Consider the following 55256-nt stretch of genomic DNA (forward strand, 5'->3'; position numbering starts at 1 on the left):
CCCTCGACGTCGGTCAGGACCATGAGCGTCTCGGCGCCAAGCGCCGCAGCCAGTGCCGCAGCCGCCGTATCAGCATTGACGTTGTAGACATGTCCATCGTCTTCGGAGCGGGCGATCGAGGAGACGACCGGGATGCGGCCGTCGGCGAGCAGCGCGTCGATGGCACCGGTGTCGATGCCGGAGATCTCGCCGACCCGGCCGATGTCGATGAGCTCGCCGTCTATCTCGGGGCGGTGCTGGGTCGCGGTGATGGTGTGGGCGTCCTCGCCCGTCATGCCGACGGCGAGCGGGCCGTGCTGGTTGAGCAGGCCGACCAGCTCGCGCTGGACCTGCCCCGACAGCACCATGCGGACGACGTCCATGGCCTCGGGCGTGGTGACCCTGAGGCCCGCCTTGAACTCGCTCACCAGGCCGTGCCGGTCCAGGGCCGCGTTGATCTGCGGTCCGCCGCCGTGCACCACGACGGGCTTGAGGCCCGCGTGGTGGAGGAAGACGACGTCCTGGGCGAAGGCCGCCTTGAGCTCCTCGTTGACCATGGCGTTGCCGCCGAACTTGATGACGACGCTCTTGCCGTGGTGGCGGGTGAGCCAGGGCAGCGCCTCGATGAGGGTCTGCGCCTTCGGCAGCGCGGTGTGCTTCCGCGTCGGGCTCATGAGCTGTACGCGCTGTTCTCGTGGACGTAGTCCGCGGTGAGGTCGTTGGCCCAGATGACGGCCGACGCGTCGCCCTCGGCGAGGTCGGCGGTGATCTTCACCTCGCGGTAGCGCATGTCGACCAGCTCGCGGTCCTCGCCGACCGAGCCGTTCTTGCAGACCCAGACGCCGTTGATGGCGACGTTGAGGCCGTCCGGGTCGAAGGCCGCCTTCGTGGTGCCGATGGCGGAGAGCACCCGGCCCCAGTTGGGGTCCTCGCCGTGGATGGCGCACTTGAGGAGGTTGTTGCGGGCGATGGAGCGGCCCACCTCGACGGCGTCGTCCTCGGTCGCGGCGTTGATCACCTCGATGCGGATGTCCTTGCTCGCGCCCTCGGCGTCGCCGATGAGCTGGCGGGCCAGGTCGTCGCAGACCGTCCGTACGGCCTCGTCGAACGCGTCCTGCTCCGGGGTGGTGCCGGAGGACCCGGAGGCCAGCAGCAGCACCGTGTCGTTGGTGGACATGCAGCCGTCGGAGTCGATCCGGTCGAAGGTGAGCCGGGTCGCCCCGCGCAGCGCGGCGTCGAGCGCGGCGCTGTCGAGGTCGGCGTCGGTGGTGAGGACGACGAGCATGGTGGCGAGGCCGGGGGCGAGCATGCCCGCGCCCTTGGCCATGCCGCCCACGGTCCAGCCGTCGGCGTGGGTGACGACGGCGGTCTTGTGGACCGTGTCGGTGGTCTTGATGGCGATGGCGGCCTTCTCGCCGCCGTGCTCGGACAGCTCGGCCGCGGCCTTCTCGACGCCGGGCAGCAGCTTGTCCATGGGGAGCAGCACGCCGATGAGCCCGGTGGAGGCGACGGCGACCTCGCCCGCCCCGACCGACAGGACCTCGGCGACCTTCTCGGCGGTGGCGTGGGTGTCCTGGAAGCCCCGCGGACCCGTACAGGCGTTGGCCCCGCCGGAGTTGAGGACGACCGCGGCGACCTCGCCCGCCTTGAGCACCTGCTCCGACCAGAGGACGGGCGCGGCCTTGACGCGGTTGGAGGTGAAGACGCCCGCGGCGGCGCGGCGCGGCCCGGTGTTGACCACGAGGGCCAGGTCCGGGTTGCCGTTCTCCTTGATCCCGGCGGCGATGCCCGCAGCCGTGAATCCCCTAGCTGCCGTCACGCTCACTGCATCTCCTCGTTCGCTTCTCCGCCCGCGCGGCGCAGCGGCGCGGGATTCGTGGTTGTCTGCGGCCCGGCGGCTGCGCGTGCGACGCTCACGGCGCAACTCCGATCGTGGAAAGTCCGGTGGTCTCGTCGAGACCGAGGGCGATGTTCATGGACTGCACCGCTCCGCCCGCGGTGCCCTTGGTGAGGTTGTCGATCGCGCTGACCGCGATGATGCGGCCGGCGTCCTCGTCGTACGCGACCTGGATCTGCACGGCGTTGGAGCCGTAGACGGACGCGGTGGCGGGCCACTGCCCCTCGGGCAGCAGGTGGACGAAGGGCTCGTCGGCGAACGCCTTCTCGTACGCGGCCCGTACGGCCTCGGCGCTCACGCCCTCCTTCGCCTTCGCACTGCTCGTGGCGAGGATGCCGCGGGGCATGGGGGCGAGCGTCGGGGTGAAGGAGACGGAGACCCGCTCCCCCGCGGCCGCGCTGAGGTTCTGGATCATCTCGGGGGTGTGCCGGTGGCCGCCGCCGACGCCGTACGGGGACATGGAGCCCATGACCTCGCTGCCCAGCAGGTGGGGCTTGGCGGCCTTGCCCGCGCCCGAGGTCCCGCTGGCCGCGACGATCACGGCCTCCGGCTCGGCGAGCTGGGCGGCGTACGCGGGGAAGAGGCCGAGCGAGACGGCGGTCGGGTAGCACCCGGGGACCGCGATGCGCTTGCTGCCGGTGAGCGCGGCGCGCGCGCCGGGCAGCTCGGGCAGGCCGTAGGGCCAGGTCCCGGCGTGCGCGGAGCCGTAGAACCGCTCCCAGTCGGCGGCGGAGGCGAGCCGGAAGTCGGCGCCCATGTCGACGACGAGCACATCGGGACCGAGCTGTTCGGCGACGGCGGCGGACTGGCCGTGCGGCAGCGCGAGGAACACGACGTCGTGCCCGGCGAGCACGCCGGGCACGGTCGGCTCCAGGACGCGGTCGGCGAGCGGCAGCAGGTGCGGCTGGAGCGCACCGAGCCGCTGGCCCGCGTTGGAATGGCCGGTCAGGACGCCGATCTCCACCTCGGGGTGGGCGATGAGCAGACGCAGGAGCTCGCCGCCCGCGTAACCGCTCGCCCCTGCCACTGCTGCGCGTACCGCCATCGAACATGCCTCCTCGTAGAGAGCATTACTATACGTAGCGCCGCAGTTTTATGCAATGCGATGTTCCGCAGGGCGAGACGCACGAGGTAAGGGTGCCCTCACCATTGTCGTCGATGCCTGTAAGAGGTACGTGAGCGCACCCGTACGCACCGCTGCCCCCGGAGGGAATCCCTCCGGGGGCAGCGCGTTCGGGCTCGGGAACGGCTCAGTCGCGGGCGTCCCGCTCCTTCTCCGCCTTCGCCGTGTTCTTCTCCTTGATGCGCACGGCCTCCTTGCGGACGTCGGCCTGCGTGGCGCGCTCCTTGCGCAGCCACTCCGGGTCCTCCGCCTTGATCGCGTCGATCTGCTCGGTGGTCAGCGCGTCGGTGACGCCGCCGCGCGCGAGGCCCGAGATGGAGACGCCGAGCTTCGACGCGACGACCGGGCGCGGGTGCGGTCCGGTGCGGCGCAGCTCGCGCAGCCACTCGGGCGGGTCGGACTGGAGGGCCGCCAGCTCGGCGCGCGAAACGACACCCTCCTGGAACTCGGCGGGGGTGGCTTCGAGGTACACACCCAGCTTCTTCGCCGCCGTGGCGGGCTTCATCGTCTGGGTGGTCTGGTGCGACTTCATGAGGTCAAGGGTATCGAGCGCGTGCGCGACCTCCGACCACGACCGGTAACCTGGCGCGGTGACAGGCTCGCAAGAAACCCCCTCGTTCCGGCTCGCGTACGTCCCAGGGGTGACGCCCGCCAAATGGGTGAAGATCTGGCGCGAGCGCCTGCCCGACGTCCCTCTGGAGCTGGTCCAGCTCGCCGCGGCCGAGGCGCCAGGCGTGCTGCGGGAGAGCGGCGCGGACGCGGGATTCGTCCGGCTGCCGATCGACCGCACGGACCTCAGCGCGATCCCGCTCTACACCGAGACGACCGTCGTGGTGGTCCCAAAGGACCACGCGGTGGCCGCGGCCGACGAGGTCGCGGCGGACGACCTGGCCGAGGAGATCGTGCTGCACCCGCTCGACGACGCGCTCGACTGGGAGCGGCCGCCCGGCCTCCCCGCGTTCGAGCGGCCCGCCACGACGGCGGACGCGATCGAGCTGGTGGCCGCCGGGATCGGGGTGCTCCTCGTGCCCCAGTCGCTGGCCAGGCTGCACCACCGCAAGGACCTCACCTACCGCCCGGTCACCGGCACCCCCGAGTCGCAGGTCGCGCTGTCCTGGCGGCAGGACGCCACCACCGACCTGGTGGAGGACTTCATCGGGATCGTGCGCGGACGCACGGTCAACAGCTCGCGCGGGCGCCGCCCCGAGCCGGAGAAGAAGCAGGACGGAAAGCCGGGCCAGGGCCAGAAGCAGGGCCAGAAGCAGGGGCAGGCGCGCAAGGGCGGCGCCCCGCAGAAGAAGGCCGCGCCCGCCAGGGGCGGAGCGAAGGGCGCGGGCCGGGGCACGGCGAAGGGCGCCCAGCGCTCGGGCAGGCCCCGCCGCCGCGGGTAGCGCGGGTCCGCCCTGGCAGGATGGGCGGCATGACCGAGATCCGCACCCCCCGCCTCCTCCTGCGCCGCTGGACCGACGACGACCTCGTCCCGATGGCCGAGATCAACGCCGATCCCGACGTGATGCGGTGGATCGGCGACGGCTCGGTGCGCGACCTGGAGCAGACCGCCGAGGGCATCGAGCGCATCGAGGAGGAGTGGGACGACGAGGGCTTCGGGCTCTTCGCCGTCGAGCTGCTGGCCTCCGGCGAGCTGGCGGGCTTCACCGGCCTCTCCGTGCCGGACGTCCTGCCCGAGCTGGCGTCCGACGTGGAGATCGGCTGGCGGCTCGGACGGCAGTTCTGGGGCCAGGGGTACGCCTCCGAGGCGGCCCACGCCTCGCTGGAGTTCGCGCTCCAGGAGCGCGGCCTCGACCGGGTCGTCAGCATCTGCCACGCCGGGAACACCGCGTCGGAGAACGTGATGCGCAAGCTCGGCATGGAGCTGGAGCGCGAGGCCGAGCACCCCGAGCTCGGCCACCCGCTGCGCGTCTACGCCATCGACCTCAGCCAGTACGAGGCGTGATCCCCCGGCCCCTCCCCCGATCCCGATCCCGATCCCGAAACCGGCCCCGATCCCGGTCCCGGCCCCCGCTCGGGCGCGTCAGCGCTTGACCGCGCGCAGCACCACGAACTTCGGGTCGCTCGCGACCAGTTCGCTGTTGCCGAAGATCCGGCGCAGCGTCACGTGGTAGCCCAGGTGCCGGTTGCCGACCACCCACAGCTCGCCGCCGGGGCGCAGGGCCGCGCGCGCTCCGGAGAACATCCGGCGGGCCGTGCGGTCGGTCGTCGCCTGGTGGGTGTGGAACGGCGGGTTGTTGAGGACCAGGTCCGCCGATTCGGCGGGCAGGTCGACGAGCCCGTCGCCGACGAGGAAGCGGGCTCCGGCGCCCGTACCGACGTTGGCCGCGTAGGTCTCCCTGGCCGACTCCACCGCCTGGAACGACTCGTCGGTGAAGACGACCTCCGCGTCCGGGTGGGCGAGCGCGGCGGCCGTGCCGACCACTCCGTTGCCGCAGCCGAGGTCGACGATGCGGCGCGGGCCGCGCTCGCCCGGCAGGTGCCGCAGGAAGAAGCGGGTGCCGATGTCCAGGCGGTCCGCGCAGAAGACGCCCGCGTGGTTGACGACCGTCCGCCCCGAGACCGCGCCGACGTCGTCGGGCAGGTCGTACCGCAGCGGCCAGGGGCTCGGGGTCCTGGCGAGCGCCGGGTCGGGCGTGCTGAAGATCAGCCGGGCCTTCTTGACCGCGAGCGAGGTCCTGGTGGGGCCGACGATCCGCTCGAAGAGCTTCAGCGTGGAGGTGTGGATCTCCTTGACCATGCCCGTGCCGACGACGACGCTCCCCGCGTGCAGCGCGGGCGCGACGCGGTGCAGCTGGTCCTCCAGGAGCGCGAGGCTCTTGGGGACCCGCACCAGCAGCACGTCGATGCGCTCGGGCGGCGCGTCCCTGGTGGTCAGCAGCCGCACGGCAGCCCCGTCGGCGCCGGACCGCGCGAGGTTGGCGCGGGTGGCGCGCTGGGTGAGGTACGAGTCGGTGAGCTGGGCGAGCCGCGCGGGGCGGTGCGCGGCGAGCACCGTGGTCAGCGCGCCCCACCGGTCCCCCAGGACGGCGACGCTCCCGGAGAGGTCGGTGCCGTCCTCGGCGAGCTGCCGCAGCAGGTACTCGTCGGATGCGTCCCAGGCGCGGAGCTGGTCGCGGGGGTCTTCGGGGAAGCGGGTGAGCGTGTGCTCCCCCGCTGACGTCGTCAAACGGTTCATTGTGCTCTCAGGCTAGCCGAGCGCGGCTCACGCCTCGCGGTCCCGCGTCACCCACAGCCCCGCGCCCGAGCCGATCAGCAGCGCGCCGCTGACGATGCTGACGGCGATCTGCGGCCCGCCGCTGTCGACGACCAGGTTGGCAACGAGGTTGGCGGCGACGCCGGCCGCGAAGAGCGTCCAGAGCAGCGACTTCATGGGGGGTACCTCCGGGGCGGGCACGGGTCGTGCGGTGGTTCTCCGTGCGGTTTCTCGATTACGGGTGCCACTCTCGCCGCCGGGGCCCGTGCGCCGCGAGGGAGCCCGCTGCCCCGTTCGTGGTGGAGCCTGCACCACCATGGGGAGCGACACGATCCGCGCGAGACGGTCCGGAGGAATCCATGGGCGAGAACAAGCGGCGCATGCTGGCCGGCGAGTGGTACGTACCCGACGACCCCGAGCTGCGCGACGACAGCGTGCGCCGGGCCAAGCTCTGCGACGCGTACAACGCGCCGGGCGTGCTCCGCGACGAGCGGCGCAGGATCCTCACCGAGCTGCTCGGCGAGGTCGGCGCGCACGTGAACATACGGCCGCCGTTCCACTGCGACTTCGGGTACCGCATCAGCGTCGGCCAGGGGACGTTCGTCAACTTCAACGCGGTGTTCCTGGACATCGCGCCGATCACGATCGGGGCCGACGTGCAGATCGGTCCGAACGTTCAACTCCTCACCGCCACGCACGAGTTGGACGCGGAGCGCAGGCGCGCCGGATGGGAGAAGGGGGTGCCCATCACCCTCGGGGACAACGTCTGGCTGGGCGGCGGGGTCATCGTCTGCCCCGGGGTGACGATCGGCGCGAACACGGTGGTGGGCGCGGGGTCCGTGGTGACCAGGGACCTGCCGGACGGCGTGCTGGCGGTCGGCAATCCGGCGCGGGTGGTGCGGAAGCTGGAGTAGCGGTGCGTACGGGGCGGGGCGCGCCGCCACCGTGCCGCGCGCCCCGCCCCCGTACGGCTCGGGCACGGGCCCTCAGGCGGTCCCGGCCAGTGCCAGCGCCATCCAGTTCTCCGGGGACTCCAGCGGCGCGAACCCGACCTTCGCGTACACCCCGTGCGCGTCGGCCGTCGCCAGCATCACGCGGCGCACGCCGAGCGGGGCCAGGTGGTCGCGGACCGCCTCGACCAGGGCGGTGCCGAGCCCCTTGCCGCGCGCCGCGCGGTCCACGTAGACGTCACAGAGCCAGCCGAACGTCGCCCGGTCGGTGACCACCCGCGCGTAGCCGACCAGCGCGCCCGAACCGGGCTCGTACGCACCGAAGTTGAGCGACCCGGCGATGGCCGCGTCCATCTGCTCGCGGCTGCGCCCGTGCGCCCAGTAGGTGTCGGTGGAGATCCAGCGGTGGACGAGGTCGGGGTCGATGCGGCCTTGGTCGGTGGATATCTCGTAGTCCATGGCCGGAGGCTATCGGCCGACGGCGGCGCGCAGGCGGCGCACCCCTTCCGCGACCTCGGCGGTCCCCGCCACGCCCGCGTGGCTCAACCTGACGTGCCCCGCGGGGGGTTCGGCGCAGAAGTAGGGGCGGCCCGGGGCGACGGCGGCCCCCGCCCGCAGCCCGGCGGCGACGAACGCGGCCTCGTCGGTCCCGTCGGGGAGCCGCACCCAGAGGTGGAAGCCGCCCGACGGGGTGTGCGGGACGGTCAGTTCGGGCAGCTCCCGGGCGACGGCGGCGGCCATCGCGGTGCGGCGCGCCGCCAACTCTCCCGCCAGGGACCTGAGGTGGCGACTCCAGGCGGGCGATCCGACGAGTTCGAGCGCCGCTTCCTGGAGCGGGCGCGGCACGAAGAACTGGTCGACGATCTGGATCGCGCGCAGCCGCTCCAGGACCGGGCCGCGCGCCGCGAGCGCGCCCACCCTGAGGCTGGGCGACGCGGCCTTGGTGAGCGAGCAGACGTGCACGACGACCCCGTCGGGGTCCTGGGCGGCGAGCGTGGGCGGCAGGGGCCCGGCGTCCTCGTGGACCAGGCGCCGGGCGAAGTCGTCCTCGACCACGAACGCGCCCGCCGCCCGCGCGATCCGCAGCACGTCGAGGCGCCGCCGCGGGGAGAGCACCGAACCCGTGGGGTTCTGGAAGAGCGGCTGGCAGACGAAGACCCGCGCCCCGCTGGCCCGCAGCGCCGCCTCCAAGAGGTCGGGGCGCACCCCTTCGGCGTCGGTCGGCACGGGCACGGGACGCATTCCGGCGGCGCGCGCCACGGCCAGCATGCCGGGGTAGGTCGGCGACTCGACGAGGACGGGGGCGCCGGGCGGGGCCAGCGCGTGCAGCGCGGTGGTGAGCGCGGACTGGCCGCCCGCCGTGACGAGGACGTCCGCGGGGCCGACGCTGCCGCCGATCTCCCGGGCGAACCACTCGCGCAGCTCGGGCAGGCCGTCCGTGGGCGGCCGCCCCCAGGCCCCGGGCCGCCGCCCGGCGCGGGCCAGGGCGGCGGCCAGCGCGCGCTCGGGCTGGAGCGAGGGGTGGAGGTAGCCGCCGTTGAACTCGACGACGCCGGTGGGCGGGGCGGCCAGGGTCACCAGCACGCCGGACGCGTCGACGGCGCGGGGCACGAGTCCGGCGGCGCCCGCGGCGCTGAGCGTGACCTCCTGCCAGGAGGTGTCACCGGCCTCGGGGGCGCCCGTGCGGGGTTCGGCGCGGAAGGCGCCCGCGCCGGGGCGGGTGACGACGAGCCCTTCCGCGGCGAGCTGGGCGATTGCCCTGGACACCGTCACCGGGCTCACCCTGAACCGTTCGACGAGGGCCCTGCTGGACGGGAGCTTTCCACCTGGTGAGTAGCGGTCGAGTTCCGCTTTAAGGGAGTTCGCCAGATCCACCACGCTGCTACGCTCTTGCATGACAGCACAGGATAGCGCTACTCGCACCACCTCGATAGCGGTGAGCAACGGCACCGTGCTCGCCGCCCTCGGGGTCACCGCCTTCTCGCTCACCTTCCCCGCCACCGCCTGGGGCCTGGAGGGCTTCGGCCCCTGGTCGCTGGTGGCCGTCCGCAGCGTGCTCGCCGCGCTGATCGCGGGCGGCGCGCTGCTCGCGCTGCGCGTACCGCTGCCGCCCCGCCGCCACTGGGGGCCGCTCGCGGTGGTCGGCGGCGGTGTGGTGATCGGCTTCCCGATGCTGACGACGCTCGCGCTCCGGACGTCCACCACCGCGCACGCCGCCGTCGTGGTGGGCCTGCTGCCGCTGACCACGGCGGTGTTCTCGGCGCTGCGCACCGGCGCGCGGCCCTCCCGCACGTTCTGGACCGCCGCGCTGGCCGGGGCCGCCGTGGTGATCGGCTTCACCGTGCAGCAGAGCGGCGGCGCGCTCACCACGGGCGACCTCTACCTCTTCGGCGCGCTGCTGGTGTGCGCCGCGGGCTACACCGAGGGCGGCAGGCTGGCGCGGGAGATGCCGGGCTGGCACGTGATCGGCTGGGCGCTGGTGCTGTGCCTGCCGCTGACGGTGCCCGCGATGGCCCTCGCCCTGTCGTACGAGCCGGTCGCGCTGACCGCGCACAGCGTGACCGGAGTGCTCTGGGTCGCGGCGGGCTCGCAGTTCCTGGGACTGGTCGTCTGGTACCGGGGCATGGCGGAGATCGGCATCGCCAGGGCCAGCCAGCTCCAGCTCGCGCAGCCGCTGCTGACCCTGGTCTGGTCGGTGGGCCTGCTCGGCGAGCGGCTCTCGCCGGCGGCGCCGCTGGCGGCCGTCGGGGTGCTGGTCTGCATCGCGGTCACCCAGCGGGCCAGGACCTGACGGCTTTCGGACGGGGCTCCCCGGGGCGCGGCACGACGGGGCCCAACCCGCGCGCCCGGCCGTACACTCCGGGTACGCGACGCCGTACCCGAGGAGGTCTCTTCCGATGCGAGCGAGTGTGGGCGACCGGTTACTGGTGCACGGCAGGATCGTCGGTCAGCAGGACCGGACCGCGGAAGTCATCGAGGTGCTGGGCCCGGACGGCACGCCCCCGTACCGCGTCCGCTTCGAGGACGGCCGCGAGACGCTGATGTCCCCGGGCCCCGACACCGTCGTCCAGCACGGCGAAGGGGCGTAGCGCCGGGGACCGCCGCGGCGGGGACCTACCTCGGCCGCACCCGGGTCGGATAGTGGTCGGCGACGACCCGCGCCATGGCCCCGATCCGGTCGGTGACGACCTCCTTCGCGGAGAAGTAGCAGTGCCCGTCGACCTCGTCGTGGCCGCGCGCCAGCGTGAGGTGGCGGGAGAGTTCGGCCGGGTCCTGCCAGGCGGCGGGCTGCGCGGGGTCGCCCGCCTTGTAGAGCGCCTCGCCGACGTAGAGGTCGACCCCCGTGCCCCGGACCGTCTCGGCCCACCAGGGCAGCAGCTTGGCGTAGTCGGCCGCGGGGAAGCCGATGTTCCAGTAGATCTGCGGGCAGATGTAGTCGATCCACCCCTCCTTGACCCACTTGCGGGTGTCGGCGTGCAGGTCGTCGTAGGTCTGCACGCCCGCCCTGGTGTCCGAGCCGAGCGGGTCGGTCGCCGCGTTGCGCCAGACGCCGAAGGGGCTGATCCCGAAGCGGACGTTCTTCTTGATCCGCTTGATCCGCCGGGCGGTCTCCAGGACCAGCCTGTCGGTGTTGTCGCGCCGCCAGGCCGCCTTGTCGGGGAAGCCCGCGCCGTAGCGCTCGTACGCCGCGTCGTCGTCGAAGACCTGACCGGCGACGGGGTACGGGTAGAAGTAGTCGTCCCAGTGCACCGCGTCCACGTCGTAGCGGCGCACGGCGTCCAGCATCGCGTCCTGGACGAAGCGCCGGACTTCGGGCAGCCCCGGGTTGTAGTAGAGCTTGCCGCCGTAGGGCAGCACCCATTCCGGGTGGACGCGGGCCGGGTGCGAGGGGACCAGCCGGGAGGGGTCGGTGTGGTTGGCGACCCGGTAGGGGTTGAACCAGGCGTGCAGCTCCAGGCCCCTGCGGTGCGCCTCGCGCACGGCCGTGCCCAGCGGGTCCCAGCCCGGGTCGCGGCCCTGCGTCCCGGTCAGGTACTGCGCCCACGGCTCGTACGGCGAGGGCCACAGCGCGTCGGCGGTGGGGCGGACCTGGAAGACGACGGCGTTCAGCCTCCTCGCCGCGGCCGTGTCCAGGTACGCCAGCAGCTCGGCGCGCTGCTCGTCGGCCGGGAGCCCAGGCCGCGACGGCCAGTCCCGGTTGGCGACGGTGGCGAGCCACATGCCGCGCAGCTCCCGGCGGCGGGTGCGGCCCCGGCCGCGGCCCGCGCGCACGGCCCCCTCGACGGCCGCCGCGTCGCCCGCGACCATGAGCCCCGTCACAGCGGCGGCCGTCCCCGCCACGAACCCTCTGCGGCCAATTCGCCCCATTCGCTGCACTTGCAACCCCCCAGGGAGTCGGATGGATGGCACCGTATCCGCTCAGCATGCCCGCCCCTGGCCCCCGTGCACCCGCGCGGGCGGAGTAACGTCGTGGGGTCGCGGCGGGTGCCGGAATCACACGGCCCCCGTCGCACCGTCGACCAGCGGATCAGCGAAAGGCACGATGTGACGGACCTCTATGACATCGCACGCGTCGGAGTGGTGGGCTGCGGCCAGATGGGCGCGGGCATCGCGGAGGTGTGCGCCCGCAGCGGCCTTGAGGTCAAGGTCGCCGAGACCACCGGCGAGGCGCTGGAGATCGGCCGCACCCGGCTGCACAACTCCCTCGCCAAGGCGGCCGAGCGCGGGAAGATCACCGTGGAGGAGCGCGACGCCACGCTCGCCCGGCTGAGCTTCACCACCGACCTCGGCGAGTTCGCCGACCGCGATCTGGTCATCGAGGCCGTCGTGGAGAACGAGCAGGTCAAGACCGAGATCTTCCAGGTGCTCGACCAGGTCGTGACGCGCCCGGACGCGATCCTCGCCTCGAACACCTCCTCCATCCCGCTGGTGAAGCTGGCCGTCGCGACCTCGCGCCCCGACCACGTCATCGGCATCCACTTCTTCAACCCGGCCCCGGTGCAGAAGCTGGTCGAGCTGATCCCGGCGCTGACCACCTCCGAGGGCACCGTCAGCCGCGCCCAGGCCCTGGTCGAGAAGGTCCTCGGCAAGCACGCGATCCGCGCCCAGGACCGCTCGGGCTTCGTGGTGAACGCGCTGCTCGTGCCGTACCTGCTCTCCTCGATCCGGATGTTCGAGTCCGGCATCGCCAGCCGCGAGGACATCGACAACGGCATGGAGCTGGGCTGCGCCCACCCGATGGGCCCGCTCAAGCTCTCCGACCTGATCGGCCTCGACACCATCGTCTCGATCGCGGACTCGATGTACGCCGAGTACAAGGAGCCGCTGTACGCCGCTCCCCCGCTGCTCCAGCGCATGGTGGACGCGGGTCGGCTCGGCCGCAAGACGGGCTCGGGCTTCTACGTCTACTCCTGATTCACACGGGGTGTGAGGGGTACACCCGCATATGCCCTGCGCACACGCTCCCGCCCTGCGACCAGGGAGAGTTGACTCTTTGACGGACAGTCAATGGGCCGTGCGGCCCGGAGTCAGCACTCTCCCGACAGGAGCGGAACTGTGACCACCGACCCCGTGAAGACCGCGGTCGTCGAAGAAGTCGCCGAGTTACGGCGCCGGCTGGATGTCGCCCTCGCGAGGATCGACGGCCAGCTGGCGCTGCTGTCCCACCGGGGCGACCAGACCGACCGGGAGACCGTCGGCCTGGCCTCCCGGCTGACGGCGCTGGAGCACCACAGATGGCCCCTGCGCACCATCGCGACGCTCTCCACCGTGGGCGCGCTCGCCGTCACGGTCTGGCAGGCACTGGGGCGCTGAACCTCAGCCCAGCCTGAGGTGGTGCAGCATCAGCAGTCCGGCCGCCATGTTGGCGGCCGGGACCTCGCCACGGGCGATCATGTCGGGCACCAGCTTGAGCGGTACCCACTCGCGGCGCGAGGACTCGAAGTCGTCCTCGGGGTGTCCCGTGTAGGTCGCCTCCTCCGCCCAGTAGAGGTGGTGCCTGGCGTCCGTGAGCCCGTTGGACGGCTCGACGGTGAGCAGGTGCCGCAAGGGGCCGGGCCGCCACCCGGTCTCCTCCTCCATCTCGCGGGCAGCGGCGGCGGCGACGTCCTCGCCGTCCTCCACCACCCCCGCCGCGAGTTCCCACCCCCAGCTGTCGGTGATGAACCGGTGCCGCCAGAGCAGCAGCACCTCGTTCGCCTCGTTGACGACCGTGGCGATCGCGACCGCCCTGAGCCTGATGACGAAGTGGTCGAGGTGCCGGCCGTCGGGGAGCTCGACGTCCGCCAGGTTCACCTTGAACCAGCGGTTTCCGTATACAGGTTGTTCACTTAGTTTCGTCCACTGCACTTTTCTGCCACCTTCCGACAGGGAGATGGCAATATCGCAGCAGGCGAGTGCTCACAGGGGAACGCGCAACGCCCCGTCGATCAACTCGGCAGCTTTTTCCGCATCGTTGCCCCCACTGGCCACCAGGTGCTCGCGCACCGCACGCAGCCGGTCCCTGAGCCGCTGCGACTCCATCCCCCTGGCGCGCTCTGCCATTTCCGCGGCGGTTTCGGCCGCCCGGTCCGCCTCGCCCTGGCGGAGCTCGATGTGGGTGAGCATCGCGAGACGGTGGATGCGGCCCCGGTCGTGCGCCGGAGTGTCCACGGCGGCCGTCGCGTGCTCCCGCGCGGCGGGCAGGTCGCCCAGGCTCAGCAGCGCCTCCGCCACCTGCACGTTCACCAGCCCCGGCTGGACGTAGCCCGTCTCGTCCGGCTCGTGCCCCGGCCTGATCCGTTCGGCCTCCGCCTCGGCCCGCCTGATGCAGGCCAGCGCGGCGGCGCTGTCGCCCAGGTGCGCGTACGCCTTCGCCTGCATCGCGTTCAGATCGGCGGCCAGCGCGGGCGAGATGTGGTGCCCCGCGGCCCGCAGCGCGGCCTCGGCGAACGCCACCGACTGCCGGAACTCCCCCATGTAGAGCAGCTGGTTGACGAGCAGCGCGATCACGTAGCCGCCCAGCGCCCGGTCCCCGCTGGCCTTCGCCAGCCGCAGCGCCTGGTGGAAGTAGCGCTGCGCCAGGCCGTGCGCGTCGGAGTCGTACGCGCAGATGCCCGCCACCGCCACCAGCCCCCCGGTGGCCCGGTGCAGTTGGCGGCCCAGCGCGTCGTTGTACGAGCCGCGCAGCAGCGGCGCCGTCTCCGCGTTCAGGAAGCCGACGACCCGGCTGCGCGTCGCGATGCCGCCCGCCCTGCGGTACATCAGCTCGTAGTGCGCCCTGGCCGCGCGCAGCATCTCGATGTCGGCGAGCGAGACCCTGACCTGGCCGCTGCGCGAGACGTCCGCGTCCTCCGGCGGGTTCTCCCACTCCCACACGGGCACGATCGCCGGGGTGCCGGTGACCGCGGGCGCGCCCACTATGTGCGGGCGCTGCTGCTCGTCGGAGCGCCACAGCGCGGTGGCCCGCTCCACGAAGCCGGAGAGCGGCGAGGAGTGCGACGAGGCCCCCTCGCCCGGTTTCCCGAGGCCGATGTCGTCGAGGGTCACCGCCCGGTGCAGCCGGGCGGTGAGCACCTCGCAGAGCAGGTCGGGCACCTGGCCGCGCGGCCGCTGCCCCTTCAACCAGCGGGCCACCGCGGTGTGTTCGTACCGCAGCGAGAGCCCTCTGGCTCTGCCGGCCAGATTGATGTGCACGGCGAGCCCCGCTTTGGAGACGCCCGCCTCGTCGATGAGCGATTCGAGCAGGATGTTGGGCTCCATCATGTGCCCCTCCGACGGCTCGGTGCGCCCCAAGCGTAGTGGAGCGCCCTTCACACCCCGTGTGAACGGAATGCACGCATCTATGCGCCGCACACCCTGCCGCCCGCGCTCCCCGACCGGTTGACTGCTGACCGCCTCACCATGAGGCGGACGGGCCGTCGGCTCCCCCTCGAACAGTGCGACGGCCCGCACCGCGCCGTTCGCCCTGCTTGATCTGCCCGACACTCCGCAGCAGGGCGGGCGGACGCGGAACACCGCGCTCTCAGCGATTGGAGGCGGCGGAACGGGTACGGGTACGGCGGCGCAGGACCGCTTCCCCCGGCTGCGCCGGTACCCGTGCACGGTCGTTCCGCAGCACCAGCAGCGCGATGTCGTCGGTGGGCCTGCCCCCGGTGTGCCGCAGCAGCGCCCCGTGCACCCGGCGGATCACCGCGGCGGGGCTGACCGGCGACGAGTCGGCGATCTCCGCGAGCAGTTCCTCCAGCGGGAAGAAGGCGCCACCGCCGTCCCTGGCGTCCTCGGCGCCGTCCGTGTGCAGGAACAGCGCCTCGCTCGGCAGCAGCCGCGCGCAGGTGTGCACCGGGATGTCGGCGGGCAGCGGGAAGGGGCCGAGCGGGGGCAGCGGGTCGCCGGTCGACAGCGGCTCGGCGCGCCGGTCGAGCCGGTACGGCCAGGGGTGCCCGCAGTTGACCGCGGACAGCTGCCCCTCGGGGCCGATCTCCAGCAGCAGGAGTGTCACGAACTCCTCGGCCATCGGGCAGTCGGGCTCGGCGCCGCCCGACGCGGGGTGCTCGGCGCGCGAGCGCTCCCGCAGGTGCCGCTGGAGGGCGCGCTCCAGGCGCCTGAGCACACCGGCCAGTTCGGCCTCGTCGTGCGCGGCCTCGCGGAAGCTGCCGAGGACGGCGGCGACCGCGCCGAGCGCGCTCAGGCCGTGGCCCCGCACGTCGCCCATGACCACGCGCACGCCGTACGGGGTGGCCACCGCCTCGTACAGGTCCCCGCCGACCGTCGCGCCGCGCGCGGCCGAGAGCTGGGACGCGGCGATCGCCAGCCCGTCGATCCTGGGCGGCAGCGGTCGCAGCAGCACCTGCTGCGCGGCGTGCGCCACCTCGCGGATCTGCCGCAGTTGCAGCGCGAGGTGGCGGCGGGCGCCGAGCACCAGGCCCGCGCCGACGGAGAAGAAGACGATGCTGCTGGTGACCCGGGGCGCCATGCTGTCGTCCTGGGCGATGGGACAGGCGAGCTTCCAGACGACGGCCAGGGCGCCCCATACGGCGGGGAGCGCGAGGGGGAGGAGCTGCCTGGCCCGTGTGTCGCCTGTGCCGCCCGCGAGAATCATGCCGCTGGTCCCCTCATAGGTCGTCCAGCACGCTGGGCCGCGCTCAGAAACCGTTTACCAGAAACCGTTTTCTGCGCCGGTCCGGCCGGGCCGCCCCTGCGGCCGGGGACGATTCTGTCCATAGGGAGCACTCCAGGGGAACAGCGCCCGTAACTCTCACTCGAACGAGTGAGGGGGCGCATCCGGGAAGTTCCCGGACGCGCCCCCTCTGCGGAGCAGCGGGCGTCAGGCGCCGCGCAGCACCGCCCCGGTGTGCTCGGCGGCCAGGGCCACCGCGGCGTCGCGGGCGGCCGTGGCCTCCTCGACGGTCAGCGTGCGGTCCGGTGCGCGGAAGCGCAGCGCGTACGCCAGGGACTTCTTGCCCTCGCCCAGCTGGTCGCCGGTGAAGACGTCGAACAGCCGGATGGATTCGAGGAGTTCACCGGCGCCGCCCTGCAGGAAGTACTGCACGACGGCGGCGGGCACCTCGGCGTCCACGACCAGCGCGACGTCCTGGGTGGCGACGGGGAAGGTGGAGATGCGGGGCGCGGCGAGCGCCCCCTCTCCGGCCTTCTCCAGCCGGTCCAGGTCGAGCTCCATCGCGCAGGTGCGGGCGGGCAGCGAGAGCGCCTTCACCACGCGCGGGTGCAGTTCGCCCGCGTGGCCGACGACGACGACGTCCCCGTCGATCACGACCTTCAGCTCGGCGCAGCGTCCCGGGTGCCAGGGGCCGTACTGGCCCTGGTCGACGATGAGCTCCGCACCGGCCTCGCGGGCCAGGGTGCGGGCGGCCTCGACGGCGTCCGCCCAGGTCGCCGGGCGGCCCTTGCCCCACCAGCCGGCCTGCTCGCGGGCGCCGCTGAGCACCACGGCCGCGTGCCGCGGCTGCGCGGGCAGCGTGGCGCCCAGCTCGGCGATCTCGGCGTCGGTGGGCCGACGGTCGACGGGCAGCCGCACCGGCTTCTTCTCCTGGCCGGTGGGCCGGAAGACGAGGCCGGTCTCGAAGAGCGCCAGGTCGTGGCTGCCGCGCCCGTCGTTGCGGCGCAGCGCGGCGAGGAGGCCGGGCAGCAGCGTCGTGCGGAGCGCGGGCTCCTCGTCGGAGAGCGGGTTGACCAGCTTGACGACCTTGCGCAGGTCGTCGTCGGCGGCGATGCCGAGCTGGTCGAAGACCTGCTCCCCGATGAACGGGTAGCTCAGCGCCTCGACGTAACCGGCCCCGGCCAGCGCGCGGCCGAAGCGGCGGTGCAGCCGCTGGCTCTCGGTGAGCCCGCGGCCCGAGGGCGGCGTGGGCAGCGTGGAGGGGAGGTTCTCGTACCCCTCCAGGCGGATGACCTCTTCGGCGAGGTCGTTGGGCTCGGCGAGGTCGGGCCGCCAGGACGGCACGGTCACGGTCAGGTCGTCCTGGCCGTAGACGTCGCAGCCGACCTCCTGGAGGCGGCGCACCACGGTCTCGCGACCGTACTCGACGCCCGCCACGCGGTCCGGGTGGTCGGCGGGCATCGTGATCGTGCGCGGCGCGGACGGCGCGATGACCTCGGTGACCCCGGCCTCCGCGGTGCCGCCCGCGAGCAGCACCAGCAGGTCGACGGTGCGCTGCGCGGCGGCGGCGCCCGCCTGCGGGTCCACGCCGCGCTCGAAGCGCTTGGACGCCTCGGAGGGCAGCTTGTGGCGGCGCGCGGTGCGGGCGATGGAGAGCGCGTCGAAGTGCGCGGCCTCGATGACGACCTCAGTGGTGCCGACGACGGCGCCGGTCTCCGGGTCGGCCGTGGCGTCGGCGATCTCCGTGTTGGCGCCGCCCATGACGCCCGCGATGCCGATGGGGCCGCGGTCGTCGGTGATGACCAGGTCGGCGGGGTCGAGCTTGCGCTTGACGCCGTCGAGGGTGGTCAGCACCTCGCCCTGCTCGGCGCGGCGGACCCCGATGGTTCCGTCGAGGCGGCTGCGGTCGTAGGCGTGCAGCGGCTGGCCGAGCTCGATCATCACGTAGTTGGTGACGTCGACGGCGAGCGAGATCGGGCGCATGCCCGCCTTCTGGAGGCGGCGCTGGAGCCAGATCGGGGAGCGTGCCTCGGGGTCGAGGCCGACGACGGTGCGCGCGGTGAAGCGGTCGCAGCCGAGCGGGTCGGCGATCTTCACCGGGTGGCCGAAGGAGTTCGGCGCGGGCACGTCGAGGAGGGCCGGGTCGCGCAGCGGCAGGCCGTAGGCGGTGGCGACCTCGCGGGCGACGCCGCGCATGGACAGGCAGTAGCCGCGGTCCGGCGTGACGGCGATGTCCAGCACCTCGTCGACCAGCTCCAGGAGCTCGATCGCGTCGCTGCCGACCTCGTGCTCGGGCGGCAGCACGATGATGCCGCCGGAGCCGTCGTCGCCCATGCCCAGCTCGTCGCCCGAGCAGATCATGCCGTGCGAGGTCTTGCCGTACGTCTTGCGCGCGGCGATCGCGAAGTCGCCGGGCAGCACGGCGCCCGGCAGGACCACGACGACCTTGTCGCCGACGGCGAAGTTGCGCGCGCCGCAGACGATCTCCTGGGGCTCGCCGGTGCCGTTGGCCTGCCCGACGTCGACGGTGCAGAAGCGGATGGGCTTCTTGAACTCCGTCAGCTCCTCGATGGTGAGGACCTTGCCGACGACGAGCGGGCCCTTGAGCCCGGCGCCGAGCTGCTCGACGGTCTCGACCTCAAGACCGGCGGAGACGAGCTTGGCCTGTACGTCGCGGCCGGTCTCGGTGGCGGGGAGGTCGACGTACTCCCGCAGCCAGGAAAGCGGGACCCGCATCAGATCTCCATCCCGAACGGCCGGGTGAACCGGATGTCACCCTCGACCATGTCTCGCATGTCTTCGACGTTGTGGCGGAACATCAGCATCCGTTCGATGCCGAACCCGAAGGCGAATCCGCTGTACTTGCGGGGGTCGACGCCGCAGGCGGTGAGCACCTTGGGGTTGACCATGCCGCAGCCGCCGAGCTCGATCCAGCCCTCGCTGCCGCAGGTGCGGCAGGGGCGGTCGGGGTCGCCGACGGACGCGCCGCGGCAGACGTAGCAGACCATGTCCATCTCGGCGGACGGCTCGGTGAAGGGGAAGAAGTGCGGCCGCAGCCGGGTCTTCATGTCCGGGCCGAAGAGCGCCTGCACCATGTGGTCCAGGGTGCCCTTGAGGTCGGCCATGGTCAGGCCCTCGTCGACGGCCAGCAGCTCGATCTGGTGGAAGACCGGGGTGTGCGTGGCGTCCAGCTCGTCGGTGCGGTACACGCGGCCGGGGCAGACGACGTAGACGGGGGGCTCGCGGTCGAGCAGGGTGCGGGCCTGCACGGGCGAGGTGTGCGTGCGCAGCACGACACCGGACTCGTCGGTCTTGGCGCCGTCGGCGCCCTCGACGAAGAAGGTGTCCTGCATCTGGCGCGCGGGGTGGTCGGGGACGAAGTTCAGGGCGTCGAAGTTGAACCACTCCGCCTCGACCTCGGGGCCCTCCGCGACCTCGTAGCCCATCGCCACGAAGACGTCGGCGACGCGCTCCATGAGGGTGGTGAGCGGGTGGCGGGCGCCTGCCGGGGTGCGGTCGTGGGGCAGCGTGACGTCCACGGCCTCCTCGACCAGCACGCGCTCGTCGCGTTCCGCCTCCAGCTCGGTCTGGCGGGCCGCGAGTGCCTTGTTGACCGCGCCGCGGGCCATGCCCACGAGCTTGCCCGCGGCGGCCTTGGCCTGCGGGGGCAGGGCGCCGATCTCGCGGTTGGCCAGCGACAGCGGCGAGGTCCCGCCGGTGTGCGCGGTCTTCGCGTGGGCGAGCGCTTCGAGGTCGCCCGCGGCGGCGAAGGCGGCGATCGCCTCGTCCCGTGCGCGCTCGATCTCTTCCGGTTTCAGGGCCTCGACCTCAACTGGGTCGTACGACTTATTGGGTGCCGACATCTCTTCCCGTGTTTCCGATTGGCTGTGGCTGGGAGTCACCCGCGGCCGACGCTCTGGACGACCCCGGCACGAACGCGCCAAAGGTCGAGTCTAAAGGTTGCGCGGATGCGAAGCGGCCCGTGGAGCCTCAGGCCAGATAGGCCGGGGCCCCCACGGGCAGGATAAATCGGAATTCGGCGCCACCGCCGGGGCCGCGCCCCACGGTGATCGTCCCGCCGTGCGCCTCGACGATGCCCTTGACGATGTACAGGCCCAGGCCGGTGCCGCCGCGCTTGCTCCCCCGCCAGAAGCGGGTGAAGACGCGGCCCATCGACTCCTCGGGGATGCCGGGGCCCTCGTCGCTCACGGTGACTGCCGTGCCCTTCTCGTCGGCTGCGGGTGCCACCTCGATGGTGACCGTTCCCTCGCCGTGGCGCACGGCATTTTCCAGCAGGTTGCCGAGCACCTGGTCGACCTTGTCGGGGTCCGCCCACAGGTCGGGCAGCGGCTGCCTGATCCGTACGAGGAAGCGGTCGGGCGACTGGCCCGCCGCGGTCAGCGCCTGGACGTGGCGGCCCACGGCCGCGCCCGCGTCGATGGGCTGGCGGCGCACTTCGAGGCGGCCGGAGTCGATGCGCGAGATGTCCAGGAGTTCGGCGATGAGCCGGGTGACGCGGTTGGCGTCGGCGTCGACCGTCTCCAGCATGAGGCGCTTCTGGTCGTCGGTGAACCGCTCCCACTTGGCCAGCAGCGTGGCCGTGAAGCCCTTCACCGAGGTCAGCGGGGAGCGCAGTTCGTGGGCGACGGTGGCGATGAGTTCGGCGTGGCTGCGCTCGGTGCGGCGCCTGGCCTCGGTGGAGCGCAGGCAGACGACGAGGCGGCGGACGGGGCCCGTGGGGTGGTCGCGGACGTAGCGCGCGGAGACCAGCACTTCGCGGCCGCCGGGCAGCAGGAGGTTGCGCTCGGGCTGGCCGACGCGGGTGGCGAGGCCGCCGTAGGGGTCGGTCAGCGCCCACCAGCGGTGGCCCTTGAGGTCTTCCAGGGGCAGCGCGTCCTCCAGGGCGCGGCCGATGGCGGCGGCGCTGGGGACGGCGGTGATGCGGGCGGCCGCGGCGTTGAAGCAGACGACGCGGCCCCGCTCGTCGGCGACGACCAGCCCGTCGGGGAGGTCGTCCGGGTCGACGTCGAACCCGTCGCCGCCCATGGGCGCGGCGCGCCTCTGTGTCGATGCGGGTTCACTCGTCCCGACGGCCATCCCCTTGTCCCACCCCTCCGGCTCGCGCAGTGGGCCCCCGAGCCCGTCACACTACTAGCTGGGAGTGACGGCGCGGACCCCCTCAGCCAGTACCGGTCGGCCAAGACGGCCGAGACTGTGCGGTCCCGGCGGCGGGTCCGCGGGGGGTGGCAGCGCTTTCAGCCGTCAGTACGGCGTGCGGGGCGCTGCGCACGCGCGGAGGCGTACAGGCAGACCGCGGCCGCGGTGGCCAGATTCAGGCTCTCGGCCTTGCCGTGGATGGGGACGCGCACGACGGCGTCGGCCAGCGCGCGGGTCTCCTCCGGGAGCCCCCACGCCTCGTTGCCGAAGATCCAGGCGGTCGGGGTGCCCATGGTGCCCGCGTCCAGTTCGTCGTCGAGGTCGTCGTCGCCCGCGCCGTCGGCGGCCAGGATCCGCACGCCCGCGTCCCGCAGTCCGCTCACGGCCTGTTCGACGGGGACGCCCACGGCGACGGGCAGGTGGAAGAGGGAGCCGACGGAGGCGCGTACGGACTTGGGGTTGTAGAGGTCGACGGAGGCGTCGGTGAGGACGACCGCGTCGGCGCCCGCGGCGTCGGCGCAGCGCAGCACGGTCCCGGCGTTCCCGGGGTCGCGTACGTGGGCGAGGACGGCGACGAGCTTGGGGCGGGCGCGCAGGACGTCGTCGAAGGGCGTGTCGAGGAAGCGGCAGACGCCGACGATGCCCTGCGGGGTGACGGTCTGGGAGACCTCGGCGAGCACGTCGTCGGAGGCCAGGTGGACGAGGGCGCCCGCGGCGCGGGCCGCGGCGACGATGTCGGCGTACCGCTCGGCGGCCTCGACGGTGCTGAACAGCTCGATCAGGGTGGCGGCCCCGTCGGCGCCGCGGTGCCCGGCGGCCTCGCGCACGGCCTGCGGCCCCTCGGCGATGAACCTGCGCTCCTTGCCCCGGAAGCTGCGCTTGGCCAGCCGGCGGGCGGCGGTGACGCGCGGGGATCGCGGGGAGATCAGCTCGGGGGTGCGCATGGCGGTGCGGTTCTCTTCTCTGCTTCGTGCTGCCGTGGGGGCGGGAACGCGAGCGGACCCGCAGGCGGCGAGCCGCCTGCGGGTCCGTTCAGCGTCGTTTCCGCGTGACGCGACCGATCAGGCCGCGGCCTTCGGGGCGTTGACGTCGGCCGGGAGGGCCTTCTGCGCGACCTCGACCAGCGCGGCGAACGCGTTGGTGTCGTTCACGGCCAGCTCCGCGAGGATCTTGCGGTCCACCTCGATGTTGGCGGCCTTCAGACCCTGGATGAAGCGGTTGTAGGTGATGCCGTTGGCGCGGGCAGCGGCGTTGATGCGCTGGATCCACAGCTGACGGAAGTCGCCCTTGCGCTTCTTGCGGTCGTTGTAGTTGTAGACCAGGGAGTGGGTGACCTGCTCCTTGGCCTTGCGGTACAGGCGCGAACGCTGACCGCGGTAACCGCTGGCGGCCTCGAGGATCGCCCGGCGCTTCTTGTGGGCGTTTACTGCCCGCTTGACGCGTGCCACTTTTGACTCCTTGTAGCGGGGCCGTGGTTGGACTCACACGACCCGAAAACGAATTGGTCCCGGTGCTGACGTCCCGTCCCCGGCCGGTCGGGCGGGGACGACGACGTCACTTGCCGAGAAGCTTCTTGATCTTCGCGGCGTCGCCCGGGGCCATCTCGGCGTTGCCGGTGAGGCGGCGCGTCAGCCGGGACGACTTGTGCTCCAGCAGGTGGCGCTTGCCGGCGCGCTCACGGAGCACCTTGCCGGAGCCGGTGATCTTGAAGCGCTTCTTGGAACCGCTGTGCGTCTTGTTCTTCGGCATCGCGCCGTTCTCTCCATCGTCAGTGGCGCCCCCGGCCGACCCGGGCCGGCGGGTGGGAGCCTCAGTTGTATTGGTTGATCTCCAGGACGGCAGTCCGGAAGATCAGGCCTCGGCGGGTGCCTCGGCGACCGCGTCCTCGGCGACCGGCTCAGCGACCGCGTCCCGACCGGACTCGTCCGCGGACTGACCCTGGCGCTCGGCCTTGCGGGCGGCCTGCGCCTCGCGGGCCTCGGCCATCGCCTCGGTCTTCTTCTTGTGCGGGCCCAGAACCATGATCATGTTTCGGCCGTCCTGCTTCGGGTTCGACTCGATGAACCCGAGGTCCTCGACGTCCGAAGCGAGGCGCTGCAGCAGCCGGAAGCCGAGCTCCGGACGGGACTGCTCGCGACCGCGGAACATGATCGTGATCTTGACCTTGTCGCCCTGCTTGAGGAACCGGACGACGTGACCCTTTTTGGTGTCGTAGTCGTGCGGGTCGATCTTCGGCCGGAGCTTCATCTCCTTGATGACCGTGTGCGCCTGGTTCTTGCGCGCCTCACGGGCCTTCATGGCCGACTCGTACTTGAACTTCCCGTAGTCCATGAGCTTGCAGACGGGCGGACGGGCGTTCGCCGCGACCTCGACCAGGTCGAGGTCGTACTCCTGCGCAAGCTCAAGGGCCTTGGCAAGCGGAACAATCCCGACCTGCTCGCCGCTGGGACCGACAAGTCGCACTTCGGGAACGCGAATCCGGTCGTTGATGCGGGGCTCGGCGCTGATGGATCCTCCTCGGTAGCACCACACGGACCGCCTGGCAGACGGCCGCGTACGTCTTTTTCCTTAGGACCAACCGCACCGGAACAGAAAAAATGCCCCGGACGGGACACAGGCGGGGCTCCTTGGGAATACCGGAGCACCGCCGCGGTCAACCGCGGGGCGCACTTCGGGCGACTCCATCGTCCGTACGGAACGATGGCCGTCGCCTGACCGGTGACCCGCCGTCCCGGGGGACGGTCAGGTGGGAGATCGGAGCCTCCACTTGTGGGCCGGGCACACACGTGTCCGGCCGGTCGTTACACAAGGTTAGCAGCTCCCCCAGGGTGGTGCGAACCGGCCGTCCTCCTGCGCTTATCGTGTGACGCATGAGTGACGCGACCCCCACCCCCACCAGTGAGTCCGCAGAGACCACCGACTTCGACGCCATGACCCGCGACATCGCGGAGGTCCCCGCGGTCGAGGTGATCGTGACGGTCGCCGTCAACCTGATGAGCGCCGCCGCCGTGAAGCTCGGTCTGACGGAGGACGGCGACGCCCACAAGGACCTCGACGAGGCCCGCAAGCTGGTGCACGCGCTGGCCGGGCTGCTCGACGCGAGCACGACCGAGATCAGCTCCTTCCACGCGGCTCCGCTGCGCGACGGCCTGAAGTCGCTCCAGCTGGCGTTCCGCGAGGCGTCGATCGTGCCGGACGAGCCGGGCCAGGGCCCCGGCGAGAAGTACACGGGTCCGGTGTACGGCTCGGCCCGCTGACCGGGGCCCCGCGCCCGACCCTCAGCGACAGCTAGTTCCGCACGAACAAGGGCTCGCCGGGAGGCGTGGCTCCGGCCGGCAGCAGTGCCAGGTCGAGGCCGCGCACCAGGCGGGCCCTCAGTGTGTCGTCGCCCGCGATCGCCTCGGCCACCCTGCGGGCCGCTTCGGCGGGCGCCGCGTCGGGGGCCAGGACCAGGGCGAGGGTGCCGTCGGCGTCGCGGCCCTGCGTGAGGTGGGCGCGGAGCACTGCGGGCTCGGCCGCCACGGCGGCGCGCACGGCCCCGGTGACGGCCGGGTCGTCGAGCGGGTCGGCGCTGGTGCGGCCCTCGGCGAGGGCGAGCAGGGCGCCGCCGGTCAGCTCGAAGGGGACGGGGCCCGCCATGTCGAGGATCACGGTGTCGGCCTTCTCGTGGGCGGCCGCCTGGAGCGCCTGGTGCAGCGGTACGGCGACGGGCCTGGCCTCGGGGTCCCAGAGCGCCAGGGACGCGGTGGAGGTGAAGGCGGGCAGCGCGCGCCGGTCGCCCGCGGTGAGCGTGGGCACCGCCATGTCGCTGGTCTTCTCGCGCCTGAGGCCGTTCTCGTCGACCTCCACTTCGCCCAGGACGGCGACGACGGGGACGAGCAGCCGGGCGGTGCGCAGGGCCGTCAGGACGGGGCCGACGGCGGTGCGGTCGGCCGACCAGGCGGCGAGCGCCTCGGTCAGGGCCGGGGACGCGCTGCCGTCGTCGTCGGAGAAACCGGGGTCTGGGATGTTCTTGAGCGCCACGCCACGACCCTAACCTCCTGGGTGTGGGCATCCGCATCTCGGTGGCGACCGACGGCTTCTCGTACGGCGACGGGGAGGCGTTCTCCTCGGCGAGCGTCGTGAAGGTGGGCATCGCGCTCGCCCTCGCGCTGCGGGGGCGCCCCCCGGACGCCGGGGAACGGGCGCTGGTCGACGCGATGATCCGGCGCAGCGACAACGACGCGGCGAGCGCGCTGTACGCGGTGGTCGGCGGCCCGGCCGGGCTCGACGCGGCGCACGCGCGGCTGGGGCTGCGCGAGACGGTCGCCGACCGGGCGTGGGGACTGACGCGGACGACGGCGCGGGACCAGCTGACGGTGGTGCGGTCGGTGTTCGCCGGGCATCCCGGGGTGGCGCGCGCGATGGCCCGGGTGGTGGACGGGCAGCGCTGGGGGGTGTCGGCCGCCGGGGGGCCGTACGCGCTGAAGAACGGCTGGATGCCGATGCGCGCAACGGGGCTGTGGGTGGTGCATTCGGTGGGCGTGGTGCGCGGGCGGGCGGTCGCGGTGCTGTCGGACGGCCACGCGACGCTGGCGGAGGGTATCGCGCGGGTGGAGGCGGCGGCGCGGGAGGCGGTCGGGGAGGGCTGACGGCGGCACGCCCGGGGAGGAACGGTCGGGGTGGGGCGTTCGGGGTGGGGTATTCAGGGAGGGGCGTACGGGGAGGGGCGCGGCCTGCGGGGCCCTCGCCTCGACGGTGGAACGTCGAGGGGCCCGGTCTCAGCGGCGGGTCAGTCGGCCGCCCCGCCAGAGGGCGCCCGCCGCCGCGAGGAGCAGCGCGCCGAGCGCGCCCGCCGTCGGGGCCAGCCAGCTCGCCGGTTCGCCGCCGCCCCTGCCGTCGCCCCCGGGGCCCGTACCGAAGTACTTCCCCGCGTAGCCGGACGACGTGGTCCTCGGCTCCGCGGGGCGGAGCTTCTCCGCGGCTTCGAGCGCCGCCGCCACGTCGACCGTGCCGTGTCCCCTGGTGTCGTCGCGGCCGCCGTCGGGGGCGTCCCGCGCGGTGTCGGTGAGGAGCTGCCGGATCTGGGCGGGGCGCAGGCCGGGGTGGGCGGAGCGCAGGAGGGCGACGGCGCCCGAGACGAAGGCGCAGGCGGCGCTGGTGCCCCAGCCCTGGTAGTACTTCCGGTCCGGGTCGGCGATGACGATCTCGTTGCCGGGCGCGGCGACGGTCGCGTACCAGCGGCGGGTCGAGAACGACGCGTGGTTGCCCTGCTTGTCGACGGCCGTCACCGCGATCACCCCGGGGTAGGCCGCGGGGTACGAGACGTGGTCGCCCTTCTCGCCGCTGTTGCCGGCCGACGCGACGACGACGGCGCCCTTGGAGAGCGCGTACTGGACGGCGGCGTCCTCCGCCGCCTCGGGGTGCGCGGACTCGCTGTCGTCGCCGAGGGAGAGGTTGATGACGTCCGCGCCGTTGTCGACGGCCCAGCGGATGCCCTGCGCGAGGGCCGTGCCGCGCGACTTGCGGGCCCGGTCGCGGGCCGGGTCGCCGCTTTCGAGGATCACCCTGAGCGGGAGGATCTTCGCCTCGGGGGCGATGCCCACGACTCCGTCGCCGCGGTCGTAGCCGTGGCCGCGGGCCGCGATGATCCCGGCCATGTTGGTGCCGTGCCTGGCCCAGGGGCGGTCGCCGCGCACGGCGCCGAAGCCGATGAAGTCCTTGCCGGGCAGGACGTTGCCCGCCAGGTCGGGGTGGCTGTCGTCGACGCCGGTGTCCAGGACCGCGACGGTGATGCCCTGCCCCTTGGTGGTGTCCCAGGCCTCGCGGGTGCGCATGGCGTCCAGGCCCCACTGCTGGTCGCGGATGGAGTCGGCGTGCGCGGGGCCCGCGGCCGGGAGCACCGCGAGCGCGGCGGCGCAGGCGGCGGCGATGAACTTGTGGGGCCGGTAGGGCCGGTAGGTCCGACGGGGCTGGTGGTGGCGTCGCTTCATGCTGTCCTTAACCCTCGCCCTACGCCCCGTTGTCCTTGCGCGACGCGGCGCGCAGGGCGCGCTCCACGGCGTCCGCGACGCCCTTGGCCTCGTTGCCGAGCCCGGCCTGGGCCGCCGGTGTCGTACTGCCCTTGGCCATGGCCTCGGCGGCGGGCTGGGGGTCGCTGACGGCGCGTCCGTCCGCGAAGCCCGACACCGCGAAGACCACGACGGGCGCCTTGGTGAGCACCTTGACCGTCCAGCTGGCGCGCTGCTTGTCGCCGAAGTCCGCGGCGACGGTGCCCTTGGCGGGCAGGGCGCGGGGCATCAGGTCGGTGCGCTCGTCGAGGCCCTGCTCGGTGAAGCGGGTGCCGAGCGCGGCCATCGACTCGCTGTCGGCCTCGGTGAAGACCATGCCGACGGTGGTGACGCTGGTGGTGGTCGCGTCGGTGTACGTGGCGCGCAGCAGGCTCAGGCAGCCGACCGGCTGGAGCGTCTCGACGAGCAGCGGGTCGAGTGCGCCCTCGCAGACGCTGTCCGGCGCGACCCCGATCCTGGTCCACGTCCGGTCGGCGCCGCCTGGGCCCGCGCCGTCGCCCTGGAGCGTGCGCGGGAAGAGCCGGTCGACGGGGACGCTGTGCCACAGGGCGCGGGCGTCGGTGTACGCGCTGTCGCCCGAGGTGCCCGCGGCCGAGTCGCCGATGAGCAGGCTGCCGGTGGCGGCGCCCCCGATGAGCCCGAGTCCGAGGACGAGGCAGGCGGCGGCAGCAGCGGTGCGCCCGGGGCGGCGCGCCCCTGCGGGCCGGGACCGGGTGAGGGGGGCGGAGTGCGGCGCGGGAGGGAGCGGCGCGGGAGGGAGCGGCGCGGGAGGGAGCGGCGCGGAGGAAGGGCCCGGGACGGGCGCGGGCGCGGTGGGGGTGGTGTACGGGAGCCCTTCCGCGGGCGCGGTGTACAGGGGCTCTTCGGCGTACGGGAGCACTTCGGGCTCGGGCGCGGTGAACGGCTCGGGTGCGGCGGGGGCCTGGGTGCCGTACGGCGGGGTGAGCGTCGAGCGGGGGACCGGGCGGAAGCCGGGGGGCAGGTGGGGGCGCCCGGGGGCCACGGGACCTGGGTCCGGGACCACCGCGGGACGCTCCGCGGGGGGTTCGGGCGCCGGGGCGGGGGCGGCCTGGTGCGGGGGGTTCGTGGGCATGGGGGGCGCCGTGGGGGGAGGTGGGGCGGTCGGTTTCGGGGGCGCGGCGGACGGTTCGGAGGGTGCCGCGGCGCTCGGTTCGGAAGGGACCGGTACAGATGGTTCGGACGGTTCGGAGGGTGCCGCGCCGGACGGTTCGGAGGGGGCTGCGGCGGGCGGTTCGGACGGTGTCGCGGAGGACTGCTCGGTGGTCCCCGCGGTCCCCGCGGTCTCCGGTTCATCGGTCTGCCGTGCGGGCACCTCGGCGTCCGGCTCCGTGGCCGGCCGGGGCCGTGCGGGCAGGTCGCCCTCCTGCTGGGCGGGTGCGCGGCGTGCCTCCGTGCTCATCCCGCCCCCCCCCTGGTCCTCGTACCCGTGCCGCCGTCACTCTACGGGCTGCCCCCTGGCCTGCGGGAACCGGCCGCACAGGGGCGGGCGTTCTGCCCGGATCGTCCCGCTACCCCGTGGTAACGCTCTCTGGCAAGCTACGCGCATGGCTGCCCGAACCGCTGACCGGGCCCGGCTCAACCGGGCCACCGCGCACCTCGACGCACCCTTCGCGGTCGTCGACCTCGACGCCTTCGACGCCAACGCCAGGGACCTGGCCCGCCGGGCGGGCGGCAAGCCCGTCCGGATCGCGAGCAAGTCCGTGCGCTGCCGCGCGCTGCTCGAACGGGCCCTCGCCCAGCCGGGCTTCGCCGGGATCATGTCGTTCACGCTCGCCGAGTCGCTGTGGCTGGCGCGGGCCGGGTTCGACGACGTGCTGCTCGCCTACCCGTCCGCCGACCGGGCCGCTTTCGCCGAGCTGGCCGGGGACGCCAAGCTCGCCCGCGCGGTGACCGCGATGGTCGACGACGTCGAGCAGTTGGACCTGATCGACGCGGCGCGCGGGGAGGGCCGCGAGGAGATCCGGGTCTGTCTGGAGCTGGACACCTCGCTGCGCCTGCTCGGCGGCCGGGTGCGGATCGGCGCCCGCCGCTCCCCGCTGCACGAGCCCGTCCAACTCGCGGACCTGGCGCGCTCGGTGGCCCGGCGGCCCGGTTTCAGGCTGGTGGGCATCATGGCGTACGAGGGTCATGTCGCCGGGGTCGGGGACGACGTCGCGGGGCAGCCGGTCAAGTCGGGTGCCGTGCGCCGCATGCAGGCCGCCGCCCGCAAGGAACTGGCGGCCCGGCGCGCCGAAGTGGTGCGCGCGGTCCGGGCCGTGGCGCCGGACCTGGAGTTCGTCAACGGCGGCGGCACGGGCAGCGTCCAGCACACCGCGGCCGAGGACGCCGTGACGGAGGTCGCCGCCGGGTCCGGGCTCTACCTGCCCCGGCTGTTCGACAACTACCGGTCGTTCACCGGCAGGCCCGCCGCGCTCTTCGCCCAGCCCGTGGTGCGCCGCCCAGGGCCCGGCGTGGTGACCGTGCTGGGCGGCGGCTATCCGGCGTCCGGGGTCGCGGGGCAGGACCGCTCCCCCGTCCCGTACCTCCCCGAGGGCCTGCGCTACGACCCGCAGGAGGGGGCTGGCGAGGTGCAGACCCCGCTGCTCGGCGCCGTCGCCGACGACCTGCGGATCGGCGACAAGGTGTGGTTCAGGCACGCCAAGGCCGGGGAGATGTGCGAGCGCTTCGACGAGCTGCACCTGGTCGAGGGCGACCGGGTGACGGCGGCCGTGCCGACGTACCGGGGCGAGGGCCGCACCTTCCTGTGAGGGGCGGCCCCGTCGCGGTCCGTGCGGTCCGTGCGGTCCGTACGGCCTGCGGCACCGGCACCGGCACTGCGGCCGGTGCCGGTCAGGCCATCGGCTTGATGCCCGCGGTGATCTTGTCCATGGTCTCCACCGGGACGCCCTTGGGCCCCGCGTCGAAGGTGAAGCGCACGATCACGAGCTGCTGCGTGGCCGTCGGGGCGGGGAAGACCAGCGACTGGACGTACCCGCCGGGGCCCGCGCCCGTGACGCACTTCCAGCGGACCAGGTAGCCCTGCTTGCCCGCGACGGTGACCGGGCCCGCCTTGACCTGGGTGTGGGACTTGAGGCCGCCGTGCGGACGGTTGCCGAGCGCGTCGTTGTCGTACGACTGGTCGGCGTTGGTCAGGATGTCCTTCTTGGCGACCGCCTCGGCGGTGGTGCCGTCGGCGAGGGACGCGGTGCGCGTGGTCACGGTGCCGCTGTAGCAGAACCGCCCGGTGTCTCCCGGACAGTCGTACGACGGCTGGGTCCGCATCGTCGGCACGTTGTCCATCGTGCTGTCGGGCTTCTCCCACTGCGGCTGCATCGGCAGGGTGATGCCGTTGAGCTGGTCGGTGAGGAGGTTCGCGTCGTCGACGGGCTGCCCGGTCGCCGTGGGCGAGGGCTCGGCCGGCTTGCTGGGGGCCGCCTGGGAGGCCGCGCTCTTCTCCGCCTTGGCCTCGGGTTCCTTCTTGTCCTCGCCGCCGAGCAGGACGACGCCCGCCACGACCGCGCCCGCGAGCACGGCGCCCGCCGCGACGAGCGCGATCAGCCGGTTGCGGTTCCCGGCGGGCGGCCGCGGGCCCGTCGGCTGCGGCATCGGCTGGGTGGGCGCCGACGCGTGCTGCGGCGGGAAGGGCTGCTGCGGCTGCTGCCGGTACGCGGGGTGCTGGGCGGGGCCGGGAGCGGGCGCGGGAGCCGGGGGCTGCTGCGCCGGGGCCTGCGGGTACGCCGGGGCCTGCGGGACAGCGGCCTGTCCCGCCGCGTCCGCGGCCCCGCCCGGCGGGCGGGTGTGCCCGGTCCACGCCGTGCCGTCCCACCAGCGTTCGAGGGTCGGCGCGCTCGGGTCCGGGTACCAGCCGGGCGGGGTCGTCATGGTCATGCGGCACACCTTAGGGCCGCGCCGGGCGTGCTCCTAGAGCGGGGTGACGTACGCCCCGGAGATGCCGCCGTCCACGAGGAAGTCCGTCGCGTTGACGAACGAGGAGTCGTCGGAGGCCAGGAACGCCACGGCCGCCGCGATCTCGTCCGCCTCGGCGAACCGGCCCAGCGGGATGTGCACCAGGCGCCTGGCGGCCCGCTCCGGGTCCTTGGCGAACAGTTCCTGGAGCAGTGGGGTGTTCACGGGCCCCGGGCAGAGCGCGTTGACCCTGATGCCCTCCCGGGCGAACTGCACGCCCAGCTCGCGCGACATCGCCAGCACGCCGCCCTTGGAGGCGGTGTACGAGATCTGGCTGGTCGCCGCGCCCATGCGGGCCACGAACGAGGCGGTGTTGATGATCGAGCCGCGCCGCTGGGCGCGCATGTAGGGGAGCGCGGCCTTGCAGCAGAGGTAGACCGAGGTCAGGTTGACCTCCTGGACGCGCTTCCACGCCTCCAGGCCGGTCTCCAGGATGGAGTCGTCGTCGGGCGGCGAGATGCCCGCGTTGTTGAAGGCGATGTCGACGGAGCCGTAGGTGTCGTACGCGGTCTTGAAGAGCGCGTCGACCTGTTCGGCGTCGGTGACGTCGACCCGTACGAAGGTGCCGCCGACGGCCTCGGCGGCGGCCTTGCCCGCGGTCTCGTCGATGTCGCCGCAGACGACGCGGGCGCCCTCGGAGGCGAGCCGGCGGGCGGTGGCCAGGCCGATGCCGCTGCCGGCCCCGGTGATGACGGCGGTGCGGCCGACGAGGCGGCGGCAGACGGGCGCGTTGCTCGCGTTGTTCTCGTTGCTCTCGTTGCTCACAGTGCGGGGCCCTCCGTGCTGATGAAGACGTTCTTGGTTTCGGTGAAGGCGGTCAGTGCGTCGGGGCCGAGCTCCCGGCCGAGGCCGGACTGCTGGTAGCCGCCGAAGGGGGTCCAGTAGCGGACGCTGGAGTGGGAGTTGACGGAGAGGTTGCCGGCCCGGACGGCGCGCGAGACGCGCAGGGCACGGCCGACGTCCCGGGTCCAGATCGACCCCGAGAGGCCGTACTCGGTGGCGTTGGCGAGCCGTACGGCGTCCGCCTCGTCGTCGAAGGGCAGGACGACGGCGACCGGGCCGAAGACCTCCTCGACGGCGCAGGGCGCGTCCTCGGCGACGCCGGTGAGGACGGTCGGCGGGAACCAGAAGCCGGGTCCTTCGGGCGCGCGGCCGCGGACGCCGGGGAGGGAGTCGGGGACGTACGCCCGTACGCGCTCCAGCTGGGCCCTGGAGATCAGCGGCCCCATCTGCGTCTTCTCGTCGGCCGGGTCGCCGACGACGATCTCCTCGACCGCGGGGGCGAGGAGCGCCAGGAAGCGGTCGTACGCGCTGCGCTGGACGAGGATGCGGGTGCGGGCGCAGCAGTCCTGGCCGCTGTTGTCGAGGAAGGACATGGGTGCGGCGGCCGCGGCGGCCTCGATGTCGGCGTCGGCGAAGACGATGTTGGGGCTCTTGCCGCCGAGTTCGAGCGTCACCCGCTTCACCCGGTCGGCGCACTTGGCCATGATGCCCTTGCCGACCCGCGTCGAGCCGGTGAAGACGATCTTGGCGGTGCCGGGGTGTTCGACGAGCGCGTCGCCCGCGACGGCCCCCTCGCCGGGGAGCACCTGGAAGAGGCCCTCGGGGAGCCCGGCCTCCAGCGCCAGTTCGGCCAGCCGGAGCGCGGTGAGCGGGGTGGTCTCGGCGGGCTTCAGGAGCACCGCGTTGCCCGCGGCGAGGGCCGGGGCGGTGGCCCAGGCGGCGATCGGCATGGGGAAGTTCCAGGGCGCGATCACGCCGACGACGCCGAGGGGTTCGAGGATCGTGACGTCGAGGCCGCCCGCGACGGGGATCTGCCGTCCGTTCAGCCGCTCCACCCCGCCGGCCGCGTAGTCGAGCAGGTCGCGGACGTTGCCCGCCTCCCAGCGGGCGTTGCCGATGGTGTGGCCGGCCTCGCGCACTTCGAGGAGGGCCAGCTCCTCGGTGTGGGCGTCGACGACCGCGGCGAACCGGCGCAGCAGCCGGGCACGGTCGGCGGGGGCGGCGGCGGCCCAGCCGCGCTGGGCCCCGGCGGCCCGTGCGACGGCCGCGTCGACGTCCCCCGGCGTGGCGGCGGGGACGGTGGCGACGACCTCCTCGGTCGCCGGGTTCAGAACCTGGAGTTCGTGGAGCAAGGGGAGTTCCTCACATGCGTTCGAAGGAGCGGCGCAGCTCCCAGTCGGTGATCGCCGCGTCGTAGGCGTCCAGCTCGACGCGGGCCATGTTCCGGTAGTGGGCGACGACCTCGTCCCCGAAGGCGGCCTTCGCGACGGGACTGTTCTCCCACAGCTCGGCGGCCTCGCGCAGCGTGCCGGGGACGTGCGCGTACCCGGAGGTGTACGCGTTTCCGGCGCAGGAGTCCGGGAGTTCGAGCTCGTTCTCCACCCCGTACAGTCCTGCCGCGACGAGTCCGGCGACGGCGAGGTGCGGGTTGACGTCGCCGCCGGGGAGCCGGTTCTCGAACCGCATGGAGCGGCCGTGGCCGACGACCCGCAGGGCGCAGGTGCGGTTGTCGTACCCCCAGGCGACGGCGGTCGGGGCGAAGGAGCCCGGCTGGAAGCGCTTGTAGGAGTTGATGTTGGGGGCGTACAGCAGGGAGAAGTCGCGCAGCGCGGCGAGCTGTCCGGCCAGGAAGTGGCGCATGAGGGGGGACATTCCCCCCGGCCCGTCGCCCGCCATGACGTTGTGTCCCTCGGCGTCCTGGAGGGAGAGGTGGATGTGGCAGGAGTTGCCCTCGCGCTCGTTGTACTTCGCCATGAAGGTGAGCGAGACGCCCTCCTGCGAGGCGATCTCCTTGGCGCCCGCCTTGTAGACGGCGTGCTGGTCGCAGGTGGTCAGCGCCTCGTCGTAGCGGAAGGCGATCTCGTGCTGTCCGGGGTTGCACTCGCCCTTGGCGGACTCGACGGTGAGCCCGGCGGCCCGCATCTCGTTGCGGATGCGGCGCAGCAGGGGCTCGACGCGTCCGGTGCCGAGGACGGAGTAGTCGACGTTGTACTGGTTGGCGGGGGTGAGGTCGCGGTAGTCGCGGTCCCAGGCCTCTTCGTAGGTGTCCCTGAAGACGATGAACTCCAGCTCGGTGCCGACGTGCGCGCTCAGCCCGAGTCCGGCCAGCCGCTCCAGCTGGCGGCGGAGGATCTGGCGGGGCGCGGCGACGACGGGGGCGCCGTCGTGCCAGGCGAGGTCGGCGACGAGGAGCGCGGTGCCCTCGTCCCAGGGGACGCGGCGCAGGGTCGCGAGGTCGGGGTGCATGGCGAAGTCGCCGTACCCGCTCTCCCAGGAGGACATCGCGTAGCCGTCGACGGTGTTCATGTCGACGTCGACGGCGAGCAGGTAGTTGCAGCCCTCGGTGCCGTGCTCCAGCACCTCGTCGAGGAAGAACGGCGCGGCGAATCGCTTGCCCTGGAGGCGCCCCTGCATGTCGGGGAAGGCCAGGACGACGGTGTCGATCTCACCGCTCGCGACGAGGGAACGCAGTTCCTCGACGGAGAGCGGGGGTGTGCGGTCTGCCACGGGAAAATCCTCCATCGGTCAGCCGGGAGTCATAAGGTATGGGCGAAGACCATTGATTGGGAAGGGGGAACCGCACGGTGACGCAGGAGATCACTCCGACCGACCGCCTCACGCCCGTACTGCGTCCCGTGCGGGCGGGGAACGGCTTCGAGGAAGCGCTCGAACAGATCCTCCAGGTGGTGCGGCTCGGCCTGGTGCCCGAGGGGGAACGGCTGCCGTCCGAGCGGGAGTTGGCGGACCGGATGGGGATCAGCCGGGTCACGCTGCGCGAGGTCCTGAAGGTCCTTCAGGACCAGGAGCTGGTGGAGAGCAGGCGCGGCAGGTACGGCGGTACCTTCGTCCGCCCGCGCCCCACGGGTCCCGGCAGCGCGGGCGGCCCCGCGGGGCCCGACGAGGACGAGTTGCACAGGCGCGTCGCGGCGGTGGACGTGGAGGACACGCTGCGGTTCCGCGAGGTCCTGGAGGTGGGCGCGGCCGGGCTGTGCGCGACGCACGGGCTGGACGAGGCGGGCGGGCGGCGGCTGCGCGAGGCGCTGGAGGCGACGCAGGACGCGCCGCTCGCGGAGTACCGCAGGCGCGACACGCTGCTCCACCTCGCGCTGGCCGAGCTGTCCGGGTCGCGCTCGCTCACCGCTCAGTACGCGGCGGTCAGGGCGGGGCTGAACGACCTGCTGGACCGCATCCCGCTGCTGGTGCGCAACCTGGAGCACTCGCAGGCGCAGCACGCGGCGCTGGTGGACGCGGTGCTGGCCGGGGACGCGGACGCGGCGCGCGAGGTGATGCGCGAGCACTGCGAGGGGACGGCGGCGCTGCTGCGGGGCTTCCTGACCTGAGCGGCGGGAGCCGCCCCCGCGCGCCGCGGTGAGGATTCCGTAACGTCCCGTTGACGCAGGGGACTTGCGGAACGACTGCCTCGACCGCAAAGGTATGCACCCGAACCTTTGACCCCCTGTGCTGGGAGCCCCCCATGGCCAAGGACGACATCGAGGACGACGCCTATCTCAACCGCCGCACCCTCCGCAGGGGCAGCGCGGGCTGGCTGCTGCTGACCGGGCTCGGCGTGGCCTACGTCGTCTCCGGAGACTTCTCCGGCTGGAACGTCGGCCTCGCGGAGGGCGGCTTCGGCGGGCTCGCGATCGCCACCGTGCTGATGGGCACGATGTACGCCTGCCTGGTCTTCGCGCTCGCCGAACTCTCCGCCATCCTGCCTACCGCGGGCGGCGGTTACGGCTTCGCGCGCCGCGCGCTCGGCACCTGGGGCGGCTTCCTGACGGGCACCGCGATCCTCATCGAGTACGTACTGGCGCCCGCCGCGATCTCCATCTTCATCGGCGACTACGTCGAATCGCTCGGCCTGTTCGGCCTGGAGTCCGGCTGGCCCGTCTACCTCGCCTGCTTCGCGGTCTTCATCGGCATCCACCTCTGGGGCGTCGGCGAGGCGCTGCGCTTCAGCCTGGTCGTCACCGCCATCGCGGTGGCGGCGCTGCTGATCTTCGCGGTGGGGGCGTTCACCGAGTTCGACGCGGGCGGTCTCAACGACGTCCCGGTCGACGAGGACGCGCTGGGCGCCAGCTCCTGGCTGCCGTTCGGACTGCTCGGCATCTGGGCCGCGTTCCCCTTCGGCATGTGGTTCTTCCTCGGCGTGGAGGGCGTGCCGCTGGCGGCCGAGGAGGCGAAGGACCCGGTCCGTTCGATGCCCAGGGCACTGGCGATCTCGCTGACGATCCTGGTGGCGCTCGCGGTCCTCACCTTCTTCGCCGCGACGGGCGCGGGCGGCGCGAACGCCATCAAGGACGCGGGCAATCCGCTGGTCGTGGCGTTGGAGGGGGCCGGCGACCCGACCGCGCTGAGCCGCTTCGTCAACTACGCGGGCCTGGCGGGCCTGGTCGCCTCCTTCTTCTCGCTGATCTACGCGGGCTCGCGCCAGCTCTTCGCGCTCTCCCGGGCGGGCTACCTGCCGCGCTTCCTCTCCCTGACCAGCCGCCGCAAGTCCCCCTACCTCGGGCTGCTGATCCCCGGCGCGATCGGCTTCGCGCTGGCCGCGTCGACGGGCAACGGCGCGCGGATGCTGAACATCGCGGTGTTCGGCGCGACCATCTCGTACGCGCTGATGGCCCTGTCCCACATCGTGCTGCGGCGCCGCGAGCCCGCGCTGCCGCGCCCGTACCGCACGCCGGGCGGCGTGCTCACCTCGTCCGTCGCCTTCGTCCTCGCGCTCTCCGCGCTGGTGGCGACGTTCCTGGTGGACAAGGAGGCGGCGCTCATGGCGCTCGGCGTGTACGTGGTGGCGCTCGCGTACTTCGCCCTCTACAGCCGCCATCATCTGGTGGCGAACGCCCCCGAGGAGGAGTTCGCGGCGCTGGCCGCGGCCGAGGCCGAACTCTCCCGCGACTGAACACCCCACCGTACGAACAGGAGCCACGCACCAGTGACCCACCCTCTCATCGGCATCAGCACCTATCTCGACGAGGCCGCGTGGGGGGTGTGGAAGCTCCCGGCGACCCTGCTGCCCTTGGCCTACCCCCGGCTGGTGCAGCGCGCGGGCGGGACGGCGCTGATGCTGCCGCCCGACGCCCCCTCGCGCGCGGCGGCGGTCGTCGCCCGGCTCGACGGGCTCGTGATCGCCGGGGGCGCGGACGTCGAGCCCGTACGGTACGGAGCGCCCACCGACCCCCGCACGGGGCCACCGGCCCGGGAGCGGGACTCCTGGGAACTCGCCCTGATCGAGGCGGCGTTGGCGGCGGGGACGCCGCTGCTCGGCATCTGCCGGGGCATGCAGCTGCTGAACGTGGCGCTGGGCGGCACGCTGGTGCAGCACCTGGACGGCCACACCGGGGGCACGGGGGTGCTCGGCCTCCACACCGTGAAGCCGGTCCCCGGCACGCGGTACGCCTCGCTGGTGCCGGAGGCGACGGACGTCCCGACGTACCACCACCAAGCGGTGGACGCCCTGGGGAACGGCCTGCTGGCATCGGCGTACGCGGAGGACGGCACGGTGGAGGCGGTCGAACCCGCGGAGGGCGGTTCGTGGGTCCTGGGGGTGCAGTGGCACCCGGAGATGGGCACGGACGTGCGGGTGATGGAGGGGCTGGTGAGGGCAGCGGCTTCCGCCGCGCGGCCCTGACCCCACCCCCCCCTTCCCGAAACCCTCCGGGGGCCCTGCGGGGCGCGAGCCCCGTAGGGACGCGGGGAACTGCGCGAGGGTGGGGCACACGCCGCGCGTACCAACCCCGCGGCAGCGGGCTCGCCACCGGCAGGTTTTCGGGAAGGATGGGGTCTCCCCTGCTCGAGCGAAGCCGAGAGCTTGGGGAAGGGGAGGGGCCTGCCCGCCGCAGGCGAAGAGGCGCCCGCCCCGTGCGACGGGCCCCGCAAGAGACACGCGCCCCCGCGAGGGAAGCGCCCTACCCCCGGGTCAACGCCAGGAGCTCCCGCGCCGGCCCCGCGGGGACCTGCCCGGCCCGCCACACCGCCCGGAGCTCCCGCTCCAACCGCACCCCCTCCACCCGCACCGCCACCAGCCGCCGCGCGGCGATCTCCTCCCCCACCGCCAGTTCGCTGAGCACGCTCGGCCCCGCCCCGCTCACCACCGCCGCCTTCACGGCCGTCGTCGAGGCGAGTTCGAGGAGCGGCGCCGCCGACCCCCCGTACTCCGCCAGCGCCGCGTCCAGCACCTGCCGGGTCCCCGACCCCTTCTCGCGCAGGATCAGCGCGGTCGCCGCCAGTTCGGGCGCGCCCACCGGCCCCCGGCGACGCGCCCAGGGGTGCGTCGGGGCGGCCACGACGAGCAGCCGGTCCCGGCCGACCGCGACCCCGTCCAGTCCCTCGGGCACCCCGAGCCCCTCCACGAACCCCAGGTCCGCCTCCCCCGCCGCCAGGTGCGCGGCGACCGCCAACGAGTTGCCCGCGAGCAGCGACACCGCCGTGTCGGGGCGCTCGGCGCGCAGCGCGATGAGCCACCCGGGCAGCAGGTACTCCGCGATCGTCATGGACGCGGCGACGGTGAGCCGCGAGTCCCGCCGGTCGCGCAGCGCCTGCGCCCCCGCGTCGAACGCCTCCGCCGCCTCCACGATCCGCTGCGCCCAGTCCGTGACGAGCGCACCCGCGTCGGTCAGCCGGGAGCCGCGCGGCGAACGCTCCAGGAGGGCGACGCCCAGCTGGCGCTCCATGGAGCGGATCCGGCTGCTCGCCGCGGGCTGGGTGATCTCCATCTCGCGCGCCGCGCGCCCCAGGCTGCCGTGGCGCGCCACGGCGATCAGCAGCTCCAGGGCGCCCAGGTCGGGCACGCGGTGGGAGAGGGGCGCGGAACGTGCAGCTGAAGCCATAAGGTCAGTTTATGGGTACATAGGGGAAGGGGCTCTGGCGACCGGCGCCGCCCGAGCGGACCCTGGAGGCATGGTCACCCTTCGCCACCTGGGCCCCAACTGGTACGCCACCGTCATGGGGACCTCCATCGTCGCGGGCGCCGGCTACGCCCTGCCCTTCCCGATCCCCGGCCTCGCCGCCCTGTGGGCGCTCTCCGCGCTGATGCTCGCCGTCCTGCTGGCGGCCCGCGCCGCGCACTGGGCGCGCCATCCCGACCAGGCCCGCGCCCACCTCCGGGACCCGGCGGTCGCCCCGTTCTACGGCTGCCTCTCGATGGCGCTGCTGTCCGTCGGCGGCGGCTCGCTGCTCTTCGGCGCACCCGCCTGGGTCGACGGGGTGCTGTGGGTCGCGGGGACGGCACTCGGCCTGGCGGCCGCCGTCGCGGTCCCGTACCTGATGGTCGTGCGCCACGAGATCACCCCGGGCTCCGCGTCGCCGGTCTGGCTGCTGCCCGTCGTCGCGCCGATGGTGGCCGCCGCGCAGGGCCCCGCGCTGATCCCGCACCTGCCCGCGGGGCAGTGGCGGGAGGCCATGCTGCTGGGCTGCTACGCGATGTTCGGCCTGAGCCTGCTGGCGACGCTGCTGATCCTGCCGATGGTCCTCGCGCGGCTGTTCCACCACGGTCCGCTGCCCCTGGCCCTGACCCCCACGCTCTTCCTGGTGCTCGGCCCGCTCGGCCAGTCCACCACCGCCGTGAACCAGCTCGCCGACGCGGCGCCCGGCGTCGTGCCCGACCCCTACGCCCCCGCGTTCGCCGCGTTCGCCGTCGTCTACGGGGTGCCCGTGATGGGCTTCGCGCTGCTGTGGCTGGCGCTCGCCGCCGCCCTCGTGGTGCGCGCGAAGCGGGCGGGCATGGGCTTCGCGATGACCTGGTGGGGCTTCACCTTCCCCGTCGGCACGTGCGTGACGGGCGCCGCCGGGCTCGCGCACCACACGGGGCTCGCCGCCTTCAGCTGGCTGTCGGTCGGTCTCTACGGGCTGCTCCTGGCGGCCTGGGCGGTGGCCGCCTTCCACACCGGGCGCGGGCTGTTCAGCGGAGCGCTGCTCGCAGCACCCCGGGCGCCTCGGCCAGCGATGGCCCGTACCACGTGAGGTGGCGGCCGCTGACGAGCGCGGCGCGCAGCCCGGGGAACGCCTCGGGGCCGTCGTCGGCCGTGAAGCGGTACGGCTCGTCGGGCAGCACCACGAGGTCGGCGCCCGCCGCGTTCAGCGCGTCGAGCCCGATCCTCGGATAGCGATCGGGGTGCGCCCCGTACACGTTCTCGACGCCGAGCCTGCTCAGCAGCGCGCCCGCGAAGGTGTCGCGCCCCAGCACCATCCAGGGCCTGCGCCAGATCGGTACGAGGGCCCTGCGCACCGCCCGCGGCCCTACCGGCTCCACCGCGGCCCACGCCTCGTCGGCCGCGTCCAGCCAGCGGGGCCGCCCGCCGCCCGCGACGCCGCACGCCCTGAGCACCCGCTCCAGCTCGCGCAGCGCCTGCGGCAGGTCCCGCACCTCGGTGACCAGCACCTCGATGCCGCGCTCGCGCAGCGCGGCCAGGTCGGCCGCGCGGTTCTCCTCCTCGTTGGCGACGACGAGGTCGGGGCCAAGGGCCGCGACCGCGGCGACGTCGGGGTTCTTGGTGCCGCCGATCCGCGCCACGGACAGGTCAGCGGGGTGCGTGCACCAGTCGGTGGCGCCGACGAGCAGGCCGGGCGCTGAGACGGCGACGGCCTCGGTCAGCGAGGGGACCAGGGAGACGACGCGCACCCGGGCCTCAGCCGCGCGGGTCGACGGTCGCGTCGATGTGCTCGCCGACGGCGACGCTCAGGATGCGGGTGCCGGGCTCGGTGGCGCGCCACCGGTGCCGTACGCCGCCGGAGAGATAGAGCGTGTCCCCGCGCTCCAAGCGGTAGGCGCGGCCCTCGGCCTCGACCTCCACGGCGCCGTCGGCCACGTACAGGACCTCGTCGTTGCGGTGCTGGAACTCGCGCCCGGTGTCCTGCTCGCCGGTGAACTCCAGCGCGCCGAGCTGGTGGCGGCCGTGCACCAGCCTGCGCACCCCGCTCTCGCTCTCCTTGGCGCGGACCACGTCCACGGTCCGCGCGGAGTCGGCGGCGGCGCGCAGCCGCTCGGCCGTGGTCTCCAGGGCCTCGGCGACCTTGTCGAGGGAGCGTGCGCTGGGCCGCGCGCGTTCGTTCTCGATCTGGCTGAGGAAGGGCACGGAGAGTCCGCTGCGCTCGGCGACCGAGGCCAGCGTGAGCCCGAGTGATCTGCGCCGCCTGCGGACGGCGGAGCCCACCCGAAGGGCTTCCTTGTCGTCCTTCATGTCCGTCATCGTGTCAGCTCCCTCCCCGACCCACGCCCGTCATCCTTCCTGGCTCAACGCACCTTACGCAGTCGGTTCGGAAATGACGTCGGTAAATGAGCTGTCCGGATCAGTATTCGAGCCGAGCTCCCATGTTTTCCCAGTTCCGGGAATACGGGAAGGGGCGGGGCCCACCGACCGGTGGTCCCCGCCCCGTGCGGCGGCGTTCCCCTGGGGGCGTCAGCCCGCTGTCTTGGAATCTCCGGTGGTGCCGCCGGTCGGAGCCCACTTCTCGACCAGGCCCGGGTTCTCCTTGAGCCAGGAGCGCACGGCCTCCTGCTCCTTGCCCTTGCCGGTGGACTGGATCTTCGCTTCGAGGCCGGTGAGCTGCTTCTCGGTCATCTTGAAATTCTTGAGCCAGGCACCGATCTCGGGGTGCTGGGCGGCGAAGCCCTTGCGGGCCAGGGTGTGCACCCCGTCCCCCTCGCCCCAGGAGCCGCGGGGGTCCTTCAGCTTCTTCAGTTCGAAGTCGCTGTAGGCCCAGTGCGGCGACCAGAGCGTGACGACGACCGGCTCCTTCTTGGCGTACGCGCGCTTCAGCTCGGCGAGCATGCCGGGCGTGGAGCCGTCGACGACCTCGTACTCCCCTTCGAGGCCGTACTCCTTCAGGACCTTGTCCTTGAGGATTCCCATCATCCCGGCGCTGGGCTCGATGCCGACGATGCGGCCCTTGAACGTGCCGCCCTTGCCCTTGAGGTCGGCGAGCGAGTCGACGCCGTCGACGTACGAGGGGACGGCCAGCTCCAGCGAGGTGGGGCCGTACCAGGAGCCCATGTCCTCCAGTTTGTTCCCGTACTTCTTCAGGTAGCTGGCGTGGGTGGTCGGCAGCCAGGCGTCGGTCTGGAAGTCGAGCTGGCCGCCCGCGAGGCCGGTGTAGAGCGCCCCGGCCTCCAGCTGCTTGGCGTCGACCCGGAAGCCGCGCCGCTCCAGCAGCTCCTTCCAGAGGTACGTGGAGGCGATGCCCTCGTCCCACGGGATGTAGCCGACGCTGACCTTCCTGCCCTTGCCGACGTCGGCCCCCTCGGTGGCGGACGTACCGGTGGCGGGGCTGTTGCCGAAGATGCCGATGCCGCCCGCGACGAGCGCGAGGACCACGACGCCCGCGAGGGCGACGGCGGGCTGCGGCCTGGCGTTCCAGACCTTCGCGCCCCCGGTGGCGGACTGCCGGGCCTTGGCGAGCGCCCGGCGGCCGAGCGGCGAGACCTGGCTGCCGAGCGCGCCGGTCATCCGGTCCAGGTACATGGCGAGGACGACGATGGAGATGCCCGCCTCGAAGCCCAGGCCGATGTCGACGTTGCCGATGGCGCTGTAGACCGCGCCGCCGAGGCCGCCGGCGCCGACCATGCCCGCGATGACGACCATGGACAGGCCGAGCATGATCACCTGGTTGACGCCCGCCATGATCGTCGGTACGGCGAGCGGCAGCTGGACCCGGAAGAGGATGTCGCGCGGCGGCGTGCCGAACGCCTCGGCGGCCTCGACCAGCTCGCCGTCGACCTGGCGGATGCCCAGCTCGGTCATGCGGACGCCGGGCGGCAGCGCGAAGATGATCGTCGCGATGATGCCGGGGACCGGGCCGACGCCGAAGAAGACGATGCCGGGGATCAGGTAGACCATGGCGGGCATGGTCTGCATGAAGTCCATGACCGGGCGGGTCACGGCGCTGACCGCCCTGGAGCGGGACGAGGCGATGCCCAGCGGGATCGCCAGGACCAGCGTGATGACGGTCGACACCAGCACCAGCGCCAGGGTGGACATCGCCTCGTCCCAGAGCTGGACCGAGTCGATCAGCGCGAAGCCCGCGAAGGCCAGGACGCCCGCGGTCAGTCCGCGCAGCCACCAGGCGACGACGGCGAGGATGCCGGCGAAGAGCAGCGGCTCGGGGGCGGAGAGGACGGCGTAGATGCCGTCCTGCATGCCGTTGACGACGGTGCTGATGGCGTCGAAGAGCCAGGAGAGGTGGGACTGGAGCCAGTCGACGGCGGAGTCGACCCATCGGCCGAGTTCGATCCTAGGCATCGGCGGTCACCGCCTCGGTGGCGTCGGCGCCCTTCACGGCCCGGTCCGCCCCGTCGGCCCCACTGGCCCCGTCGGCCCCGCTGGCCTTGCCGGGCTCGTCGGCTTCGTCGGCCTTCCCGACCGCGACTTCGGCCGGGGGCCGCTCCGGGGTCATCGGCTCGCCTAGCACGGCGAGCAGCCTGGCCCTGGGCACGACGCCGATGAGCCTGTCCCTGTCGTCGGTGACCGCGACGGCGTCGCCGCTGGTGGAGCAGGGCGTGAAGAGGTCGACGATCGGGGTGTCGGCGTCGACGGTGGCGGGCGCGGCCCTGAGGACGTCGTCGTGCGTCCGTATCTCGGCGCCGTCGTCCGTCGTCGTGCCCATCGCGGTGTGCGGCTCGGCCATGATCGCGCCCGCGGTGAGCACCCGGGCCCGGTCGACGTCCTGGGTGAAGGAGGCGACGTAGTCGTTGGCGGGCGTGACCAGGATGTCCTCGGCGGTGCCGAGCTGGACGATCCGGCCGTCGCGCATGACGGCGATCCGGTCGCCGAGCCGCATGGCCTCGTTGAGGTCGTGGGTGATGAAGACGATGGTCTTCTTCAGCCGCTTCTGGAGTTCGAGGAGCTGGTCCTGCATGTCGCGGCGGATCAGCGGGTCAAGCGCGCTGAACGACTCGTCCATGAGCAGCAGGTCGGCGTCGGTGGCGAGCGCGCGGGCCAGGCCGACGCGCTGCTGCATGCCGCCGGACAGCTCGTCGGGCCAGGACTCCTGCCAGCCGGAGAGCCCGGCCAGCTCCAGCGCCTCCAGAGCGCGCTTCTCGCGCTCGGCGCGCGGCACGCCCTGCACTTCGAGGCCGTACGCGGCGTTCTCCAGCACGCTCCTGTGGGGGAAGAGCGCGAAGTGCTGGAACACCATGCTGATCTTGGCGGAACGGACGGCCCGCAGGTCCTTGGGGCTCAGGGCGGTCAGGTCCTGACCGTCGAAGAGCACACGGCCCGACGTGGGCTCCAGGAGTCCGTTGAGCATCCGCAGCAGCGTCGACTTGCCGGATCCGGAGAGGCCCATGACCACGAAGATCTGGCCGGGCTCGACGGAGAACGAGGCGTCGATCACCGCTGCGGTCGTACCGTCGGAGCGGAGCTCGTCGCGGCCGGTGCCGCCTTCGAGCTTCGCAACCGCTTCCACGGGTCGTCTGCCGAACACCTTGTACAAGTGCTCGGCCTGCAGCCTGGACACATACACCTCACGCGTCGAACGGAAAACGGCCTGCCACCCCCGCAGGCAGGCCGTGGAGCGGGGCGGGTTCCGCCCGCGTGCCCATTGCAATAGTTGAAACTGCGACGGGGTCCGCTCCGGGGCCGCGCCTGCCCCGGCGCGATCGAGCCAAACACGAGAGTGATCCAGGTCACCGCGGAGCCCTGCGGGAAGGCGTACGAGAAGGGATGCGGGAGGGGCGCGGGAAGGGGTGCGGGAAGGGGTGCGGGAGGGGTGCGGCGTCATCCGCTGGCGCTGTCGGTGGGGTGCGGCATGATCGGGGTGTGACGCGACGCCTGATGCTCCTCGACACCGCCTCCCTCTACTACCGCGCCTACTTCGGCGTGCCCGACTCGGTCAGGGCCCCGGACGGGACGCCGGTGAACGCCGTGCGCGGCCTGCTCGACTTCATCGCCAGGCTCGTCCAGGACCACCGCCCGGACGACCTGGTGGCCTGCATGGACGCGGACTGGCGCCCGGCCTGGCGGGTCGAGCTGATCCCCTCGTACAAGGCGCACCGCGTCGCGGAAGAGGTCCCGGACGGCCCGGACGCCGAGGAGACCCCCGACACCCTGGCGCCCCAGGTCCCGATCATCGAGTCGGTGCTGGACGCGCTGGGCATCGCCCGCGTGGGCGTGGCGGGGTACGAGGCGGACGACGTGATCGGCACGCTCACGGCCCGCGCCACGGGCCCGGTCGACATCGTCACCGGCGACCGGGACCTCTTCCAGCTGGTGGACGACGCCAAGGGGCGCCGGGTGCTCTACCCGATCAAGGGCGTGGGCTCCCCGCAGCTGACCGACGAGGCGTGGCTGCGCGAGAAGTACGGCGTGGACGGCCCCGGGTACGCCGACCTGGCGCTGCTGCGCGGCGACCCCAGCGACGGCCTGCCCGGCGTTCCCGGCATCGGCGAGAAGACGGCGGCGAAGCTGCTGGACGCGTACGGCGACCTGGCCGGGATCATGGCGGCGGTCGACGACCCGGCCGCCAGGCTCACCCCCTCGCAGCGCAAGCGACTGGACGAGGCGCGGCCGTACATCGCGGTGGCGCCCGAGGTGGTGCACGTCGCGGCCGACGTCCCGCTCCCCGACTTCGACCCGGCCCTGCCCGTCGAGCCGCTGGACCCCGCGACACTTGAGGAGCTGGCGGCGCGCTGGGGGCTGGGCGGGGCCCTCCAGCGGCTGCTCTCCACTCTCCGGGGGTGAACTGCTAGGTTAGGTAAGCCTAAGCACATACTTACAGGGGAGACCGCCGTGGCAGCTCGTTCGATCCATCACGCCGAAGTGCTGCGCACCGAGCGCATCACGCCGCACATGGTCCGCGTCACCATCGGCGGCGAGGGACTCTCCGGCTTCGGCATGGGCGAGTTCACGGACCACTACGTGAAGCTGCTGTTCCCGGCCGAGGGCGTGACGTACCCCGAGCCGTGGGACATGGACCGCATCCGCGAGGAGTTCCCCCGCGAGCAGTGGCCCGCCAACCGCACCTACACGATCCGCAGCTGGGACCCCGAGGTCCTGGAGGCGACGATCGACTTCGTGGTCCACGGCGACGAGGGCCTGGCGGGCCCGTGGGCCGCCCGGGTCGAGCCCGGCGCGGACGTGCGCATCCTCGGCCCCGGCGGCGGGTACGCCCCGGACGCGACGGCCGACTGGCACCTCCTGGTGGGCGACGAGAGCGCGCTGCCCGCGATCGCGGCGTCCCTGGAGGCCCTGCCCGACGGCGCGAAGGCGTACGCGCTCGTGGAGATCCCGGACGCGGCGGAGGAGCAGAAGATCGCCGCTCCGGGCGGCGCCGAGGTGACCTGGCTGCACCGGGGCGACCGCCCCGTGGGCGAGGCGCTGGTAGCGGCGGTCACGTCCCTGACCTTCCCCGAGGGCGCCGTGCACGCGTTCGTGCACGGCGAGGCGGGCTGGGTGAAGGACCTGCGCCGGCACCTCCGCGTGGAGCGCGAGATCCCCCGCGAGCGCCTGTCGATCTCCGGCTACTGGCGCCTGGGCCAGGCGGACGAGGCCTGGCGCGCGGTGAAGCGCGAGTGGAACGAGCAGGTGGAGCGCGAGCAGGAGTCCTGAACCCGCCCGCCTCTCAGGGGCGGCACGCGGCCCTCAGGGGCGACGCTCAGCGCGGAGGCGGCCCGAAGACCTCGGACCGCCCCCGCCTGCCGCTCCCCGAGGGAGGCACCCGCGCCCGACAGGACCAGCGGCCACGGCGGTTTCCACGATCTCAGCGTCAACCCGGCATGCCCTTAGGCTGATCGCATGATCGACCCCGTACCGCGCACGTCCAAAGCGCTCGGAACAGTCCTGGGCTCAGCCGTCGGCGACGCACTGGGCGCCCCCTTCGAGTTCGGCATGCCCGGCACGTACTCGGCCCGCTTCCCCGACGGCGTCGGGGAGATGTGCGGGGGCGGCGGCTGGGATCCGGGCGAGGCGACCGACGACACCCAGATGGCGGTCCTGGTGGCCGATTCGCTGCTGGAGCGGGGCGGCCTCGACCCCCAGGACGTCTTCGGCCGCTTCCGGCGCTGGGCCGCCGGGGATCCGAAGGACATCGGCCTCCAGACGGAGGACGTCCTGACGAACGGTCACCCCTGGGACCTGGCCGCCGCGCTGCACTTCCAGACGACGGGCCGCGCGGCGGGCAACGGCTCCCTGATGCGCGCGGCGACGTCCGCGGTGTACTTCGCCCCCGCGGGCCGCGCGGCCACGATGGCCGCGGCCGGCCGCATCGCCGCCCTCACCCACGGCGACGGCGCCGCCTGGGCGGGTACGGCGGTCTTCCACGAGCTGATACGGGTGGCCCTGACCGGCTCCGACCCGCTGACCGCGCTCCCGGACGCCGTCGCCGCGATCCCCGACGACCACCGCGCGCGGTGGGCCGTGGTCCTCGCCCCCGACTGGCACCCCGACCTGGCGACCGAGTTCAACGGAGCGGTGTGGCCCTGTCTCGGTTCGGCGCTCTGGGCACTGCGGACCACGGACTCCTTCGAGACCGCGCTCGCCGCCGCGATCGACCTGGGCGGCGACACCGATACGGTCGCCGCCGTCACCGGTGCGCTGGCCGGGGCGGTGTACGGGGCCGCCGCGATCCCGGCCCGCTGGACGGGGCCGCTCCACGTGCCTCTCCCGGGCTTCGGCGACCGGGTCCTGCGCGCGCCCGACCTCGCGGACCTGGCCCGCCGCCTGGACGCCCAGGGCCGACGCCTCGCCGACGGCGGCGCGCGCCCGTACTGAAAACGGTCCCGTCCCGCTGAACGGTCCCGACCGGCACGGGCGCCCCCGAAGGGCGGGCACTACCCCACCGAGCTGTACGCCACCACCCCGCGCAGCACCGCGTCCACCGCCTTGCGGGCGTTCTTGGCCACCGTCGAGTTCTCCTTGGGCGCCGCCGCCGCGATCTGCCCCAGCACGTCGATGACCTGCTTGCACCACCGCACGAAGTCCCCCGCCGGCATCTCCGCCTCGCGCAGCACCTCGTCCAGGCTCTTGTCGGACGCCCACTGGTAGACCGCCCAGGCGAAGCCGAGGTCGGGCTCGCGCTGGCCGACCCCCTCCGCCTGGTTGATCTTGAACTCCTCCTCCAGGCCGTCGAGCCGGCCCCAGATCCGCACCATCTCGCCGAGCGCGGCCTTGGCCTTGCCCGAGGGGACCTTCGGCGCCACCGCGTCGTCGGACTGCCGCGCCTCGTACACCAACGCCGAGACGCAGGAGGCCAGTTCGGCCGGGGACAGGCCCTCCCACACGCCGTCGCGCAGGCACTCGCTCGCCAGCAGGTCCAGCTCGCCGTAGAGCCTCGCCAGCCGCTTGCCGTGCTCGGTGACCTCGTCGCCGCGCAGGTAGTCGAGCTCGGTGAGCAGCGCGACGATGCGGTCGAAGGTGCGGGCGATGGTGTTCGTCCGGCCCTCGATGCGCCGCTCCAGCTGCTTGGTGTCGCGCTCCAGGCGGTAGTACCGCTCGGCCCACCGCGCGTGGTCCTCGCGCTCGTCGCAGCCGTGGCAGGGGTGCGCCCGCAGCTCGCCGCGCAGCCGTGCGATCTCGCGGTCGTCGGCGGCGGGCGCCCGCCCCTTGCGGTGCCGGTCGGGCACGATGTGCCCGGCCTTGGTGCGCAGCGCGGCCGCCAGGTCGCGCCGGGACTGCGGCGAGCGCGGGTTGAAGGACTTCGGGATCCGCATCCGGTCCAGCGCCTCGACGGGCACCGGGAAGTCGATCGACGCGAGGCGCTTGACCTGCCGCTCGGCCGTCAGCACCAGCGGGCGCGGCCCGTCGTGCTGCTCCATGCCCCGGTGGCCGTTGGCCCTGCCTGCGGGCAGGCCCGGGTCCAGGACAAGCGCGAGGCCGGCGAACTTGCCCGTCGGCACGTGGATGACGTCGCCCGGCTTCAGCTTCTCCAGCGAGTCCGCCGCGGCGACCCGCCGCTGCGCCGCGCCCTGCTTGGCCAGCTCCGTCTCGCGGTCCTTGAGGTCGCGGCGCAGCCGCGCGTACTCCTGGAAGTCGCCGAGGTGGCAGGTCATGCCCTCCTTGTAGCCGTCCAGGCCCTCCTCGTTGCGCTGCACCTGCCGGGCGATCCCGACGACCGACTTGTCGGCCTGGAACTGCGCGAAGGACGTTTCGAGCAGTTCGCGCGAGCGGTGCCGGCCGAACTGCTGCACGAGGTTGACGGCCATGTTGTACGACGGCCGGAAGCTGGAGCGCAGCGGGTACGTGCGGGTGCCCGCGAGGCCGGCCAGCGCGCCCGGGTCCATGCCGCGCTGCCAGAGCACCACGGCGTGGCCCTCGACGTCGATGCCGCGCCGCCCGGCCCGCCCGGTCAGCTGGGTGTACTCGCCGGGGGTGATGTCGGCGTGCTGCTCGCCGTTCCACTTGACCAGCTTCTCCAGCACCACCGAGCGCGCGGGCATGTTGATGCCGAGCGCCAGGGTCTCCGTCGCGAACACGGCCTTCACCAGGCCGCGCACGAACAGCTCCTCGACGACCTCCTTGAAGGTCGGGAGCATGCCCGCGTGGTGCGCGGCGATGCCCCGCTCCAGCGCCTCGACCCATTCGAAGTACCCGAGGACGTGCAGGTCCTCGTCGGGGATGGCGGCCGTCCTGGCCTCGACGATCGAACGCACCTCGGCGCGGGCGTCCTCGTCGTTCAGCCGCAGCCCCGCGTACAGGCACTGCTGGACCGCGGCCTCGCAGCCCGCCCGGCTGAAGATGAAGGTGATCGCGGGGAGCAGGTCGGCCGCGTCCAGCCGCTCGACGACCTCGGCCCGGCTCGGCGTCCAGATCCTGCTGCGCGACCTGCGCTCCCGCTCGCGGTCGGCCTCGCGGACCATCTTGCCGCGGCGCCGGTCGCGCGGGTTGTAGGTCTTCTGGTTCTCCATCCGGGCGAGGCGCACGAGGTCGGGGTTGACCTCGCGCCGGGACGCGCCGCGGCCGCCGTGGTCGGTCTCCTCCTCGAAGAGGTCGTACATCCGCCGCCCGGCCAGCACGTGCTGCCACAGCGGGACGGGCCGCTCCTCGGAGACGATGACCTCGGTGTCGCCGCGGACGGTGTCCAGCCAGTCGCCGAACTCCTCCGCGTTGGAGACGGTCGCCGACAGCGAGACCAGCGTGACCGACTCGGGGAGGTGGATGATCACCTCTTCCCAGACGGCGCCGCGGAAGCGGTCGGAGAGGTAGTGCACCTCGTCCATGACCACGTATCCGAGCCCGAGCAGCGCCTGCGAGCCCGCGTACAGCATGTTCCGCAGGACCTCGGTGGTCATCACGACCACCGGGGCGTCGGCGTTGACGCTGTTGTCGCCGGTCAGCAGGCCGACCTTGTCGGAGCCGTACCGCTTGGCGAGGTCCGCGTACTTCTGGTTGGACAGCGCCTTGATGGGCGTCGTGTAGAAGCACTTCTTGCCCTGGCGCAGCGCGAGGTGCACGGCGAACTCGCCGACGATCGTCTTGCCGGAGCCGGTGGGCGCGGCGACGAGCACCCCCTTGCCCGCTTCCAGGGCCCGGCACGCCTCGATCTGGAACGGGTCGAGGCCGAATTCGTACATCTCCCGGAAGGGGGCGAGTGCGGTGGCCTGCTCTGTGGCGCGGGCGCGCGCCGCCGCGTACGCCTCGGCTGGTGAAAGGTCCTCTGTCATCTCGTGAAGGAGCCTACCCGCCACCTCTGACAGTCAGCGCGATCTTTAATGCGCCTTGGGGAGCGCGAGCACCCGCACCGCGCCCGGCATGCACTCGGCGGTCAGCGGGAGGGGTCCGAGCGGCTCCCCGTCGGCGTACCCGGTGATGTCGTCGGCCGCGATCCGGATCTTCGCGGCGCGGTGGACGGTGACCTTGGGGTGGTTCAGGTGGGTGCCCTTGTAGACCTGCGGGAACACCTTGACCAGCGTCGTGCGCGAGCAGTCCCCGACGACGGTGACGTCGAACAGTCCGTCGTCCATCACGGCGTCCGCGCAGATCCGCATCCCGCCGCCGTAGGAGGAGCCGTTGCCGATCGCGACGAGCGTCGCCTCGACCTCGCGCTCGGCCCCGTCGTCGAGGGTGATGCGGTACGGGACGGGCTTGAAGGCGGCCAGTTCGACGAGCATCGCCAGGTCGTACTTGAAGCGGCCCGTCGGCCAGCGCATCCGGTTGCCCCGGTCGTTGACCCGCGAGTCGAAGCCGGAGGCGAGCACGGAGCCGAACCACCGCTCCCCCACCCGCCCGAGGTCGACGTCCCGGCCGCCGCCGCCCTTGAGCGCGTCGGCGGCGAGCCGCCCGGCGAGCGCGGGTTCCCGTACGGGCAGTCCGAGCGCCCGCGCGAAGTCGTTGCCGGTCCCGACGGCGACGACGCCGAGCGGCGTCCCCGTGCCCGCGACCGCCTGGAGGGCGAGGGACACCATGCCGTCCCCGCCCACGGCTATCAGCGCGCCGGTTCCGCCCGCGACCGCCCCGCGCGCCCTGCGCAGCGCGTCGTCGGCGTCCGCGCCGAGCACCGTGCGCACGGAGAATCCCGCGTCGCGCAAAGCGGAAGCGGCCGGTTGCGCGGCGTGCGCGCCCCGGCCGCGCCCCGCGGTGGGATTGACGAAGAGGGTGATCTCGCTGGTCACCCGGGGGACCCTACAAGGTCAGGTGACGTCGTCGTAACCGTTCAGCCGCTGCGACTGCGACCGTCCGCCGTCCGACTGCTCGGGGACGGAGGCGTTGACCGGTTCGGGCGTCAGGTCGAGCTCGGACGCCTCGTCGTCGTCCAGCTCCGCGTCGGGGTCCTTGCGCCTGCGGCGCTTGTCGTTCAGCAGCGAAATGCCGACGGCGATGAAGTAGAGCACCGCGAGCGGCCCCGCGAGGAGCAGCATCGAGATGGGTTCGCCGCCCGGCGTCGCGATCGCCGCGAACGCGGTGAGTCCGACGATCATGCCGCGCCACCAGCCCAGCATGCGGCTGCCGGTGATCACACCGGTCATGTTGAGCGCGATCAGCAGCAGCGGCAGCTCGAAGGCGAGACCGAAGACGATCACCATGCGGGTGATCAGGTCCAGGAAGTCGTCGAGCGGCAGCAGGTTCTTCACGTCGTCGGGCGTGAACCCGAGCATGATCGAAGCGGTCTGCGGCAGGATCGCGTAGGCGAGCCAGGCGCCCGCGAGGAAGAGCGGGACACCGGCCGCCACGAAGGCCAGCGAGTACCGCTTCTCGTTCTTGTGCAGGCCCGGGGCGACGAACGCCCAGAGCTGGTAGAGCCAGACGGGCGCGGCCCCGATGACGCCCGCCATGAGCGCGACCTTCAACGCGATGGTGAAGGGCGACAGCAGGCCGTTGGTCGTCATGTCGGCGCAGGGCTTGCCGTTGTCCATGGTGGTGACGCCGTTCTTGCAGCCGACCGAATCGAGGATCGGCTTCATCAGGAATTCGAAGATTTCCTTCTGGAAGAACGCAGCGACGATCACCGCCACGGCAATGGCGAGAACCGACTTCAGCAGTCGGTTGCGCAGTTCGCGCAGGTGCTCCGCCAAGGGCATGCGCCCCTCGGCGTCCTTATCCTGCTTACGGGCAGACTTGAGCAACCCACGTCCCTCTCGTACCGGCGGCTTTCAGTTGAGTGCGTCAGCCCTGAGTCGTCGGCTTCGGCTCGTTCACGGGACGCGAGCTGGTCACGTCGCCGGGGGCCGCCTGGATGGTACGGGGGGCGTCCTGCTGCTGGGCCTTGGCCGTGTCGGCAGCCGGGGCGCTCTCCGGCGCCTCGCCGTCCTTCTTCATCGCCTTCGCCTCGCTCTTCAGGATGCGGGCGGACTTGCCGAGCGAACGCGCCATGTCGGGGAGCTTCTTGGCACCGAAGAGAAGCAGGATGACCACGATGATCAGAAGGATCTCAAGGGGCTTCAGGTTGCCGATCATGTGCTACTTCCTTCTCATACTGAGGCGGTGGAGTGGGGAACGATCTCTGCCTGGTCAAACGGGTGTCCGACCAGCCGCGCCGTCAGCGATCGTAACCCGCCGTGGTAAACGCCTGGCAATGGCCGTGCGTACTCCTGGTTGCGGCCCGCACCTCGGCTGCCCGGACCACTCTCAGCAGCGTACCGCCCGCAACTGCCGTACAGCAGACCTCCTCCGCTAGCGCAGGGTGCCGCCCGCCTCGGTGAGGTCGGTGGCCGCGATCTCCAGTTCCTCCGCCGCGCGGTTGATCCGCTCCGTGGCGTGCGTCACTTGGCGGCCGAGGCGCTGGGCCTCGATGAACACCCGGATCGCCAGGACGCCGAGTACGGCGATCCCGAGGAAACCCAGGGCGATGGCGAGCATGGGCCAGAACATGGCGGGAACCTCGGTGGTTCGGAGGGTCAGGGGGCGGTGGAGTGCAGCCGCAGGGTGCTCACCCCGCCGCCCGTGAGGAGTTCCACGATGCGCTCGCCCGCGGGCTTGCGGACCGCGGCGCCGCACTCCGGGCACGTGAAGGAGTAGAAGGTCGTACGGCTGCTGCCGCCGATGGCCAGCCGCAGCGCGGGCGCGTCGAGCTCGAAGCGGGCCCGGCAGTCGGGGCAGGCCGCCTTGAAGAGCACGGGCGGGATCACGGACGCGTTCCGCATGGCCGCTACACCTGGCTCTCGTACGCGGCCAGTGCCTCGTTCGCCGCGCGCCGGGCGCTGCTCGCGAGGTCGGCGGGCTCGACGATCCTGCCGTCCCGGCCCAGCCGCAGCGCGAGCCGCCGCAGGGACGCCGGGTCGGGGGTGCGCAGCGTGATCCGCAGCCCTCCGTCGGGCAGCTCGTCCGCGCTGTCGTGCGGGTAGTACTCGGCGACCCAGCGGCCGCCCGGCCCGACCTCGACCACGACCTGGGGGTCCTCGTCCGACGGCTGCACGAGCCCCAGCGACAGGTCGCGCAGCTCCAGCTCGGGCGCCGCGGCGGGGGCGTCGAGCAGCTTGATCTCCGCGACCCGGTCGAGCCGGAAGGTGCGGCGCGCCTCGGAGAGGTGGCACCAGCCCTCCAGGTACGTGTGGCCGACCGCGAACAGCCGGATCGGGTCGACCTCGCGCTCGGTGAGCTCGTCGCGCGCGGGCGAGTAGTAGCGCAGCCACAGCCGCCGCCGCTCCGAGATCGCCCGGTCGACGTCGGCGAAGACCCCGCCCTCGGACTCGAAGGTCACCGAGAGCCGCGCGCTGGCGCCCGCCACCTCGCCGGCCGCCGCCTCCAGCTTCGCGGTGGCCCGCACCAGCGCCTGCCGGTCGCCCTCGCGCAGGCCGGGCAGGGTGGCCACGGCGCGCGCGGCCACGAGCAGCGCGGTCGCCTCGTCGGCCGCGAGCCGCAGCGGCTCGGCGACGTCATCGGGGTTGTGCCACCAGATGCGGTCGCCGTCGGTGTCGATGTCGAGGAGGTCGCCGCCGCGGAAGCTGGTCCCGCACATGGGCAGCACGTCGAGGTCGGCGATCAGCTCGTCCTCGGAGATCCCGAAGGCCCGCGCGACGTCCCCGACGCGCGCGCCGGGGCGCTCGCGCAGATAGGTCACCAGCGAGAGCATCCGCCTGGTCTGGTCGATGGCGTTCGCAGCCACAGCTCGTGTACGTCCCCTCAGCCCTTGGCCACGGCGCGCAGCCGGTCCACCACGTCGGCCCGCAGGTCCGCGGGCCCCACCACGACCACGTCCGGGCCGAACTCCACCAGCCAGGCGTCGAGTCCGTGTCCGTACGGGATCTCCAGCTCGTCCCAGCCGTCGCCGCCCTCGCGCACCGACGTCGCGCGGGAGCGCAGCGGGTAGCCGGCGCCGGACCGCAGCCGGATGCGGGCGCTGCGGGTCGCGCTCTCGCCCGCCCAGCGCTCGACCGTCTCGCGCACGGTCGACACGTCGGGCACCTCGGCGGTGAAGGCCCCGGCGCGCGACTTGACCCGGCCGGTGATCCGCGACAGCCGGAAG

Annotated in this window: 56 protein-coding genes (2 of these 56 running past the window's edge); 17 read left to right on the top strand and 39 right to left on the bottom strand. The window is 73.1% G+C overall.

Annotated elements, in window-relative coordinates; genetic code table 11:
* The 4 genes from argB to ACIBNE_RS26840 form a co-directional block, all read right to left on the bottom strand.
* Positions 1-653: the 5' portion of an acetylglutamate kinase gene (gene argB / locus ACIBNE_RS26825; RefSeq protein ID WP_399275801.1), read on the bottom strand. 250 nt of this gene lie to the left of the window's left edge; the window shows 653 of its 903 coding nt (coding positions 1-653); the start codon lies at positions 651-653; its stop codon lies beyond the left edge, outside the window.
* On the bottom strand, positions 650-1804 hold the full coding sequence (argJ, locus tag ACIBNE_RS26830; RefSeq protein ID WP_399275803.1) for a bifunctional glutamate N-acetyltransferase/amino-acid acetyltransferase ArgJ: 1155 nt from the start codon (positions 1802-1804) through the stop codon (positions 650-652). The genes argB and argJ overlap by 4 nt, the downstream gene beginning before the upstream one ends.
* A gap of 88 nt (positions 1805-1892) precedes the next feature.
* Positions 1893-2921, bottom strand: a complete 1029-nt coding sequence (gene argC / locus ACIBNE_RS26835; RefSeq protein WP_399275805.1) for an N-acetyl-gamma-glutamyl-phosphate reductase — start codon at positions 2919-2921, stop codon at positions 1893-1895.
* 205 nt (positions 2922-3126) lie between these two features.
* Entirely contained in the window at positions 3127-3531 is a 405-nt protein-coding gene (locus ACIBNE_RS26840; RefSeq protein WP_399275807.1) for a DUF5997 family protein, read from the bottom strand.
* 58 nt (positions 3532-3589) lie between these two features.
* Here ACIBNE_RS26840 and ACIBNE_RS26845 point away from each other — a divergent pair, with 58 nt between their 5' ends.
* Together ACIBNE_RS26845 and ACIBNE_RS26850 are read left to right on the top strand one after the other, a co-directional pair.
* Positions 3590-4390 (top strand): LysR substrate-binding domain-containing protein, encoded by an 801-nt coding sequence (locus ACIBNE_RS26845; protein ID WP_399275809.1) that lies wholly within the window; start codon positions 3590-3592, stop codon positions 4388-4390.
* A gap of 29 nt (positions 4391-4419) precedes the next feature.
* Positions 4420-4953, top strand: a complete 534-nt coding sequence (locus tag ACIBNE_RS26850; RefSeq protein ID WP_399275811.1) for a GNAT family N-acetyltransferase — start codon at positions 4420-4422, stop codon at positions 4951-4953.
* A 78-nt stretch (positions 4954-5031) separates the two neighbouring features.
* Here the strand turns inward: ACIBNE_RS26850 and ACIBNE_RS26855 are convergent, their stop codons facing one another.
* Positions 5032-6186 (bottom strand): methyltransferase, encoded by a 1155-nt coding sequence (locus tag ACIBNE_RS26855; protein WP_399275813.1) that lies wholly within the window; start codon positions 6184-6186, stop codon positions 5032-5034.
* A gap of 27 nt (positions 6187-6213) precedes the next feature.
* The gene (locus ACIBNE_RS26860) at positions 6214-6381 is read right to left on the bottom strand and encodes a hypothetical protein (protein WP_399275815.1); all 168 of its coding nucleotides are present in this window, start codon (positions 6379-6381) and stop codon (positions 6214-6216) included.
* 182 nt (positions 6382-6563) lie between these two features.
* On the opposite strand from ACIBNE_RS26860, the gene ACIBNE_RS26865 reads away from it, so the two are divergent.
* The gene (locus ACIBNE_RS26865) at positions 6564-7118 is read left to right on the top strand and encodes a sugar O-acetyltransferase (RefSeq protein WP_399275817.1); all 555 of its coding nucleotides are present in this window, start codon (positions 6564-6566) and stop codon (positions 7116-7118) included.
* A 72-nt stretch (positions 7119-7190) separates the two neighbouring features.
* On the opposite strand, the gene ACIBNE_RS26870 is transcribed toward ACIBNE_RS26865, so the two are convergent.
* Both ACIBNE_RS26870 and ACIBNE_RS26875 read right to left on the bottom strand, forming a co-directional pair.
* Positions 7191-7613 (bottom strand): GNAT family N-acetyltransferase, encoded by a 423-nt coding sequence (locus tag ACIBNE_RS26870; protein ID WP_399275819.1) that lies wholly within the window; start codon positions 7611-7613, stop codon positions 7191-7193.
* Positions 7614-7622: 9 nt separating this feature from the next.
* Positions 7623-9050, bottom strand: a complete 1428-nt coding sequence (locus ACIBNE_RS26875; protein WP_399275821.1) for a PLP-dependent aminotransferase family protein — start codon at positions 9048-9050, stop codon at positions 7623-7625.
* Here ACIBNE_RS26875 and ACIBNE_RS26880 point away from each other — a divergent pair.
* On the top strand, positions 9049-9945 hold the full coding sequence (locus ACIBNE_RS26880; RefSeq protein ID WP_399275823.1) for a DMT family transporter: 897 nt from the start codon (positions 9049-9051) through the stop codon (positions 9943-9945). The genes ACIBNE_RS26875 and ACIBNE_RS26880 overlap by 2 nt on opposite strands.
* A 106-nt stretch (positions 9946-10051) precedes the next feature.
* Positions 10052-10243 carry a DUF1918 domain-containing protein gene (locus ACIBNE_RS26885; RefSeq protein ID WP_399275825.1) on the top strand — a complete coding sequence of 64 codons (192 nt, stop codon included), beginning with the start codon at positions 10052-10054 and terminating at the stop codon, positions 10241-10243.
* Positions 10244-10268: 25 nt separating this feature from the next.
* Here ACIBNE_RS26885 and ACIBNE_RS26890 read toward each other — a convergent pair whose 3' ends face one another.
* Positions 10269-11522, bottom strand: a complete 1254-nt coding sequence (locus tag ACIBNE_RS26890) for a glycoside hydrolase family 10 protein (RefSeq protein WP_399275827.1) — start codon at positions 11520-11522, stop codon at positions 10269-10271.
* Between the two features lie 177 nt (positions 11523-11699).
* Between ACIBNE_RS26890 and ACIBNE_RS26895 the strand changes: the two genes are divergently transcribed.
* Together ACIBNE_RS26895 and ACIBNE_RS26900 are read left to right on the top strand one after the other, a co-directional pair.
* On the top strand, positions 11700-12569 hold the full coding sequence (locus tag ACIBNE_RS26895) for a 3-hydroxybutyryl-CoA dehydrogenase (RefSeq protein WP_399275829.1): 870 nt from the start codon (positions 11700-11702) through the stop codon (positions 12567-12569).
* 141 nt (positions 12570-12710) lie between these two features.
* Positions 12711-12968 carry a hypothetical protein gene (locus ACIBNE_RS26900; protein ID WP_399275832.1) on the top strand — a complete coding sequence of 86 codons (258 nt, stop codon included), beginning with the start codon at positions 12711-12713 and terminating at the stop codon, positions 12966-12968.
* Between the two features lie 3 nt (positions 12969-12971).
* Here ACIBNE_RS26900 and ACIBNE_RS26905 read toward each other — a convergent pair whose 3' ends face one another.
* The 10 genes from ACIBNE_RS26905 to infC form a co-directional block, all read right to left on the bottom strand.
* Positions 12972-13502: an NUDIX hydrolase gene (locus ACIBNE_RS26905; protein WP_399275834.1), complete on the bottom strand. Its 531-nt coding sequence runs from the start codon at positions 13500-13502 to the stop codon at positions 12972-12974.
* 51 nt (positions 13503-13553) lie between these two features.
* A complete protein-coding gene (locus tag ACIBNE_RS26910; protein ID WP_399276296.1) occupies positions 13554-14894 on the bottom strand; it encodes a transcriptional regulator in 1341 nt (446 codons plus the stop codon).
* A 262-nt stretch (positions 14895-15156) separates the two neighbouring features.
* The gene (locus ACIBNE_RS26915; protein ID WP_399275836.1) at positions 15157-16233 is read right to left on the bottom strand and encodes a PP2C family protein-serine/threonine phosphatase; all 1077 of its coding nucleotides are present in this window, start codon (positions 16231-16233) and stop codon (positions 15157-15159) included.
* A 225-nt stretch (positions 16234-16458) separates the two neighbouring features.
* On the bottom strand, positions 16459-18987 hold the full coding sequence (gene pheT / locus ACIBNE_RS26920; RefSeq protein ID WP_399275838.1) for a phenylalanine--tRNA ligase subunit beta: 2529 nt from the start codon (positions 18985-18987) through the stop codon (positions 16459-16461).
* Positions 18987-20114, bottom strand: coding sequence for a phenylalanine--tRNA ligase subunit alpha (gene pheS / locus ACIBNE_RS26925; RefSeq protein ID WP_399275841.1), 1128 nt, complete (start codon positions 20112-20114; stop codon positions 18987-18989). Before pheS ends, pheT begins: the two co-directional genes overlap by 1 nt.
* Positions 20115-20241: 127 nt before the next feature.
* Positions 20242-21297 carry an ATP-binding protein gene (locus tag ACIBNE_RS26930; RefSeq protein WP_399275843.1) on the bottom strand — a complete coding sequence of 352 codons (1056 nt, stop codon included), beginning with the start codon at positions 21295-21297 and terminating at the stop codon, positions 20242-20244.
* Between the two features lie 209 nt (positions 21298-21506).
* Positions 21507-22352 (bottom strand): TrmH family RNA methyltransferase, encoded by an 846-nt coding sequence (locus ACIBNE_RS26935; RefSeq protein WP_399275845.1) that lies wholly within the window; start codon positions 22350-22352, stop codon positions 21507-21509.
* A 117-nt stretch (positions 22353-22469) separates the two neighbouring features.
* Positions 22470-22856: a 50S ribosomal protein L20 gene (gene rplT, locus ACIBNE_RS26940; RefSeq protein WP_399275848.1), complete on the bottom strand. Its 387-nt coding sequence runs from the start codon at positions 22854-22856 to the stop codon at positions 22470-22472.
* A 106-nt stretch (positions 22857-22962) separates the two neighbouring features.
* The gene (rpmI, locus tag ACIBNE_RS26945) at positions 22963-23157 is read right to left on the bottom strand and encodes a 50S ribosomal protein L35 (RefSeq protein ID WP_215182940.1); all 195 of its coding nucleotides are present in this window, start codon (positions 23155-23157) and stop codon (positions 22963-22965) included.
* Between the two features lie 102 nt (positions 23158-23259).
* Entirely contained in the window at positions 23260-23940 is a 681-nt protein-coding gene (gene infC / locus ACIBNE_RS26950) for a translation initiation factor IF-3 (protein WP_399275850.1), read from the bottom strand.
* Between the two features lie 338 nt (positions 23941-24278).
* Between infC and ACIBNE_RS26955 the strand changes: the two genes are divergently transcribed.
* Positions 24279-24665 (top strand): DUF1844 domain-containing protein, encoded by a 387-nt coding sequence (locus tag ACIBNE_RS26955; RefSeq protein WP_399275852.1) that lies wholly within the window; start codon positions 24279-24281, stop codon positions 24663-24665.
* A gap of 31 nt (positions 24666-24696) precedes the next feature.
* Here ACIBNE_RS26955 and ACIBNE_RS26960 read toward each other — a convergent pair whose 3' ends face one another.
* On the bottom strand, positions 24697-25431 hold the full coding sequence (locus tag ACIBNE_RS26960) for an SseB family protein (RefSeq protein ID WP_399275854.1): 735 nt from the start codon (positions 25429-25431) through the stop codon (positions 24697-24699).
* Positions 25432-25454: 23 nt separating this feature from the next.
* Here ACIBNE_RS26960 and ACIBNE_RS26965 point away from each other — a divergent pair, with 23 nt between their 5' ends.
* The gene (locus ACIBNE_RS26965) at positions 25455-26039 is read left to right on the top strand and encodes a serine hydrolase (protein WP_399275856.1); all 585 of its coding nucleotides are present in this window, start codon (positions 25455-25457) and stop codon (positions 26037-26039) included.
* Between the two features lie 129 nt (positions 26040-26168).
* Here ACIBNE_RS26965 and mycP read toward each other — a convergent pair whose 3' ends face one another.
* Together mycP and ACIBNE_RS26975 are read right to left on the bottom strand one after the other, a co-directional pair.
* Positions 26169-27380, bottom strand: coding sequence for a type VII secretion-associated serine protease mycosin (gene mycP, locus ACIBNE_RS26970; protein WP_399275858.1), 1212 nt, complete (start codon positions 27378-27380; stop codon positions 26169-26171).
* Positions 27381-27399: 19 nt separating this feature from the next.
* A complete protein-coding gene (locus ACIBNE_RS26975) occupies positions 27400-28551 on the bottom strand; it encodes a hypothetical protein (RefSeq protein WP_399275860.1) in 1152 nt (383 codons plus the stop codon).
* A 472-nt stretch (positions 28552-29023) separates the two neighbouring features.
* Between ACIBNE_RS26975 and ACIBNE_RS26980 the strand changes: the two genes are divergently transcribed.
* Complete coding sequence (locus tag ACIBNE_RS26980; RefSeq protein WP_399275862.1) at positions 29024-30226, top strand: amino acid deaminase/aldolase; 1203 nt, start codon at positions 29024-29026, stop codon at positions 30224-30226.
* Positions 30227-30308: 82 nt separating this feature from the next.
* Here ACIBNE_RS26980 and ACIBNE_RS26985 read toward each other — a convergent pair whose 3' ends face one another.
* The 4 genes from ACIBNE_RS26985 to ACIBNE_RS27000 are packed head-to-tail and all read right to left on the bottom strand — an operon-like array spanning position 30309 to position 34934.
* A complete protein-coding gene (locus ACIBNE_RS26985; protein WP_399275864.1) occupies positions 30309-31346 on the bottom strand; it encodes a DUF2510 domain-containing protein in 1038 nt (345 codons plus the stop codon).
* A gap of 33 nt (positions 31347-31379) precedes the next feature.
* Positions 31380-32189, bottom strand: a complete 810-nt coding sequence (locus ACIBNE_RS26990) for a 3-oxoacyl-ACP reductase (protein WP_399275866.1) — start codon at positions 32187-32189, stop codon at positions 31380-31382.
* A complete protein-coding gene (locus ACIBNE_RS26995; RefSeq protein ID WP_399275868.1) occupies positions 32186-33559 on the bottom strand; it encodes an aldehyde dehydrogenase family protein in 1374 nt (457 codons plus the stop codon). Before ACIBNE_RS26995 ends, ACIBNE_RS26990 begins: the two co-directional genes overlap by 4 nt.
* A 10-nt stretch (positions 33560-33569) precedes the next feature.
* On the bottom strand, positions 33570-34934 hold the full coding sequence (locus ACIBNE_RS27000) for a glutamine synthetase family protein (RefSeq protein WP_399275870.1): 1365 nt from the start codon (positions 34932-34934) through the stop codon (positions 33570-33572).
* A 77-nt stretch (positions 34935-35011) separates the two neighbouring features.
* Between ACIBNE_RS27000 and ACIBNE_RS27005 the strand changes: the two genes are divergently transcribed.
* From ACIBNE_RS27005 to ACIBNE_RS27015, 3 genes are all read left to right on the top strand, one after another.
* On the top strand, positions 35012-35767 hold the full coding sequence (locus tag ACIBNE_RS27005; protein ID WP_399275872.1) for a FadR/GntR family transcriptional regulator: 756 nt from the start codon (positions 35012-35014) through the stop codon (positions 35765-35767).
* A gap of 134 nt (positions 35768-35901) precedes the next feature.
* On the top strand, positions 35902-37329 hold the full coding sequence (gene eat / locus ACIBNE_RS27010) for an ethanolamine permease (protein ID WP_399275874.1): 1428 nt from the start codon (positions 35902-35904) through the stop codon (positions 37327-37329).
* 33 nt (positions 37330-37362) lie between these two features.
* Complete coding sequence (locus ACIBNE_RS27015) at positions 37363-38058, top strand: gamma-glutamyl-gamma-aminobutyrate hydrolase family protein (RefSeq protein ID WP_399275876.1); 696 nt, start codon at positions 37363-37365, stop codon at positions 38056-38058.
* A 277-nt stretch (positions 38059-38335) separates the two neighbouring features.
* On the opposite strand, the gene ACIBNE_RS27020 is transcribed toward ACIBNE_RS27015, so the two are convergent.
* Complete coding sequence (locus ACIBNE_RS27020) at positions 38336-39256, bottom strand: LysR family transcriptional regulator (protein ID WP_399275878.1); 921 nt, start codon at positions 39254-39256, stop codon at positions 38336-38338.
* A 70-nt stretch (positions 39257-39326) separates the two neighbouring features.
* On the opposite strand from ACIBNE_RS27020, the gene ACIBNE_RS27025 reads away from it, so the two are divergent.
* Positions 39327-40388, top strand: coding sequence for a TDT family transporter (locus ACIBNE_RS27025; RefSeq protein ID WP_399275879.1), 1062 nt, complete (start codon positions 39327-39329; stop codon positions 40386-40388).
* On the opposite strand, the gene ACIBNE_RS27030 is transcribed toward ACIBNE_RS27025, so the two are convergent.
* The 4 genes from ACIBNE_RS27030 to ACIBNE_RS27045 form a co-directional block, all read right to left on the bottom strand.
* Positions 40327-41046, bottom strand: coding sequence for a helical backbone metal receptor (locus tag ACIBNE_RS27030; RefSeq protein ID WP_399275881.1), 720 nt, complete (start codon positions 41044-41046; stop codon positions 40327-40329). The genes ACIBNE_RS27025 and ACIBNE_RS27030 overlap by 62 nt on opposite strands.
* 7 nt (positions 41047-41053) lie before the next feature.
* Positions 41054-41605 carry a helix-turn-helix domain-containing protein gene (locus ACIBNE_RS27035; RefSeq protein ID WP_399276298.1) on the bottom strand — a complete coding sequence of 184 codons (552 nt, stop codon included), beginning with the start codon at positions 41603-41605 and terminating at the stop codon, positions 41054-41056.
* Positions 41606-41824: 219 nt separating this feature from the next.
* Positions 41825-43663: an ABC transporter permease/substrate binding protein gene (locus ACIBNE_RS27040; RefSeq protein ID WP_399275883.1), complete on the bottom strand. Its 1839-nt coding sequence runs from the start codon at positions 43661-43663 to the stop codon at positions 41825-41827.
* The gene (locus tag ACIBNE_RS27045; RefSeq protein ID WP_399275886.1) at positions 43656-44879 is read right to left on the bottom strand and encodes a glycine betaine/L-proline ABC transporter ATP-binding protein; all 1224 of its coding nucleotides are present in this window, start codon (positions 44877-44879) and stop codon (positions 43656-43658) included. Before ACIBNE_RS27045 ends, ACIBNE_RS27040 begins: the two co-directional genes overlap by 8 nt.
* A 317-nt stretch (positions 44880-45196) precedes the next feature.
* Here ACIBNE_RS27045 and ACIBNE_RS27050 point away from each other — a divergent pair, with 317 nt between their 5' ends.
* The 3 genes from ACIBNE_RS27050 to ACIBNE_RS27060 all read left to right on the top strand — a co-directional run bounded on the left by ACIBNE_RS27050 (position 45197) and on the right by ACIBNE_RS27060 (position 48130).
* Positions 45197-46102, top strand: a complete 906-nt coding sequence (locus tag ACIBNE_RS27050; protein ID WP_399276300.1) for a 5'-3' exonuclease H3TH domain-containing protein — start codon at positions 45197-45199, stop codon at positions 46100-46102.
* Between the two features lie 48 nt (positions 46103-46150).
* The gene (locus tag ACIBNE_RS27055; RefSeq protein WP_399275888.1) at positions 46151-46969 is read left to right on the top strand and encodes a siderophore-interacting protein; all 819 of its coding nucleotides are present in this window, start codon (positions 46151-46153) and stop codon (positions 46967-46969) included.
* A gap of 186 nt (positions 46970-47155) precedes the next feature.
* The gene (locus ACIBNE_RS27060) at positions 47156-48130 is read left to right on the top strand and encodes an ADP-ribosylglycohydrolase family protein (RefSeq protein ID WP_399275890.1); all 975 of its coding nucleotides are present in this window, start codon (positions 47156-47158) and stop codon (positions 48128-48130) included.
* Between the two features lie 59 nt (positions 48131-48189).
* Here the strand turns inward: ACIBNE_RS27060 and ACIBNE_RS27065 are convergent, their stop codons facing one another.
* The 8 genes from ACIBNE_RS27065 to ACIBNE_RS27100 form a co-directional block, all read right to left on the bottom strand.
* A complete protein-coding gene (locus ACIBNE_RS27065) occupies positions 48190-51018 on the bottom strand; it encodes a DEAD/DEAH box helicase (RefSeq protein WP_399275892.1) in 2829 nt (942 codons plus the stop codon).
* A 45-nt stretch (positions 51019-51063) separates the two neighbouring features.
* Positions 51064-51966: a diacylglycerol kinase gene (locus tag ACIBNE_RS27070; RefSeq protein ID WP_399275894.1), complete on the bottom strand. Its 903-nt coding sequence runs from the start codon at positions 51964-51966 to the stop codon at positions 51064-51066.
* An 18-nt stretch (positions 51967-51984) separates the two neighbouring features.
* Positions 51985-52917 (bottom strand): twin-arginine translocase subunit TatC, encoded by a 933-nt coding sequence (gene tatC / locus ACIBNE_RS27075; protein WP_399275896.1) that lies wholly within the window; start codon positions 52915-52917, stop codon positions 51985-51987.
* 40 nt (positions 52918-52957) lie between these two features.
* Positions 52958-53248, bottom strand: a complete 291-nt coding sequence (gene tatA / locus ACIBNE_RS27080) for a Sec-independent protein translocase subunit TatA (protein WP_399275898.1) — start codon at positions 53246-53248, stop codon at positions 52958-52960.
* 216 nt (positions 53249-53464) lie between these two features.
* Positions 53465-53662: a hypothetical protein gene (locus ACIBNE_RS27085; RefSeq protein WP_399275900.1), complete on the bottom strand. Its 198-nt coding sequence runs from the start codon at positions 53660-53662 to the stop codon at positions 53465-53467.
* 26 nt (positions 53663-53688) lie between these two features.
* Entirely contained in the window at positions 53689-53934 is a 246-nt protein-coding gene (locus ACIBNE_RS27090; protein WP_399275902.1) for a hypothetical protein, read from the bottom strand.
* A 5-nt stretch (positions 53935-53939) separates the two neighbouring features.
* Positions 53940-54896: a helix-turn-helix transcriptional regulator gene (locus ACIBNE_RS27095; protein ID WP_399275904.1), complete on the bottom strand. Its 957-nt coding sequence runs from the start codon at positions 54894-54896 to the stop codon at positions 53940-53942.
* A gap of 17 nt (positions 54897-54913) precedes the next feature.
* Positions 54914-55256, bottom strand: partial view of a helix-turn-helix transcriptional regulator gene (locus ACIBNE_RS27100; RefSeq protein ID WP_399275906.1) — the 3' portion only. It continues 614 nt past the right edge of the window; 343 of the gene's 957 nt are visible here — the last part of the coding sequence; its start codon lies beyond the right edge, outside the window; the stop codon is at positions 54914-54916.

This window comes from Streptomyces sp. NPDC050504, from assembly GCF_044458065.1.
Taxonomy (GTDB): Bacteria; Actinomycetota; Actinomycetes; order Streptomycetales; family Streptomycetaceae; genus Streptomyces.

Bases quoted from the DNA above. Each gene is read 5' to 3' on its own strand.
- ACIBNE_RS26840 (WP_399275807.1), bottom strand. From the start codon at position 3,531: ATGAAGTCGCACCAGACCACCCAGACGATGAAGCCCGCCACGGCGGCG.
- argC (WP_399275805.1), bottom strand. From the start codon at position 2,921: ATGGCGGTACGCGCAGCAGTGGCAGGGGCGAGCGGTTACGCGGGCGGC.
- ACIBNE_RS26870 (WP_399275819.1), bottom strand. From the start codon at position 7,613: ATGGACTACGAGATATCCACCGACCAAGGCCGCATCGACCCCGACCTC.
- ACIBNE_RS26850 (WP_399275811.1), top strand. From the start codon at position 4,420: ATGACCGAGATCCGCACCCCCCGCCTCCTCCTGCGCCGCTGGACCGAC.
- tatA (WP_399275898.1), bottom strand. From the start codon at position 53,248: ATGATCGGCAACCTGAAGCCCCTTGAGATCCTTCTGATCATCGTGGTC.
- ACIBNE_RS26910 (WP_399276296.1), bottom strand. From the start codon at position 14,894: ATGGAGCCCAACATCCTGCTCGAATCGCTCATCGACGAGGCGGGCGTC.
- ACIBNE_RS26980 (WP_399275862.1), top strand. From the start codon at position 29,024: ATGGCTGCCCGAACCGCTGACCGGGCCCGGCTCAACCGGGCCACCGCG.
- ACIBNE_RS26890 (WP_399275827.1), bottom strand. From the start codon at position 11,522: ATGGGGCGAATTGGCCGCAGAGGGTTCGTGGCGGGGACGGCCGCCGCT.
- ACIBNE_RS26860 (WP_399275815.1), bottom strand. From the start codon at position 6,381: ATGAAGTCGCTGCTCTGGACGCTCTTCGCGGCCGGCGTCGCCGCCAAC.
- ACIBNE_RS26935 (WP_399275845.1), bottom strand. From the start codon at position 22,352: ATGCGCACCCCCGAGCTGATCTCCCCGCGATCCCCGCGCGTCACCGCC.
- ACIBNE_RS26985 (WP_399275864.1), bottom strand. From the start codon at position 31,346: ATGACCATGACGACCCCGCCCGGCTGGTACCCGGACCCGAGCGCGCCG.
- ACIBNE_RS26915 (WP_399275836.1), bottom strand. From the start codon at position 16,233: ATGATTCTCGCGGGCGGCACAGGCGACACACGGGCCAGGCAGCTCCTC.
- ACIBNE_RS26885 (WP_399275825.1), top strand. From the start codon at position 10,052: ATGCGAGCGAGTGTGGGCGACCGGTTACTGGTGCACGGCAGGATCGTC.
- ACIBNE_RS27035 (WP_399276298.1), bottom strand. From the start codon at position 41,605: ATGAAGGACGACAAGGAAGCCCTTCGGGTGGGCTCCGCCGTCCGCAGG.
- rpmI (WP_215182940.1), bottom strand. From the start codon at position 23,157: ATGCCGAAGAACAAGACGCACAGCGGTTCCAAGAAGCGCTTCAAGATC.
- ACIBNE_RS27090 (WP_399275902.1), bottom strand. From the start codon at position 53,934: ATGCGGAACGCGTCCGTGATCCCGCCCGTGCTCTTCAAGGCGGCCTGC.
- eat (WP_399275874.1), top strand. From the start codon at position 35,902: ATGGCCAAGGACGACATCGAGGACGACGCCTATCTCAACCGCCGCACC.
- ACIBNE_RS27020 (WP_399275878.1), bottom strand. From the start codon at position 39,256: ATGGCTTCAGCTGCACGTTCCGCGCCCCTCTCCCACCGCGTGCCCGAC.
- pheS (WP_399275841.1), bottom strand. From the start codon at position 20,114: ATGTCGGCACCCAATAAGTCGTACGACCCAGTTGAGGTCGAGGCCCTG.
- ACIBNE_RS27060 (WP_399275890.1), top strand. From the start codon at position 47,156: ATGATCGACCCCGTACCGCGCACGTCCAAAGCGCTCGGAACAGTCCTG.
- ACIBNE_RS26955 (WP_399275852.1), top strand. From the start codon at position 24,279: ATGAGTGACGCGACCCCCACCCCCACCAGTGAGTCCGCAGAGACCACC.
- ACIBNE_RS27065 (WP_399275892.1), bottom strand. From the start codon at position 51,018: ATGACAGAGGACCTTTCACCAGCCGAGGCGTACGCGGCGGCGCGCGCC.
- ACIBNE_RS26865 (WP_399275817.1), top strand. From the start codon at position 6,564: ATGGGCGAGAACAAGCGGCGCATGCTGGCCGGCGAGTGGTACGTACCC.
- ACIBNE_RS26880 (WP_399275823.1), top strand. From the start codon at position 9,049: ATGACAGCACAGGATAGCGCTACTCGCACCACCTCGATAGCGGTGAGC.
- pheT (WP_399275838.1), bottom strand. From the start codon at position 18,987: ATGCGGGTCCCGCTTTCCTGGCTGCGGGAGTACGTCGACCTCCCCGCC.
- ACIBNE_RS27040 (WP_399275883.1), bottom strand. From the start codon at position 43,663: ATGCCTAGGATCGAACTCGGCCGATGGGTCGACTCCGCCGTCGACTGG.
- ACIBNE_RS26855 (WP_399275813.1), bottom strand. From the start codon at position 6,186: ATGAACCGTTTGACGACGTCAGCGGGGGAGCACACGCTCACCCGCTTC.
- ACIBNE_RS27025 (WP_399275879.1), top strand. From the start codon at position 39,327: ATGGTCACCCTTCGCCACCTGGGCCCCAACTGGTACGCCACCGTCATG.
- ACIBNE_RS27050 (WP_399276300.1), top strand. From the start codon at position 45,197: ATGCTCCTCGACACCGCCTCCCTCTACTACCGCGCCTACTTCGGCGTG.
- ACIBNE_RS26930 (WP_399275843.1), bottom strand. From the start codon at position 21,297: ATGGGCGGCGACGGGTTCGACGTCGACCCGGACGACCTCCCCGACGGG.
- ACIBNE_RS26875 (WP_399275821.1), bottom strand. From the start codon at position 9,050: ATGCAAGAGCGTAGCAGCGTGGTGGATCTGGCGAACTCCCTTAAAGCG.
- mycP (WP_399275858.1), bottom strand. From the start codon at position 27,380: ATGAAGCGACGCCACCACCAGCCCCGTCGGACCTACCGGCCCTACCGG.
- ACIBNE_RS26975 (WP_399275860.1), bottom strand. From the start codon at position 28,551: ATGCCCACGAACCCCCCGCACCAGGCCGCCCCCGCCCCGGCGCCCGAA.
- ACIBNE_RS27085 (WP_399275900.1), bottom strand. From the start codon at position 53,662: ATGTTCTGGCCCATGCTCGCCATCGCCCTGGGTTTCCTCGGGATCGCC.